We start from the raw sequence: 57,671 nt of genomic DNA on the forward strand, positions 1-57,671 counted from the left end.
ATTGACGGTGAGAGCAAGAGGAAGGTTATATTTTGAAAGCAGAAGGAAAAACATGCATCCTCTGAAAAGGAATTCATAGGCAAAAAGGTAGGCTATCCAGCTCAGTGCACTCAGCAGGACAAGTTTTCCGTTCCATTGTTCCATGCGGATTTCCGGATACAACTGAAGGTTTTCAGGTCGTCTTCCGGTTATCAGGCTTATTATTATTAAAGGAATGGATAAGGCAACGGAGACAATCGCAGTATTGTGAGCGTTACGAAGAGAAAACCAATCCAGAAAATTCTGGTGAGTAAAATGAAGGAAGAGCCATGGAAGGAGAAAGAACAAAAGCACGGCAAGACTGCGTTTGAAAAGAACAAAGCGAAGAGAGCCTTTTCCGGCCCGGGTAGAAAACCATCCATTGGAAATCACTTTTCCGCATAGAACCCACCATCCGATATAGCAGATGCCGGCAAAAAGAAATCCTGTTTCGGGGGCCAGTGTTTGCATTTTTTGTTTGTCCGGGTTATCAGTTCACAATACCGGATTTTCAGGAATTTTTCCGTCGGAATACATTCCCGCAATCAAAAATATTATTTTTAACCAAAGAAACGACAGATTATGAAACAAAAACATGTAATAGTGATTGGTTCGGGTGTGGCGGGTATGGCATCTGCGATCAGGCTGGCAGCAAAAGGTTTTTCTGTAGAAATTTTCGAATCGGCTTCTCAACCCGGAGGAAAATTAAACGAATTGCGTCAGGAGGGCTTTCGTTTTGACAGAGGACCTTCATTGTTTACCCTGCCTCATTTGCTCGATGAAGTATTTTCAGATTTTGGCAAAGATCCCCGAGATTATTACACATACGATATTCTTCCGGTTATTTGCAGGTATTTTTATGAAGACGGGACTGTGCTTGATGCTTACAGGGATCCGGTTCAGCTGGCTTCAGAAATTGAGACAAAAACAGGTGAAAAGGCACATAAGGTGCTTCATTTTCTCGAGAAGAGCCGAAAGATATATGAACTGACCTCCAATGTCTTTTTGTTCCGGTCATTTCATCAGTTTTCCACTTTTGTTTCGCGGGATTTTATTAAAGCATTATTGCAATGGTATAAGCTCGACCCTTTTACTACCATGCATACCCGAAACAGCAGAATTTTCAGGGAAAAACATATCGTTCAACTTTTTGACCGTTATGCCACTTATAACGGTTCCGATCCTTATCAGGCACCAGCTACCCTGAATGTTATACCGCATCTTGAACATAACATCGGTGCTTTTTTCCCTGAGGGAGGCATGTACACAATTATTAAATCCCTGCGAAAGCTGGCAGAAGAATTTCAGGTATCAATCCATACCGGAACGAAGGTGGATGAAATAATTCTATCGGGTAAAAAGGTTTCCGGGGTGCGTGCGGGGAATGACATACATCCCTCTGATATTGTCGTATCTGATGCGGATATTGTATACACTTATGCTCTGATAAAAAATCATCCGATACCAAAGCGTTTTATTACCTCCGGAAGGTCAACATCGGCTCTTATTTTTTACTGGGGTATCAAAGGGAATTACCCGGAGCTTGATTTGCACAATGTTTTGTTTTCATCTGACTATCAAAAGGAATTTGAATATTTGTTCCGAAAAAAGAGCATCACAGATGATCCGACGGTGTATATTTTTATCAGCAAAAAACGGGTACAGGGCGATGCGCCGGAAGGATCAGAGAACTGGTTTGTCATGATCAATACGCCCGAAAATATTGGCCAGGACTGGGATGTTCTGATCAGCCATGCGCGCAAAAATATTCTGGCAAAAATTGAGCGGATAACAGGAAGAAGGATAGAGCCGCAAATTGTAACTGAGTCAATCCTTGATCCTCGGAAAATAGAGGAGTATACATCTTCCTGGCATGGTTCACTTTACGGGGCACATTCCAATTCAGTTTTTTCTGCCTTTTTGCGTCATCCGAATTTCAGCCGTAAAATACAGGGATTGTATTTTTGCGGTGGCAGTGTTCATCCGGGCGGAGGGATACCGCTTTGCCTTTCTTCTGCAAAGCTTGTAGCCGAATTGGTATGCCGGAGAGAACGTTAGCGGGCCTCTGACATATCCACAGCTATTTCGAGATCCCAGTTGGAACGGACTTCCACGTCAGAGGGGTAAATAACCACTTTTTCGGGTTGTATTTTTTTCAGGTAATTTCCGGTATCCCAGATTCCGTTGGCATTGGCATCAGCAATTGCTCTCAGTTTGTACTTTTTGGGTAGGAGGAGTTCAAAGACTGTATTTCCGGCCGAACCGGCGTTTCTTCTCAGCACAACTTTATCGTTTTCAATTAATTCATAAACCACGGGAGTTGTGGCATTCTGAGCCGTTACAATCAGTCTTCCGTAGTATTCAGCTTCCCTGGTTTTAAAGCGAACTTTCAGAGTATCGTTTATCTGATGATAGATGGTTTGTATCGCTCCGGGAAGGCAGACAAGCTGGAAGGTTGAGTTTTCAACCCATGGTACATCGAGTTGTATTTTACGGAAATTCCCTGCTTGTTTTTTGAGTTTGCAGGGATAGGGTGCGAAAATCGTATCTTTAAGAATCTGAAGATCAATTAAAGATGTATCTATTCCAAGGATCGGGTGCGGCGCTTCAAGGATAAGGGATTCATTCAGTTCAATGATTTTGCCGGGAGAAGCGTTTCCTGTCAGTTTGAAACCGGAAGACTGCTCCTGTTTTTCTCCTTTCCTTGGTTTGCTTTGTGTTTTGGGGATAAAGGAAAACCGAAGCGTATCGGAACGGATTATTGTATTTCCCGTTGAATCTGTTTCAGGGAATCGGGCAAGTAAACTGAGGTTTTGTTTTCTTATAAGGGAAGAATCCGTTATCCAGAAAAGGAAGGTATCGAGATTCTGAGACATTTCAGGAAGATACCAGGGCTGGTTTACTATAGTATCAACAGGTTCCAGGGTAACCGTATCGCGGGAAGGGATGTTCAGGTACACCGCCAGAAGACAGGCTTCGGGACGTTTATAATCTTTCAGGTATTGAGCTGAAGGGAGTTCTTTGAAAAGACGAAAATGAACAACTGCGGCATATTCTTTTTCGGCCGGCAAGGATTCGGAGGAATCCGGTATGCTTTTCAGTGAATCAACGGGAGAACCGGAACCGACAGTGCGGGCCGAATCAATTGCTTCCCTCTGGATTCTGAAACTATCAGGATGCAAAAAAAGCAATGAATCGTCAAAGCCAATCATTTCGTCGGGAGGGTCGTAGCGCAAGTTGTTGTTTGCGTCAGCAAGAGCGATGATATTATAAGTTCCCTCCTTAAGGAAGGGAATGCGAAAATTTCCGTTTTTATCGGTACGGCCAACATAAAGAGGTTTCAGGCGATAGGGTGCCGAATCGGACAGTTGTTCGTACAGCATCACCATGACCTGTTCTTTTGGTACTTTCAGATCATATGAACTGATGACCGAACCCTTCACGGTAAACGAGTCGACGTAACTGCCGGTAGAGAAAACATAAATAAAACCCGGCACCGGATTATTTTCGGTAAAATCGGTAATTGCATTTCCGAAATTCAGGGTATAGGTGGTATTTTCCCTGAGTGTGTCTTCAATAATGATCTCGATCTTTTTGCCTTTCAGTTTAATTTCGGGTTGTTTATGCAAGGGAGGCGAAACAAGGAGTTCCTGCTGGACATTTTTCAAATCGAGGAATTCATTGAAGGTAATGACAATCTTTTTCGGGTGGATTCCGGTTGCTTTGAATGGCGGTTCACTATGCAGTACAACCGGCGGGATGGTATCCTTGGGTCCGCCGGTAACTGTCCCGACTTTTGCGCAATTTGGCAGGAAAAAGGAAACCATCAGAAGCAAAAAAGGGAAAATGCCGGTTAACCGGAGAAATGATTTTTTTAAGCCAGGTGATGTTGTTCCGGGCTCGTAAAAAGTTGCTGAAATTCCAACTTCCGGCCTTATCCGTTTTCTGCCGGAACAAGGCGCAGGTGTTAAAATATTTGAAAGCCGGAACATACTCTGCACTTTTCGACTAAGTTAATCTGAGCAGGTTAAACGGCCAAATTTATAGTTTTTGGATTGAGTTAAGAATAAAATCAAAGATTAAAAATGCACGTTCGCAAAAAATCTCGTACGTTTGCACACTGAACCAAATGCATGAGATATGATTCTGAATGCGGTTATCTGGAATGCCAATCCGGAAATATTTTCTCTCGGAACTCTCAGTCTCCGGTGGTATGGTCTTTTGTTTGCCCTGGGGTTTGTCATCGGGTATTTTATTTTTCAGAATTTTTTCAGGAGAGAAGGCATATCGTACGAATACCTTGACAAACTGCTTGTTTACATGGCAGTTGGTACTATTGCAGGGGCACGGCTCGGGCATTGTTTTTTTTATGATCCGAAGTATTACCTGAACAATCCGTTGGAAATTCTGGAAGTCTGGAAAGGCGGTCTGGCAAGTCATGGAGCAGCTATAGGAATTTTGCTGGCCTTATGGCTTTTTGTAAGGAAATACAAATTTTCTTACCTCTGGTTGCTCGACAGAATAGTTATTCCGGTTGCCCTGGCGGGAGCCTTCATACGTACCGGTAATCTCATGAATTCTGAGATTTATGGCGTGGCAACCCGGAGTACGAAAGGATTCATTTACGTGCATGATCTGACCCGCCAGCTTGAAAGACTGAAAGCGGTAAATTCCATTCATTACCGGGTAACAGGTGATAGCCTGTCCAACGGAAGGGCTTTGCCGATGGAAGTTCAGGTAACCCTGGGGTCGCAGTTGCGTGACTCTTCCTCTGCTGCTTTGTTTGCCGAATTAAGATTAAGGGAGTACCTTGCTAATAACCCGTTAGTTGAAGAAACAGATTTCTATTATCCTCCTGATAAGGACTTCCGTTACAAAGTTGAGAAAAATGCAAAAGGAAGGTATGTCGTCACAGCGTATTTTATGGGTGTGCCAAAGTATCCGACACAGATTTTTGAAGCGCTTTCCTATTTTGCTATCTTTTTGATTCTGTATGGCCTTTATTTGAAATACGGGACCAGGTTAAACAAGGGATTTTTGTTTGGAATGTTTTTAATGCTGGTCTTCACGGCACGTTTCCTCATTGAGTTTATCAAGGAATTTCAGTCGGCTTTTGAAGCCAACCTGCCTCTGAATATGGGACAACTGCTGAGCATACCTTTCATTATAGCCGGAATTTATTTCATTGTGCAGTCGTTAAGAAAAAAGGAAAAGTCGGTTCATTTCGAAGAAAACGCTTAATTATTGGTTTGTTTTACCCGGCATGGAATCAACTGCCGCCATTTATTACAGGACCATGACAGGGAATACACGGGAGGCTGCCCTGCGGATTTCGGAATTGTTCGGGGACCGAACAAAGGGTTGCTACGATATTGTCAAAGATGGATTTCCGGATTGGGAAAAACATGATATCCTGTTGTTTGGAACCTGCACGTGGGATGTCGGGCAGCTTCCGCCGGGCTGGGAAAAGCTGGAAATCCTGCTGAACAATTCTTTAATACAGGGCAAGAAAATCGCATTGTTTGGATTAGGAGACCAGGGAAGTTATCCGGATTCCTTTTCGGATGGGTTGGGCATCCTTTACCAGTGGTTCCGGAAGGCCGGGTGCAAAATCTACGGGCGATGGCCGGCTGAGGGATATACCTACGCTTTTTCAAAGGCTGAAGAAAACGGAGTTTTTGCCGGGCTGGTTCTCGATGAAAACCAGCAGCCTGAACTGTCTGAAACAAGAATAAAAACATGGGTAGAGCAAGTAAAAAAGGAAATGAATCGGGAAGCCAACAGGTAATTTTAGCCTCGCGGAGTTGTTTCTCATGCATATCAGCTAATTAATGAAAGAAGAAAAGGAATTCTGAAGAAAGTAATTGCAATGAGTGCGCATCTTCATTCTTCCGGTGCCCTTTCGGGTAAAAGTGGTGTGGCACAGGGCCGGCTGATTGTGGTGGTGATGCTGAACCTGCTCATCACTCTGGCGGAACTGGCAGGGGGGATGCTGGCCAACAGCCTTGCCCTTGTATCGGATGCTGTTCATAACTTCGGAGACACATTGAGCATTTTTGTTGCGTGGCTGGCCGGCCGTATCAGCGACAGGGACCCGAATGTGCGGAAGACATACGGTTATCGCAGAGCCGAGATTCTGTCGGCTTTGCTGAATGCTTCTGTTCTCATTGTAATCTGTCTTTTTCTTCTTTCTGAAGGCTGGAAGCGCCTGATGCACCCCGAAAGCGTCAAAGGCGGTCTGATGATATGGATAGCTCTGATTGGTTTTGCTGCCAATTTCCTGTCAATTCTTCTTCTGAAAAAAGAAGAAGGAAAAAGCTTAAACATCAGGGCAGCATACCTTCATCTTCTAGGGGATACCCTGTCGTCGGTAGCAGTTATTGCCGGAGGAATTCTGATTTTGTTTTTCCGCATTTACTGGATTGACCCTGTACTCACCCTGTTCATCAGTCTGTACATTCTCAAGGAGACGTATGAAGTTCTGCGACAGACGGTTGATATTCTGATGCAGGGAACACCAAAGGATCTGGATCTGAATCACGTACAGCATGTTCTTGAACAAGTTGAAGGGATAGCTAATATTCACCACGTACATGCCTGGAATTTGTCGGACAGGGAAATTCATTTTGAATGCCATGTTGATCTGGCGGAAGATATCAGGATTAGTGAGTCGGAAAAAATTCTGAATCAAGTTACGGAGATTTTGCGTGAACAATTTGGAATTTCGCATGTTACTCTGCAGTTTGAATACAATTGCTGCGACGATAAACAATTGCTGCACAGCAGAAAGGAGGAAACGTGACAGAGTGGATTCTCAGGTATCTGAAGGAAACAGCAGTGCTTGGGATGGAGATGGCTCCGTATCTGATGCTGGGTTTTCTTTTTGCCGGCATACTATATGTCTATTTTCCAAGGGAGAAAGTAACCCGCTATCTTGGGGGTAACAATCTGCGATCGGTTATCAATGCAGCACTGATAGGTGTTCCCCTGCCTTTATGTTCGTGCGGGGTAATACCGGCTGGTATTTCTTTTTATAAGAGTGGTTCATCCAGAGGGTCAACCGTATCGTTTCTTATATCGACACCCCAGACAGGGGTTGATTCCATTATGGCCACAGGATCATTGCTGGGATGGGCGTTTGCCATAGTTCGTCCTATAGTTGCCTTTCTCACAGGCATATTGGGCGGGCTGTTAACCAATCTTGCTTTCAGAAACGAAAACAGCAAGCCGGTTCAGAAAGTGGTGGACCTTAATGGATCTGAAGAAGAGTTTCATTACAGGAACAAGTTTTTTGGCATGCTCCGGTATGCTTATGTTGATTTCCTTCAGGATATTGCCAAATGGCTCCTGATAGGTCTTCTGCTGGCAGGTCTGATATCGGTTCTCATACCTGATGATTTTTTTACCCGTTATCTGGGAAATAATCTGGTGAGCATGCTCTTGATATTGATGGTAGCGGTTCCCCTGTATGTGTGCGCAACGGGATCCATACCTATTGCAGCCGTTCTGATGATGAAAGGATTGTCACCTGGTGCGGCTCTTGTATTTCTTATGGCCGGGCCGGCTACCAATGTTGCCACCATGACGGTTATCGGCAAGGTAATGGGGAAAAAGGTATTGGGTATGTATATGGTATCTATCATCGGGGGGGCCTTGCTGTCAGGTATTTTAATTGACCTGCTGTTGCCTGCCCAGTGGTTTATCATGCCGTTGCATCATCTTCATCAGGCCCATGAGCACGGGCTTCCGCTCTGGCTGAAGGCCGGTTCGGGAATTGTTTTACTGGCACTCACACTATTTGCCATCTACAGAAGATATTTCAGGCCAAATAAGATAATCACAACTGATACTATCGAAAAAAAGGATGAAGCTATGAAGGAACTTTTGGTAAAAGTAGGCGGCATGACTTGCCAGCACTGTAAGATGAATGTGGAACGAACCTTAAAGGCTGTTCCTGGCATTCAGGTTGCAGAGGTTGATCTGAGTTCAGGCAAAGTTCTTCTGAAAGGGGATCAAATTGACCTGCAGGCTGTCAGAGACGGTGTCGAAAGTATTGGCTATACCTATGAAGGGGTTTTATAAGTTTTCCCTCTCATATATTTCAGCATATCAGTTTAATCCTTATTTTTGCAGTTCACTGTGCCATGCAGTTCATTGTTGAGAACAGACATGGCAGGTGGGTTATGCAATTCCAACCATTAAAAATGAAACAATATGCACAAACTGGTATTATTACGGCATGGTGAAAGTCAGTGGAACAAGGAAAACCGTTTCACGGGCTGGACGGATGTAGATCTTAGTGAAAAGGGCATAGAGGAAGCCAAAAATGCAGGACGTTTAATGAAAGAAGCGGGGCTTACGTTCGACATTGCTTATACTTCCGTGCTGAAGAGAGCTATCAGGACACTGTGGATTGCTCTGGATGAGATGGATATGATGTGGCTTCCCATTGTCAACACCTGGCGTCTGAACGAACGTCATTACGGGGCCCTTCAGGGTTTGAACAAGGCAGAAACAGCCGCCAAACACGGAGAAGAAAAGGTAAAGATATGGCGAAGAAGCTATGATGTTCCGCCGCCAGCCCTGGAAAAAACGGATCCGCGTTATCCCGGGAATTTTCCGGCTTACAAAAATGTTCCGGAAAAAGATCTTCCTCTTACCGAATCACTGAAAGATACGGTTGTCCGTTTTCTTCCCTTCTGGCACGAAACCGTTGCTTCTACCATCAAATCAGGGAAGAAGGTTCTGATTGCAGCACACGGAAACAGCCTGAGAGCTCTTGTCAAGTACCTTGACAATATGAGTGATGAAGCCATTGTGGAATTGAATATTCCTACCGGCGTTCCTCTCGTTTATGAACTGGATGATGATCTTAAACCCATCAAGCATTATTATCTCGGAGATGAAGAAGCTGTAAGAAAAGCCATGGAAGCTGTTGCCAATCAGGGTAAAGCCAAAAAGTAATTTTTGAGGAAGTTTAAACAAAAGCCGGTTGATGTTTTTGTCAACCGGCTTTTGTTTTATGTTCAGGTCAATTTTATTACGATCAGGAATAATATCATGGATTTCCGGTATTCCTGCTCGGAAGGAAAAAAATTTTAACATTTTTTATCATTCATCGAATAATGAATCAAAATTCTCTATAACTTTGCAACGTTTTAAATTTTAATACTTTATCAATATGAAAAAACTGATTGCCTTATCATCTGTGGTTTTGATGCTTGTTCTGGCTTCCTGCGGCGGCAAAGCTACCAAACAGGAAACGACTGACACAACCAACGTACCTGTTGAGCAGCCGGTTGATAGCAATGCTGTTGATACAGCTGCTGTACAGCAGTAAACATATCATCATCAGCAAGACAGGACGGAGAAGTTATCAAAAGCTAAAGCATGGGAACGTCAAAGTGACGTTCCTTTTTTTTTCGTATTCCGCCAGCCGCAATAGATTGTTTAATTTTGTGAAAGGTTTTTCCGTTATAGGTGTCAAATAGGCACCCAATTCTTCCTGGATGGAGGACAAGGAAATTGTTCAGAAAATACTGGACGGAGATCACCGGGCCTTTGAGATGCTGGTAGAAAAATACCAGGAAATGGTATTCCGGACGTGCATCGGATTATTGCATAATCCTGATGATGCTGATGATTTAGCTCAGGAAGTATTCGTCGAGGTTTTTGAGTCGCTGGGATTTTTCCGGCATGAAGCCAGGCTTTCTACATGGATTTACAGGATTGCCGTCAACAAATCACTCAATCATTTAAAAAAGATCAAGAAGAAAAGTCTTTTCAAAAGCCTGGAGGAAATTTTTCAGCTAGGACAGAAAAATGATCTGTCTGTTTCCCTGGCAGATGGTGCCGATAAGGGTGTTGAGGCGGAGGAACAGAAAAAAATCCTCGAGGCAGCCTTGAACAAACTGCCTGAAAACCAGAGAATAGCATTTGTTCTTTTCCGTTATGATGAATTGCCGCAGAAATAGATTGCCGAAATTATGGGTCTATCTGTTTCGGCGGTTGAGTCTCTTGTTCACCGGGCCAGGAAAAATTTGTATAAATTACTGGAAAACACCGAAATTCATGCTAAATAACATGCAAGATTTTTGCTTATTTGTTGTCAAATCAAAAAAGGACCGGTTATGAAATGCCAGGAGGTTTCCGATTATCTTGACCGTTATCTGGACGGCCAACTGGATGCCGGTACCAGCCGGATGTTGCAGGATCATTTGTCTTCCTGCGATTCCTGCCGGCAGAAAGTTGAGCGGTTTGAGCTTATTATGGAGGCTATTGAAAAGGAGAAGAAAGCAGAGCTCAGGCCATTCTTTTATACGCGGGTATTAAATAGGCTGGAAGCAAAAAAGGAATCCGAGATGAGGACAGGCACTGCTCAACGGGTTTGGCAGCCCGCCCTGATGGTCCTTTTGCTTCTGCTTTCCCTTACTATTGGTATTCTCGTGGGCAGCAAATATTCAGGTACTACATACACACAATCAACAAACACTGTAATTTCTGCCGATGAGTTTTACATCAATGAAGGCCGGAATGAAATTGAAACCATTCTTTTGGCGGAGGAATAAGCCATGAATTATTTTTCAGGAAACAGGATTCTTTACTGGATCATTGCCATACTGGGCGTGTTCTGTCTTTCTCTTCTGGCGGGTATTTATGTTCACTATATGAAGGGAAAGAAATTGTATGAACAGAGAGTTCAGATGGAGCAACAGAGGCATCGTGACATCATGAACAACCTTCATCTGACGCCGGAACAGGAAAATGCTTTCAACCTTTCGCGCGATAAATATTTCCATGAGGCCGGTGCTGTAATGGAACAACTGAATGCGAAAAGAAATGAATACATTCAGGAATTGACTTCCGAAAATCCTGACACAACCCGTCTGAAAGCCATTTCAGAAGAAATCGGAGTCCTTCACAGGAACCTGAAGGTTCTTACCATGCGGCATTATATGGAATTGCGGAGATTGTGCAATGCTGATCAGCAGAAGGTTCTGAACGAAATGTTCAGTCGTTTTATACAGAACGAAGGGAAACACAGGGGCCCCGGAGCAGGCAAATGGCAGAAAAGAACCTCGCCGGTTGATTGTCCCTGGTTTAAGGAAAATTAACATTTGGTTGTGCAAGATTGGAACACGGAAAGATGTCTAACAGGCAAACCAATAAACAAAGTGGTATGAAAAAGAATGTATTTTTAATGTTACCTGCATTTTTGCTGTTAATCTCAGCATGGGGGCAGGTTTCAGCGCAGCCGGCCTCAGGTCCCGGACCATTGGCATGGTGCAGCAATCTTCCCGGACTCACCGGAGATCAGGAAGCGAAGATTAAGCAATTGCAGACCCAGCATCTGAAAGACATGCAGGCGTACCGTAACCAGTTAAACGAGAACAGGGCACGGTATCAGACCCTGATGACAGCACCTCAGCCCGACATGAAGGCTATCAATGCCAACATTGAAGAAAGGGCAAAAATCAGGACCGAAATGGAGAAAAACCAGGCAGCTCATGTACAGGCTATCCGGCAGGTGCTAACTGATGAACAACGTGTATATTTTGACCAGCACATTGGGAAACGGAAAGCTTGCAATGGATGTGGTTATGGAGCAGGTTGCCGTCATGGTTTCGGACCCGGACCTGGTGCGGGCGCTGGTATGCAGCATCGGAGAGGAGCCGGCTGGAATCAATAAACCAGTTATCTTCTAACAGATCAGAAGCAGAAAATTAAAACAGGCGGTTTGCTGAATTAGGTGAACCGCCAGTTTTTTTATTTGTTTTTTGTACATTTGAATGAATTTATATCTGATCTGCCATGTTCAACCGCATCATTGATTTTTCAGTAGGAAATAAACTCTTTGTAGGAATTACCATAATTTTTCTTATTGCCGGGGGCATCTATTCCATGATGAATGTACCTGTTGATGCGGTACCGGATATTACCAACAACCAGGTGCAGGTAGTTACCGTGAGTCCTTCCCTCTCGCCGCAGGAAGTAGAAAAGCTGATTACCTATCCGGTAGAAATGGCTATGGCAAACATTCTGAATGTTGTTGAAATAAGGTCAGTATCGCGTTTCGGTCTTTCGGTAGTAACTATAGTGTTCAAGGACCATGTTCCCATACTTGATGCAAGACAGCTTGTCAATGAGCAGATACAGGTTGTAGCTTCGGAGCTTCCGGCTGGTCTGGGTACACCGCAGTTGATGCCAATCACAACAGGGCTGGGAGAGATTTATCAGTATACCCTTGAGGTGGATCCAAAGTATCGGGACAAATATTCTGCTACTGATCTGAGAACCATTCAGGACTGGATTGTGAAGCGTCAGTTGTCGGGGATTCCGGGAATCGTTGAAATCAGCAGTTTCGGAGGGTATCTGAAACAATATGAAGTTGCGGTTGATCCTGACAAAATGCGGGCTGTTAATGTTACCATCAGCGAGGTATTCGATGCACTGGAAAAAAATAACCAGAACTCCGGCGGCAGTTATATTGAGAAATACAACAATGCCTATTATATACGTACCGAAGGGATGGTAAAAGATTTCAGTGACATTGAGCAGATCGTGGTAAAAAATAACAACGGATTTCCGATTCTTATCCGTGATGTCGGGAAGGTGCACGAAGGGCATGCACCCCGTTTCGGAGCCATGACTAAAAACGGGATGGGAGAAGCTGTTGGCGGAATCACCCTGATGCTGAAAGGAGCCAATTCATCCCAGGTGATCCGCGAGGTAAAGAAGCGGGTTGCTGAAGTGCAGGAGCGGCTTCCGGAAGGAGTGAGGCTGCAATATTATCTGGACCGTTCACGCCTTGTTAAAAAAACCATTTCTACGGTCACCCGGAATCTGATGGAGGGAGGGCTGATTGTGATTTTTGTACTGGTGCTGCTTTTGGGCGATGTTCGGGCAGGCATTATTGTAGCTTCGGTGATTCCGCTTGCCCTGTTGTTTGCCTTTATTATGATGCGCCTTTTCGGGGTATCGGCCAATCTGATGTCTCTGGGAGCCATTGACTTTGGAATTGTGGTTGATGGTGCCGTCATTATTGTGGAAGGAGTAATCCATCATTTGAAGACCCACCACAAAGGCCAGGTGCTGAGTACCGAAGAGCTGGGTGAAATTGTTTCCGATTCAACCAAATCGATTTACAAATCTGCCGTTTTCGGTGTCATCATTATCCTGATCGTGTTTTTTCCTATTCTTTCCCTTACAGGGATAGAAGGGAAAACCTTCCGGCCCATGGCACAGACTGTAAGCTTTGCCATAGCAGGGGCCCTGTTTCTCGGGCTGACCTATGTACCCATGATTTCTTCGCTTTTTCTGAGCCGCAAGGTGGCAGAAAAGCGCACCCTGTCGGACCGGCTGATTGATTTTCTCAAACTCACCTATCGTCCTGTATTACGCTTGTCTTTACGGTTCAAGTACTGGGTTCTGCTGCTGGCTTTTCTGGTTTTTGGTGTTTCGGTATGGGGCTTTCTTCATATGGGAGGTGAATTTATTCCCACCCTGGAAGAAGGTGACCTGGCCATGCAGATGAGTCTTCCTCCCGGCAGTTCGCTTGACGAAAGCATTGAAATTGCTACCAGGGCCGAGCAGGTGCTGAAAAAAAATTTTCCCGAAGTATTACAGGTAGTTTCAAAGATCGGTACGGCGGAGGTCCCAACCGATCCGATGGCGGTAGAGGATGCCGATATTATGATTACATTGAAGGAAAAGGAGGAATGGGTAAGTGCCAGTTCAAGGGAGGAACTGGTGGATAAAATGAAACAGGCCTTGAGTGTGGTTACCGGAGCCACATTTGAATTTACCCAGCCAATCCAGCTCAGATTCAACGAGCTAATGACAGGGGCCAAATCAGATATTGCCATCAAGATCTTTGGTGAAGACATGGATACACTATATTCTCTGGCCGGGAAAGCAGCTGCGGGCATTGAAAATGTTCCCGGGGCAAAGGATGTGAAGGTGGAAAAAATTCAGGGATTGCCCCAATTGGTCATACGCTATGACAGGGCGAAACTGGCAAAATACGGACTCACTATCAGCGAACTGAACCATACGGTTCGTTCAGCTTTTGCGGGAGGAGTTGCAGGTACCGTTTATGAAGGCGAGAAGAAGTTTGATCTGGTGGTTCGTTTGGAAGAAACTTATCGTCGCAAAGCAGACTTGAATAATTTATTTGTACGCACCTCACAGGGACAGATGATTCCTTTGAGTGAAGTGGCCACGATGGAGTTTTATGAAGGTCCGATGCAGATTTCCCGCGACGGGACCCGCCGGCGTGTTGTTATAGGAGTAAATGTGCGGGGCAGAGATGTGGAGTCGGTGGTGAAGGACATTGAGCAGGTACTTGGCCAAAATCTGAAACTTCCTCCCGGATACTACATATCGTACGGAGGTCAGTTCGAAAATCTCAGCCATGCCAAACAGCGTTTGTCGGTGGCCATACCTGTTGCCCTTGCCCTTATCATGTTGTTATTGTTTTTCACCTTTAATTCTGTAAAATATGCGCTTATGATTTTCACAGCTGTTCCTCTTTCTGCCATTGGAGGCATTGCCGCGCTGGCTATACGGGGGATGCCGTTCAGCATATCGGCAGGGGTGGGTTTCATAGCTCTTTTTGGTGTGGCGGTGCTGAATGGTATTGTGCTGATCAGTTATTACAATACGTTGAAAAAAGAAGGAGGGCGTGAGTTGCATGATCTGGTAGAATACGGAGCCATGCTGAGGCTCAGACCCGTTATGATGACAGCCCTGGTGGCCTCACTGGGTTTTCTTCCCATGGCAATATCCACTTCAGCGGGGGCAGAAGTACAAAAACCTTTGGCTACGGTTGTCATTGGAGGGCTGATTACTTCTACCCTTCTTACCATGATTGTTTTACCGATACTGTATATTATTTTCAACAGCGAGTGGCGCATTCTGGGCCTTCGCATTCGGTTCAATGCATTCCTTCCCCTGCTTGCCTTGTTCTTTCTCGGACAGGGAAAAGCAGAAGCCCAAACCCGTCTGACCCTGGAGGAAGCCGTACAAATGGCATTACAGAATAATCCTGAAATACGCAATGCCTCCCTGCGCACCGAAGCGGTTCTGGCAAAGAAAAGGGCGGTTTTTGATCCGGGCCTGACCGAAATACGGTACCAGAAAGGGCAAATCAATTCAGCCCTGCAGGATCAGTATCTGGAGGTGAACCAGCAGTTGGGTTCCCTTCCCGAGCATATTGCCAGGATTTCCTATGTTAAGCATCTTGCCAGCCTGAGCCGCTCGGAAGAAGTTCTGACGGAAGCCAGGGTTACAGTTGAAGTTAAATCTCTCTGGTTTGAATGGATGGCTGCTCTGCTCAGAATGCGAATGATGCAGGATTATATGCAAACAGCCGGACGGTTGCAGCAGGTTGCTTCAATACGTTACAGCACCGGTGAAATTACTCTTCTTGAAAAAACAGCTATTGAGTCGGAATATATGCGACTGCAAAGCGAATACAAAGAATGGGAGGAAAATTCAAGGCAGGCAGCAAACCGCATCAGACAGGTACTTTTTCTCACTGACAGTTTGGTTCCTGCCGATACATTGCTGGAAATGATTTCACCGCCTGAAAGCTTTTTACTGGCAGAAGATTCCTCCGGCCGGTCGGTTCTGATGTGGTATGAAAATTCCCTGAAGGCAAAATCTGCAGAAGTTGCCATCGAGAAAGCCCGGTATTTCCCTTCCCTTTTTGCCGGGTATTTCCGGCAGGACATTGATCAGGTGCATGGATTTGAAGGATGGCAGGCCGGAATCAGTTTTCCTCTCTGGTTCCTTCCTCAGTCGGCTAAGGTTAAGGAAATGAAAATCAACAAGGAAATAGCGCGGAACGAATATGAATACCAGAAGTTCGCTGTAAGAAATACCGTTGAAAACCTTACCGGTGAACTAAACAAACTGGCGGCACGCATTGCCTATTACCGCAACGGTGCACTGCAGCAGGCCGATATAATGATACGTACCGCAGGTCTTCAGTATGAAAAGCAGGAAATTGGCTACCTGGAATACCTGCAATTGCTTCATACCGCCATGACAATCCGCTTTGGCTACCTTGATGCATTAAAAAATTACAATCAGACAGCAGCACAGCTTGAATATTATACCCGATAAAAAATAAACTTATGAGCTTCAAAACATTCTTTCTGATCATTTTTACTTTACTGGCAACATCCTGCGGGAAAAAGAAACTGGCTGAAATGCAGGAAGCAAATGACAGTCTGGCGGCCAATGAAGTTGTCATGCGGGATAACCAGCTGGAAATGGCGGAGGTACAGATAGGAAAAATGGAAAAACGGGTTCTTTCGTCTACGGTTGAATGCAATGGGTCTGTTGAAGTGCCACCGGGTCATTATGCTTCAGTGCATGCCCCCATGGCTGGTTATGTGGCTGAAGCCTACTTCTTTCCGGGCAATTACGTAAACAAGGGAACTGTACTGGCTGTGCTGGAAAATTACGACTTTATTGTTCTTCAGAGAGATTACCTGGAAGCCAAAAGCCAGCTTGCCTTTTATGAAAGCGAATACCGGAGGCAGGGAGAGCTGTCGCAGGGAAATGCCTCTTCGGTGAAGCAAATGCAATTTAGCGAAGCAGAATATATGAGCCGGAAAGCAAGACTTCAATCGCTGGCGGCCCAGCTTTCCATGCTGGGCATTGACCCGGAAAAAGTCACTGCCGATGCAATCAGTTCCCGTATAAAACTCAGAGCCCCCATCAGTGGATATATTGTGCGGGTTGAAGCAAGTATAGGAAAATACGCTGATCCGGCCACTTCGCTGTATGAAATTGTTGATAAGTCGCACCTGCACATCAATCTCAAAGTTTTCGAAAAAGACATAAGCCGGATAAATAAAGGGCAGAAGGTGGATTTCACTATGGCCGGATTTCAGGAGACTTTTCATGCTGAAGTGGAAGCAACAGGGCAATATGTTACGGATGAAGAACGCATGGTGGATGTACATTGCCATATTAAGAATCCTTCTTCTGAAATCATTCCTGGAATGTATGTGCGGGCAAAAATAAACCTGCGAAACGATCCTGTTTACTGTTTACCTTCCACCTCCCTGGTAAGGGAAGACCGTACCAACTTTGTTTTCGTTCGGCACGGAAACCGTTTTATGCGGGTTCCCGTAACCACCGGCATTGAACAGGACGATTATACCGAAATTATTCATCCTCCTGACAGCCTGCTGGAAGCTGAAATCGTGGTGCGGGGCGCCTATTACCTTGCGGCTTCTCTATCTGAGAGAGAGCAATAATGGTTCAGGATGTTCCCTTATTGGCTCGTAAACTTTCATATGTGGTCGGAGCCGTCTGGTATGCGTAATTCCTGCATAGAATGCCAGGAAGGCAAGTTTTGTGTCGTCCTTTAAAATATTTATTTCAGAAATTCGTTAATTTTGAAGCGTTTATAAAATTAAAACAAACAAGTATGGAACAGAACATGAATGTGAATGATAAACAACTGAATAATATTGCCGAGCGCCGGAAGCGCTGGAATCTTATTCTGATTATAATAATTGTGTTGCTTGCCATTGGTGCGGCCTATCTTTACAACCTCAATCAGCAGCAGAAAAAGGAAGCGGCGCAGATTCAGCAGGTACTGGAGGATGAAAAAGACAAACTGACCAACGAACTGAAAGGCCTGATGAACGAGTATGAAGCCCTGAAGTCAGACAACGACAGCATGAACCGGAAGCTGGAAGAACAACAGGACCGTATCAAAAAGCTTCTCGCCATCAATGCAAGCAATGTGGAAAAAATCAATCTTTATAAAAAAGAGCTGGTTACCCTCAGGGAAATCATGAAGAGTTATATTGTTCAGATTGACTCGCTGAACCGCAGAAACATGCAGCTTGTTGAAGAGAACAAGGAGGTGAAGGAACGGCTTGACCAGGCCAGGAAGAGCAATGAAGAGCTTACCCAGGTAAAGGAGGAACTGACGCAAAAAGTCAAGCAGGCTTCCATTCTTTCGGCCAAAGATATTGTTGTAACTCCGCTTAACCGGAGGAGCAAGGACACTGACAGGGCCAGCAGGGTAGCCAAGATCAAAACCTGTTTTACGATTCGTGAAAATACCATCGTGCAACCCGGCAGGCGGATTGTTTACTGCCGTATTACCCGCCCCGACCAGCTGGTCTTTACCAGTTCGGAAAACAATTTGTTTGATTTCCAGGGGCAGCAGATCGTTTTTTCCGAAAAACGGGAAGTCGATTACGAAAATGCCGATGTGGACGTATGCATTTATTATGCTGTGAAGGAAGGAGAAATGATACCGGGACAGTATTCAGTGGATCTTTTCACTGATGGCAACCTCATAGGAAGCACAACCTTTGTACTGAAATAGCCTGGTTTGTAGGGCTGATTCGGGAAATACACTACAGGTGCAAATCAAAAAACGGCAGCTTGCCAAAAAGCAAGCTGTTTTTTTTATTGTTTGGATGCTTCAGAGGTTTGAATACTCGATCAGTTGGCGGCGGGTAATGAAGCGGACCGGATACCAGGCCGCCAGGTACCCTATGAGAAGAACGGTAAAAAAGACCAGAACGAAATCTGTAATCTTCATATAAACCGGATAGGTATCAATTACGAACGAACCGCTTCCCGGGAGAGTAATCCATCCGAAATGCATCTGACCGAGGCAGATCAGCATTCCGAAAATCAATCCCAGTAAGGCTCCGGTAAAGGCAATAAGCAATCCTTCGAGAAGAAAAATTTGCCGTATATCGCCCGGGGAAGCACCCATACCTGACAAAACGGCGATATCTTTCTTTTTGTCAAGAATCAGCATGGTGATGGATCCAACTATGTTGAAAGAAGCAATGATGAGAATGAAAGTGAGGATGAAGTAAATGGCCCACTTTTCTGATTTCATCACCTTATAGAAAAATTCCTGCTGCTGGTAACGGTCTTTTACATCAAATCCTTTTCCCAGAAGCGAGCTGACGTCTTTCCGGATGCGGTCAACCGGTATGGAAGGTGAGCATTTTAGTTCAAGGGCTGAAATTTCGGATCGGTATTCGAGGATTTCCTGCGCAAAGTCAAGAGGTACAAAGATATACCGTGAATCGAAATCCTGTTCAATCCGGAAAATACCGGCGGCAAAAACGGCCTTTCGCTGAAAGGCGCGTGTGGGATCATTCAGGGATACATTGGTGCGCCGGGGCACATAAATCCAGATAGGATCAATCAGTTTGACACCGATACCCATATAATAGGCGATACCCTGACCGACAACCGCATAGGGAATATCTCCATGCCGCAGCATAAATTCTCCGTCATACATCATCTGATTGATGCCGCTTACCGAAGTGTAAGCCGAATCAACACCCTTGATGGTGGCGATGTATTGCTTGTCGCCGTATTTGAGGAGAGCATTTTCTTCCACTACCTGAGATATATAGAGAATGCCGGGTATTTTTGCCAGTTTTTCAAGAGGGAGGGAATCAGGCGAAAATACTTTTCCTTCCACGGCGGTGATTTTCAAATCAGGGTCGAATGAATTGAAGAGGCTTTTCACCAGGCGGTCAAATCCGTTAAAAACCGAAAGCACAATGATGAGGGCCATGGTTCCCACCATAACTCCTGTAACCGCAATCAGCGAAATGATATTGATTACATTCTGGGATTTTTTTGCCACCAGATACCGTCGTGCTATGTAAAACGGGAAGTTCATTCCTTGTAAGCTTTAACGATAAGGCCTGTTCCCTGGCGATGCGAGGTATGGAGATCGGCGAAATTCAGAATAAGTGCAGGCAGGATCGTCAGAAGATACCAGAAGGGAAGAACAAGAAAGAAAAGGCGGGAGGTGTTCAGCATCATGACGGGATATTTCATGGAAAGTATCCAGGCAATATGGCCGGGGGTACCATAGGAATAAAATGCTTCCACGCGGGAAAAACCTGCAGAGCGGAGTTTTTCTGTAATTTCTTCCATGTTGTAGCCGTTTCGCACATGTTCGTCAATAAAGGAAGGATCATCCGAATGCCGGGCATCACTGCCTCCTTTATCGGAAGGGGTTGAAATAAGAAGCATGGAAGGCTTTTTCATTGCCCGGAAGAAGTTTCTGAAAACCTGTTCATCCTCAGCAATATGCTCCATTACGTCGATGGTAATTACCAGGTCATAGGCGTCCTGGTCAGGGAGGTGCACCAGGTCGGCTTCGCGGAAGCCTACCCTGTTTCCGAGCCCGCACCGGTTGAAAAAATTGCGGCAGTCGCTGATCTGTTCCGGTTTGACATCGATTCCGGTAATGGTCCATTCGGGAGCTATCCGGGCCATAAACCAGGAATACTGGCCAAAACCCGAGCCGGCATCGAGTACGTTTTTTCTGCCGTTTGACTGCCGGGCAAAACGTCTTATTTCGCGCCGCACGTACCAGGAGCGTAGCAGAAGAATATTCAGCAGGAAATAGAACAACTTCCGGAGCCAGGGGGCGCGGTTAAAAACCTTTCCAAGCGAGTGCTTGATGGGATCGTACTGCATGCAGGGCTATTTCTTTTTCAGAAGGTTATCAATCCGTTCGTAGTAATCGAGGCTGTCGTCGATAAAAAAGGATAATTCCGGAATAATCCGTACCTGGTGGCGAATAATTTGTCCGAGGTGAAAACGGATATTTTTGGCATTCTGGTTGATGATTTCAAGGACTTCCTTTCCGGCCGCAGAGGGGAAAACGGAAATATACACCCGGGCTACGCTCAGATCGGGAGAAATCCGCACCACGGTAACCGTAACCATACGCCCGTTGAACAGGCTGTTTGTTTGCTGCTGAAAATAGGTAGCCAGTTCTCGCTGGATGAGGCGTGCTACTTTTTGCTGGCGTGTACTCTCGGCCATATATTAATTCATCAGGTTATAAATACGGGCCATCAGTCGGCTGACTCCGTTAATAACAGGGCATGCCTTCTTTTTTTCTTTCATCGCTTCAAAAAGGCGTGAAAAACGGTTGCGGGTTTCCTGCAACAATTTGCTCTGATGAACCGGAATTTCATTTGTAGCCATTGATGTATATGTGTTTACTGGTTTTGGGAAAATTTCGGGAGGAGAGGAGGGTGTTGAAATGTGAGCCGTAAAAATACTATTTTTGCACAACTTTTTGTATGTCAAAGTCATTATAAAAGCTTGGTTATGGAAGTTGTACTCAGCGGGATACGCAGCACAGGGAACCTGCACCTGGGAAATTACTTCGGTGCGGTAAAGAATTTTGTTGCTATGCAGAAGGATTACCGCTGTTATTTCTTTATTGCCGATTACCATTCCTTAACGACCCATCCTACTCCGGTTGATCTGCATGAAAATGTCAAGGCGGTCCTTTCGGAATACCTGGCGGCGGGGCTGGATCCTGAGCTGTCGACTATTTACATACAAAGTGATGTTCCGGAGATTCCCGAGTTGTATCTCTTGCTGAATATGATTTCCTATGTGGGGGAACTGGAACGTACAACCACTTTTAAGGAAAAGGTGCGCAAGCAACCTGATAATGTGAATGCCGGCTTGCTTACGTATCCGGTACTGATGGCTGCCGACATACTTATTCATAAGGCCAATAAGGTTCCGGTGGGAAAAGACCAGGAACCGCACCTTGAAATGGCTCGCAAATTTGCCCGCAGATTCAATCAGATGTACCATACGGAATGTTTTCCTTTGCCGGATGCTTTCAATTGGGGAAAAGAGCTGATCAAGGTACCCGGTCTGGACGGAACCGGAAAAATGGGTAAGTCAGAAGGCAATGGAATATTCCTGGCCGATACGGATGCGGAAATACGGAAAAAGGTAATGAGGGCTGTTACCGATACGGGTCCGGCAAATCCGGGTCAGCCAATGTCAGAGCCGGTGCGGAACCTTTTTTATATTATGGAGATTGTTTCATCTCCCGATACAGTTGCCTATTTCAGAGAGCAATATGAAACCTGCAGGATCCGTTACGGCGACATGAAGAAACAACTGGCCGAAGATATCATAAAGATTGTTGCACCTATCCGTGAACGGATTAATCAGATTCAATCGGACAACAATTATCTGAGAAAGGTGGCCCGCATGGGTGCCGAAAAAGCAAGGGAAAGTGCCTCGAAAACACTGGCAGAAGTAAGAAGCATCATCGGCTTTAAGCCATTCTGATTCCATTCTTTTCTCTGGCAAAAGAAAAAGCAGGCTATGTAGCTGTTCTGCTTTTACTTTCACTCTCAGGCTGAAAAAATAAGTTTCATAAAATGACAACGTAGCCGGATAAAAGGCTATTTTGCGGCCAACAGAACTTTCTTCGGGTAATACGTTTTATATTCCTTAAACTTCGAGTAATTTTATCAGGGAAAAAGCTATGATTGATCCTGCCACTATTCAGCGGATATACGATGCCATCGATATTGTCGATGTGGTAAAGGATTATGTTTCCCTGAAGAAACGGGGAGCAAACTATCTGGGGCTGTGTCCGTTCCATAACGAAAAAACACCCTCGTTCACTGTTTCAGCCAGCAAGGGAATTTTCAAATGTTTCGGCTGCGGCAAGGGAGGGAATGCGGTGAATTTTATTATGGAGCATGAGCATCTCTCTTATGCAGAGGCACTTCGACTTCTGGCAAAAAAGTACCACATCGAAATTGTTGAGAAAGCTCCATCGGAAGAAGATATCCGGCAGCAGAATGAAAGGGAGAGCCTGCTGGTAATCAGTGATTTTGCCGCCAGATTTTTTGCTGAGGCCCTGAGGAAAGACGCTGAGGGGAAGGCAGTAGGGCTGGCATACTTCAAGGAAAGAGGCATCAGGGACGATATGATTGAACGTTTTCAGCTGGGATACAGCCCTGAAAAACGAGACGCCTTTACCAGGAGGGCCCTTCAGGAAGGATACCAGCTGGAATACCTCATTAAATCGGGATTAACCATACAGCATGAGGGAGGGGAGCCTTTTGACCGTTTTCACGGAAGGGTGATGTTTCCCATCCACAGTCTTTCGGGTAAGGTAATTGGCTTTGGCGGCCGGATCCTGCGTTCCGACAAAAACATAGCCAAGTACCTGAATTCGCCGGAATCAGAGATTTACCATAAGAGCCAGGTTTTATACGGATTGTATCAGGCAAGGAAGGCGATTGAAAAAACAGGTAAAGTTTTTCTGGTTGAAGGATATACAGATGTTATCGCATTGCATCAGTGCGGAATTGAAAATGTGGTTGCCTCAAGCGGCACTTCACTGACGGTTGAGCAGATCCGACTGATCAAACGTTTCACAAACAACATTACCATTCTTTACGACGGGGATGAAGCCGGGATAAAGGCTTCGCTGCGTGGAATCGATATGGTGCTGGAAGAGGGGATGAACCTGAAGGTTTTGTTATTACCTGAAGGGGAAGATCCCGACTCGTATTCGCGCAAGGTGAGCATAACCGATTTCCAGGGTTTTATTGAAAGGAATGAGAGTGATTTCATTACCTTCAAGACCCGCCTCCTGATGAAGGATGCACAGAATGATCCTATCAAACGGGCCAATCTGATCAATGATGTTGTCAGGAGCATTGCTTCCATACCTGACCCGGTAACCCGGTCGGTTTACATACGGGAATGCTCCGTGATGCTGTCAACTGATGAACAGACTCTTTATTCCCAGGTAAACAGAATCAGGCGGGAAAAAAGTGTGCAAAAAAGTTTCAGGGAATATGGTATTCCGGAACCTCCGGCTGAGCTTCCTTCGTCACTTCCTGAGGTTAGGGTGTTTGATGAAGTAAAACCCAAGGAAAGGGAAATCATCCGGCTGATTCTTAATTATCCGGAAAAAAAAGTATTGTATCTGAAGGAGCATGAAGATGATGAGCCGAAAGAAGTAACGATCAGTGAATTTTTCGTCAGGGAAATGAACCGGGATGAGATGCGGTTTAGCGATCCGGTGTATCAGAAGATATTTTCTATTGTGGAGGAGTATGTAGACCGTGGAGAACCTCTGGATGAAGCTGTTTTTTTGCGGTCATCAGATCCGGAACTGAGCCGTGTGGCAGCATCCCTTCTGGCGCCGATGCCGGAATTAAGTGCCATCTGGGCCAAGGAAGGCAGCATTCCTCCCACTGAAGAGGACAAGCTACCGGAGCTGGTTCCGAAAACTCTTCTGGCATTGAAAAACCAGATTGTGCTTGATGCCATCAAAGAGGCTCAGCAAAAATTAAGGCAGGCCCAGGAAACGGGAAATGCCGATGAGATCAATTTCTTCCAGCTCCGCATTGCAGAACTCAACAACTTTAAAAAGACCTTTTCAAAAGAACTGGGAGAACGTATTGTTATCCGATGAGAAAATAGTGCAATATTTTAGCCGAAAACTATCGGAAGATTGCAGGAATCAAAAAAATTCCGTATCTTTATTTGCGCAGGGAAGGGCAAATTGCGGTGAAAGGGATGAATTACTAACCCGGAAAACCGATGAAAACAGACCTTCTGTCATACCTCACCCAGAGGTACTATAAAGATGAACGCTCAAAGACCGAGCCGGGGCCGGTCATTACCATTTCGCGCGAATACGGCTGTCCGGCAAAGGATGTAGCGGCCAAACTTTCGGATGCATTGAACAACAAGCTGATGGTGCGGGGGGAAAAACCCCTGTGGCGGTGGATCAGTAAGGAGATTCTCAATGAAGTAGCACGGGAACTGGAAATGGATCCGGAGGAAATCAGGTATGTTTTTGAATATGAGAAGAAAGGTGTTTTTGACGACATTCTGAAATCGCACAGTCAGAAGTACTATAAGAATGACCGGAAGATCAGGAATACCATCGGGAAGGTAATTCGTTCCCTTGGGGTTCAGGGGCACATTATTATTGTAGGGAGGGCTGGGGTTGTGATTACGAAGGATATTCCGCGCTCCCTGCATGTAAATCTTGAGGCTCCCCTTGAGTGGCGGGCTCTCCGGACCAGTGAAAAGAAATGCATGACCATTGAACAGGCCAGAAAATATGCCCTCGATATGGACCGGAAACGCAGGGAATTCAGGGAATATTATGCCGGCAAGAATACCGATTATACGCGGTATGATGTCACCTTTAACTGTATGACTCTGTCAGTTGATGAAATAGTGGATGCTCTGATGAAAATTGCTGAACTCAGAAAACTGATTTAGAGTCTGAATTCTTTTCTGAGCAGGTCAACATAATCAAGTTTTTCCCAACCAAAGAATTCGACTTCTTTAAATACTTTTTCCGGATTTCCGTTGTTGGCATTGGGATAAACATAAGTAAAATCTTTCCGGTAGGGACGGCCCATGTGCCCATAGGCAGCAGTTTCGGAGAAAATAGGATTTTTCAGTCCGAAGCGTTTCACAATGGCATAGGGCCTCATATCAAACAGGTGGTTGATTTTTTCGGCTATCTGGCTGTCGCTCATTTTGATATGGGAAGTGCCGAAGGTATTGACGTAGAGACCAACGGGTTCAGCCACGCCGATGGCATAGGCAACCTGAATCAGCACTTCGTCGGCGATTCCGGCGGCGACCATATTTTTGGCAATGTGGCGCGCGGCATAAGCTGCTGAGCGGTCAACCTTGGAGGAATCTTTGCCCGAAAAAGCACCTCCCCCGTGGGCGCCGCGGCCCCCGTAAGTGTCAACAATAATTTTCCGTCCGGTTAACCCGGTATCGCCATGTGGGCCACCAATGACAAATTTCCCTGTAGGATTGACAAGTAAAATGTAATCGTCGTGAAAAAGTTTCTGAATCCGCTGGGGAAGTCTTGCCATAACCCTGGGAATTAATATGTTGCGCACATCATTCCATATAGTGGCATGCATTTCCTTTTCCCCGGCAAATTCATCGTGCTGGGTTGAAACAACAATTGTATGAATACGGTTAGGAGTTTTGTCGTCATTGTATTCAACGGTAACCTGGCTTTTGGCGTCCGGACGGAGATAGGTCATTTCATGCCCTTCGCGTCTGATAGCAGAGAGTTCCTGGAGAATGACATGTGCCAGTTCAATGGGCAGGGGCATGTATTCGTCTGTTTCGGTACAGGCGTATCCGAACATCATTCCCTGGTCGCCGGCACCCTGTTCTTCTTCCTTTTCGCGCACCACTCCCTGCCGGATATCGGGTGACTGCTCGTGAATGGATGAGATAATTCCGCAGGCGTCGGCATCAAACATGTACTCGGCTTTGGTATAACCGATGCGCCGGATAACCTCCCTGGCCAGGCTCTGAACATCAACGTAAGCCCGGGTGCGGACTTCACCGCTCAAAACAACAAGCCCTGTAGTGACCAGCGTTTCGCAAGCCACTTTTGATTCAGGATCGTAGCGCAGAAATTCATCCAGCAGGGCATCAGAAATCTGATCGGCAATTTTGTCAGGATGTCCCTCAGATACACTCTCGGAAGTAAAAAGATACGGCATCAGTAAAAGTTTATAGTCTCAGGAGGGCAAATTTAGTTTTTTCATTGAAAAAAAGTGGGCCCAGTTGGGATCGAACCAACGACCCTCTGATTATGAGTCAGATGCTCTAACCGTCTGAGCTATGGGCCCTGAATATCAGGTTCCGGCTGTTCCGGAAAGAAAAACCGGCTTCTGAAAAAGGACTGCAATATTATCAAAATTTTGCGGAAATTTTAATAACGTGATGAATTTTTATGCTCTGATCAGTTTTCATCTCCGGGATAAGTAGTAACTTTATGGCAGAAGCAAGATGGATATGCCGGACAATACACAATACAATTACGGTTTTGTTTTAAGCGGTGGTGCTGCCAGAGGCTTTGCCCATCTGGGCGTAGCCAAAGCACTTGAAGAGGAAGGCATTCGTCCCGATATACTTTCGGGTGCCAGTGCAGGTTCCATTGTAGGGGCTTACCTGGCTGACGGATATTTGCCCGAGGAAATTCTTGAAATATTTCTTACCCGGAAGCTTTTTCAGTTTGTGCAGTTTACCCTTCCCCACCTTGGTTTTTTGTCGCTGGAAGGCCTGGAAGAGGTACTTGAAGAAACCCTGCATGCAAAAACATTTGAGGACCTGAAGATTCCCCTGTATATATCAGCCACTAACTGTAACAAAGGAAAGATTGTGTACTTTCACAAGGGGCCTCTGATTCAGTGTATTCTGGCTTCTTCCAGTATTCCTATAGTATTTCAGCCCCGGATCATCAACAAACAGTATTATGTTGACGGGGGCGTGATGGATAATTTACCGGTAAAGCCTCTTCAGGGGAAATGCAAAAAACTGGTAGGTGTCTGGATCAATCCCATCGGAGAAGAGAAAGAAATCAAGGGAATGGTTCATCTGGCCGAGCGAACCTTTCATCTTGCCATGGCCGGGCAGGTCGAGATGAAAAAGCCTTTTTTCGATATATTCATTGAGCCACCGGAACTGTATAAGTACGGACTGATGGATATCAAAAAGGGCCGGGAGATGTTCGAAACAGGTTACAAAACGGCTAAAGAAGTCCTTGCCGGAATACAAAGAGGCGATTGACCGTGAATCATTTTTTTATTGGTACTTCAGGCTGGACTTACGGGCACTGGAAGGGGAATTTTTATCCTGCCGACCTGCCTGTATCGCAGTGGTTTTCTTTTTATTGTTCCCGTTTTAATGCTGTTGAGATAAATGCCACTTTTTATCGTCGTTTTCAGGATACAACCTACCTTAAGTGGTATGAGAAAACTCCACCCGGTTTTTGCTTTGTTCTGAAGGTTCCAAAGATTATTACGCATCGGAAATATATTCAGGATTGCTTTGACGAAATCAGGGAGTTTTCCCGTCAGGCGATGTTGCTGAAGGAAAAACTGGGATGTATACTGTTACAGTTGCCTCCCGGCTTGAAAAGGGACAAGGAACGCCTGGAAAAAGCCCTGGATGCTTTCTCCGGGCCAATACGGCTGGCGGTTGAATTCCGCCATGCAAGCTGGTATGATGACGCTGTAACAGAATTGTTGTATCATCGGGGTATTTCATTTGTCAATGCAGACTCCCCGAAAAAGGCCATTGATTTCGATCTGAAAACCGCTTTCCCATACCTCCGGTTTCACGGGCGGACCGGTTGGTATAATTCTGACTATACCGAAGAAGAACTCCGGAAAGTAGCCGCATATCTTGCGGGTTTTGCCTTACGCAGGGATCAGCCGTGTTTTGCGTTCTTCAATAATGATTTCGGGGGCTTTGCTCCCAGGAATGCCCTCCGGCTGATTGAGCTAACCGGTGAAAACCAGGTTTAAATAATTTTTCAGGGTCATCGGACCTTCTCTTTAACCAGCAGTTGAATGCCTTTTACTGAGCGGCAGTTGAGAAGTTCAGCTTCTGATCCGTTTACCAGGCGGATGGCGGCAAGCTCCTTACGATTAAATGCAGGAACGGCGAATACATCTTGCAGGAGAAGACCCCTGAAATCATAAATTGCCAATCCGTCAGAAAAGTAATTGGGCAGGTTATCCGTCCATTTCAGGTTGAAATCTTTTATAACAAGGTTTATTACGCCCTTTGCGAAACATCCCGGAATGTCATGGGCAAACAATGCTGAATCGAGAGGATAGGCCGGGCGGAGGTCAAAATTTCCCCCGTAGGATTCGGAATATTTTCCTGGCTCAATAGACAGGGTAACATCTTTTAGCGTAATGTTCTCAAGGGGGCTTTCGGATGCACCATAAAGGAGAATTCCGGCACCGCTTTCGGCACGGATGTTGTTAAAGCGGATATTCCTGATGGTGCCCGCTTTCCCGTTTCGGGAGTCGCGGATAGCCGAAACATGGATTGGTTCGCCTTTTCCCCACCAGTGTCCGCTGTGAAGGCGCGTATTGATAATGATATTGGAAAATTCAACATTTTCGATATCCGATTTATCGCGGGCAAAGACGCCGATGCCCCTGTTTGATCCGTATATGACAATATTGCTGAAAACCAGGTTTCGGATGGGATTTTCGCCATAGCCCACCCTGATGCCTGCCGAGCGGGAAGAAAGCACACAGTTGGTTACGGTAACATTTTCGGCATAGCCTGTTTTGTTACCGGTATTTCTTGATGGATAAGGAATCCGTGATATTTCAGATCCGGAAATCTCATCCCCGAATCCGGTTACGATAATGGCGTCATCGCCGGCAACAATATCACAGTTGGAGATGCGCACATTGCGGGAGGTGGTGCAGTGGATTCCATCGCTGTTTGGTATCAGCTGATTATTGCGTATGGTAATGCCTGTAACCAGCACATCTTCGCAGTCGCCTATACGGAATGTCCACTCAGGAGAATCGTAAAACATCAGATCCTGCACGGTAACGTTTTCGCATCGAAGCATTACCACCAGCATTCCGGGCCGGTAATTGTATGAAACCGGTCCGTCTTCGATAACAGCTCCCGGTCGCATAAAATCCATACCCTGGCGGGTGAATTTCCTGTCGAAATCATTCCCTGAATGGGGTTTGTCAATGGAATTCATGAAAAACGTCCCGTTGCCGTTGATGACTCCATGACCGGTGAGGGAAATGTTTTTGCAGTCGGCAGCGTAAATAAGGCCAAAATGAACATATCCTTCCTGAAACTGATGGGTGGGCATTTTCATATAATCAGCCGTATCGCGGCTTGCAAGGATAACAGCTCCCGGCTCCAGGTGCAGGTTGATGTTCGACTTCATGACAATGGTTCCTGAATAATAGGTTCCGGCGGGAACATATACAGTACCTCCTCCCCGGGAGGCACAAGTGGCAATGGCATCATTAAAGGCTTTGGTGCATAAAGTTTTCCCGTCACCTACCGCACCAAACCGGCACACATCAAAAGAATCATTTTTCCTGCAGTTTTGGAAAGCAAGAAGGGAACAAACAGAAAGAACAATGAACGAAGTTTTCATAAGAGGTTGGTTGTTGGTTAAAATAATTAATTGAATATCAGTTTATTATTATTTATTGAAAACCACTAATTTACAGCATCAATTTATCATTTTGTCCGTAAAACTGAATACAGGTTTTTTTATCTTTATCAAAATTTCCTTTTATGAAGACCAACCGCTATTTTCTTGGAACGCTTTCCGTACTTCGGATTTTAATCGGATGGCATTTTCTCTATGAAGGGATAGTAAAGCTCATGAATCCTTCCTGGAGCGCCAAAGGGTATCTGGAAAATGCCTATGGATTTCTGGGTGGTTTTTACCATTCCCTGGCGGCTCAGCCCGGTTTGCTGAAAATGGTTGATATACTAAACGAATGGGGTCTTACATTGATTGGTCTGGGGCTGATCTTCGGGGTATTCACACGCCTTGCTTCAGGAGCAGGAGTGTTGCTTCTTTTGTTGTATTATTTTGCCTATCCTCCTTTTGGAGAATCGTTAACTGCCATTACCGAAGGAAATTACTGGATTGTGAATAAAACCCTGCTGGAGGCTTTGACCCTTGCCCTGATTTTTATTGTCCCCACCGGCAGGTATTGGGGGCTGGATTATTATCTTCAGCGTTTGAGGTCTAAGAAATCCGGAAAAGAAGAAGCCGGCGAGCCGGCCGATGAAAGACGCAGGGTATTTATACGGAATATAGCAACCTTACCGGTATTTGGCGGGCTGGCCTTTTCAGCTTTCCGGAACAAAGAATGGGAAAAGCCCGATGGTTTATCAGGAGCTACTGTTCAACTTAATAGATTAAATATCAGTCAGTTGAAAGGAAGCCTGCCCGCGGGTAAAATCGGGGACATGGAAATCAGCCGGTTGATTATGGGGTGCAATCTGATAGGTGGTTGGGCTCATGCACGTGATCTGCATTATGTTTCTTCCCTGTTCAGGGCTTACAACACGGAGGCAAAAATAATGGAAACTTTCTGGCTGGCTGAGCAGGCAGGTATCCGTACCACCTTTATGGTGAACAACTTTTACCCGCTTTTCAATAAGTACAAAAAGCTTTACGGCAGTAAAATGAAATCAATCTGCCAGGCGCAGTCGACGGTGGATAATATGTATTCCGAAATTGACAAAGCGCTGGAAGCCGGAGCGGATTCCATCTATATTCAGGGGCACAGTGCCGATGTATATGTTCGTGACGGAATGGCCGAAAAGCTTGGCGACCTGATGGAGTACATTCATCAACACGGACTTTCAGCGGGGATTGGTGCTCATTCCATCCAGGTGATTATTAAAAGCGAAGAACTTGGGTTGAACGCTGATTATTATGTAAAGACCTTTCATCATGATAAATACTGGTCGGCGCATCCCCGTGAAAGAAGAAAGGAATTCCAGGTGGATGTGTTCAATAGTCCTGATCACAATGAATTTCATGACAACCTGTTCGATATTTTCCCGGAGCAGACGGCGGCGGTGATGGCCGGTGTAAAGAAACCCTGGATTGCTTTCAAGGTATTGGCCGGAGGAGCTATTCCTCCAAAAGACGGCTTCCGGTTTGCTTTTGAAAACGGGGCTGATTTTATCTGCGTAGGAATGTTTGATTTTCAGGTGGTGGAAGATGTCAATCTGGTAATTGATGTTCTTAACGAATTGCAGGGCAGGCAGAGAGAGTGGTTTGCTTAATTGTGCAGTCGGCCGTCTTTGCTGAATATGTTCTGAAGATGCAACGGGGGAATCAGGTGAATTGTCTGGATGCCCAGTGCAGCAGCAGCCCGGATGTTTTCTTCTGCATCATCAATAAAAAGCGTCTCATCGGGACGCAGTCCATTAACCTGAAGGACGTATTCAAAGATTTCCCGGTGGGGTTTATTCATTCCCAGCTTATGGGAAAGAAAAACTCCTTCAAAGAATTCTTCCATGGATTTGCCTGATTTATTAGAAAACATGGCTGAATACAGAGGGGTATGCATGGCATTGGTGTTGCTCAGCAGGAAGGTACGGTAATGTTCTTTAACTTTCCACAGAACGGTAAGATTTTCGGCAGGAATATCCAGCAGCATGGCATTCCACGCATCATCTATGGCTGAAGGCGGGGTTCCGGGGTGGGCATATTTCAGAAGGGCCTGTCGGAATTCATCTGTACTGATGCGGCCGGTCTCGTAGTCCTCAAGAATATTTTCGCGCACGATGTTCCGGTAAACTTCTTCTGCCTTTCCGTTCCACATGGCTATAAATTTTGCACGGGTACGCTCCGGGTCAATGTTCAGGATAACCCCACCGAGATCGAAAATGATATTTTGTATCAATGCATTCATGTTACCTGATTCTGCAACAGAATACAAAAATACTTTTTTATCACCATTAATTCGGGATAACTTTGTTATTTTTACATTGAGTTAGGATTTTTATGAATATTTATGAGAATTTCGAAAATTAAACTTGTCAACTGGAAAAACTTTAAAAGAGCTGAGGTTGATTTAGAATACAGAGTCTTTTTAGTAGGTCCGAATGCCTGTGGTAAAAGTAATTTCCTTGATGCAATTCGTTTTTTGCGTGATATTGTACGACAGGGAGGAAGTTTGCAGGAAGCAGTTCAATTAAGGGATGGTGTTTCAACAATTCGCTGTACTGCTGCAAGAAAGAATTCAGATGTAACAATAGGAATTGTTCTGAATGATATTGATGACAAACCGGAATGGGAATACGAACTTTCTTTTAATCAGACCGGAGGGGGGATTACTGATCTGAGGGCTATTGTAAAAAGGGAATATCTAAGGAATCTAAAAACAGGCCGGACTTTTATCGATAGAAAGCGGGACAGGGAACCCAATGATTACCTTCTCGGATTTACACATATTGAGCAGGCAACGATAAATAAGGATTTTCAGTCGTTTGTCGAATTTTTGAATGAAATTAGTTATTTACATCTGATTCCGCAACTCATCAGGGAACCAAGTTCTTTTTTGAAAGCTACAAAAGGAGAAGATTATTATGGCCGGGATTTCTTTGACCGAATCAGTAAACTTAATCTGAAGACCCGTAATTCATATATCAGAAAAATAGAAAAACTTTTACAAATTGTTGTTCCTCAGCTTGAAAAGCTTGTTTTAATTACGGATGAAAAAGGAATTCCGCATTTTGAGGCCAACTTCAGTCAATGGAGGCCCCATGGAGCAAAACAAATAGAAAAACATTTTTCTGATGGTACTTTGCGCCTTATCGGATTGTTCTGGGCTTTGCTCGATGGGAACAAAACGTTGCTACTGGAAGAACCGGAGTTGTCTCTTCATAGTGCCGTAATTTCGCAACTTCCTGACGTTATTTATCAGTTTCAGAAAAGAAAAAATACGCGAAGACAGGTAATTGTTACCACGCATAGTTACGATCTGCTTAATAACAAAGGAATCAGTCCAGAAGAGGTTATTCTGGTTGAACCTGAAGGAAAGGAAGGAAGCATTGTGCATCTTTCAGCTAAATTACCTGAAATTAAGGCATTGTTGCAGAGCGGAAACCTTTCCATTGCCGATGCAGTTATTCATCGCACTGCGCCGGCCGATGCGCATCAACTTTCATTGTTTAACGAGTTATGATGGAAGTGCAGCTTGTAGTGGAAGACAGACTCCAGGATGTTGCATTGAGGCGCATTCTTCATAAGTATAAACCGGAAGTTTTTATAAGGCCTACAGCCGGTCTGAGAGGTATTGATTACATTCGTGGAAAGATTGAAGACTACAACAGGGCTTCCGAGTTTTGCCACTATATTGTCCTTATTGATCTTGATAAAGAAGAGTGTGCTCCGGATATGATCAGGAGGTGGATAACGTTTCCCTCTAAGAACTCATTTTATTTTAGAATTGCTGTTAGAGAAATAGAAGCCTGGTTAATTGCCGACCGAAAAGGATTTTCGAAATTTCTGTCAATCCCTATTAGCTGGATTCCATTAAATTCTGAAAATATTATAAATCCCAAGGAAGTAATAATTTCCTGGGCTCGTCAATCCAGGAAAAGAAAAATTAAAGGATTGATACCGGCAGGAAGCTCTTCCATTGGACCTGCATATAACAGCTTACTTTCAGATTTTGTCCAGTATCACTGGGATATCGATGAAGCATGCATGCACAATAAAAGCCTTAGACGGGCTGTGGACAGAATAAAAGTAATCAAAGTTGATAATGGAATCTCTCCAAATTCATAAAGAAGGAAACAACTGTGTAATTCATATTATTGATCAGCGTTTTCTTCCTTTTGAACTAATAACGGAAGCTCTGAAGACAGAGGATGACTGTTTGATGGCCATACGTGATATGCATGTACGGGGGGCTCCTCTCATTGGTGTTACTGCAGCATTCGGCGTTTACCTCGGGCTTTTGCATTGCAGGGAAGCAGGTTATGATCTCTGTTGTGATACTGTTGTAAGGAAGCTGGCCACAGCCCGTCCCACGGCTGTTAATCTGTTCCATGCACTGGAATTTATAAAGGATACCGTAAGGAAGGAGCCACGGGAGGAAGCCAAGCCGGAGGCAGCTTTCCGTGCGGCCTGCACTTTAATGGAGAGGGAAATATCAGCTTGTCGCAGCATTGGGGAAAATGGTTTGCCGTTAATAGAAGAGGCAAGCAGGCTGAAAAAAGGAAGGCCTGTGAACATTCTCACCCATTGTAATGCGGGCTGGCTGGCCTGTATCCGCTATGGGACCGCTACAGCTCCTGTGTATCTGGCTCACGAAAAAGGAATACCCGTGCATGTTTGGGTGGATGAAACGCGCCCATTAAACCAGGGTTCCCGGCTTACTGCATGGGAACTGGAACAGGCAGGAGTTCCATATACCGTGATTACTGATAATGCGGGAGGTTATCTTATGCAGAAAGGGCTGGTGGATATGGTGATTGTAGGAAGTGACCGCGTGTGCATGAATGGCGATATTGCCAATAAAACAGGCACATACCTGAAAGCACTTGCCGCCTCCGACAACCGTATTCCCTTTTATGTGGCGTTTCCTTCTTCCACCATTGATCCAATGCTCGAAAGCGGTGAGACGATTCCCATAGAAGAAAGATCTCCCGACGAGGTGCATTTTATAACAGGTTTTGGGGAAGGGTTCCTTCAAAAAGTAAGGATAACCCCGTTTCCTTCAGAGGCAAATAATCCTGCCTTTGACATCACACCAGCCCGGCTGATAACAGCTTTTATAACGGAAAGAGGGGTTTGCCGGCCTCACCGGAAAGATATTCTGCGATTATTCCCGGAAATAGCGTAACTTTACAAATTCAGAACGTTATGAAAAAAATTGGAATTATTGGTGGCACAGGTCTTGAAAATCCTGATATACTTAAAAATGCCAGAATTGTTACACAGGCCACTCCTTTCGGAGTAACCAGTTCAGATATTAAAACCGGTCAGATCAACGGGGTGGAAGTAGTTTTGCTTTCCCGGCATGGCGAGAAACATACCATTCCGCCTTCAAAAGTGAATAATCAGGCCAATATTTTTGCTTTAAAGAAACTCGGATGCACCCACATTCTGGCAACAACGGCATGTGGAAGCCTGCGCGATGAAATTGGGCGGGGTGAGCTGGTATTTCCCGATCAGTTTATTGATTTTACAAGGCACCGTGCTGTAACATTTTACGATGAGTTCCGTCCGGGAGAGTTGAAGCATACGCCCATGGCTGAGCCGTTCGACAGAAATCTGCGGAATATACTCATCAGGAAGGCAAAAGAACTGGGCATTGTATATCATCCGAAAGGTACGGTTATTACCATTGAAGGGCCTCGTTTCAGCACCCGGGCCGAATCAAGAATGTTCAGAATGTGGGGAGCTGATATCATCAACATGTCAACAGCCCCGGAAGCTATCCTGGCCAATGAGGCAGGGATACCCTATGCTGTTGTTGCCATGAGCACCGATTTCGATTCATGGAAAGAAGACGAAGACCCTGTGACCTGGGAAGATGTGCTTAAAATCTTCGACCGCAACGTTCACAATGTAATCAATCTTATTCTTGCCGTCCTTCCTGAGATCGGTGACTAACATCATTTAATCATTACAAATCATTATGTCAAAGAAAAAAAAGAAGAAGCAGGAGCCTGCTTTTCACCGTTTTACAAAAAAAGCCCTTAAACAGGCTGTGTTTGAGATTTTCAACCAGCATCCCAATCAGAATTACAACTACAAGCAAATTTCCCGGGAATTTGATATTACCGACGACGGAGGCCGTGCGCTCATTGCCGGTATTCTGGAAGAACTTGCAGAAGAAGGGAAACTGGAAGAGGTATACCGCGGAAAGTACCGGTTTAAAGTCAAATCGGCTACTGTTGAGGGAATTATTGAGATGACCACCAGCCATAATGCCTTCGTTCATGCCGATGGAATTGCCGAACCGGTATTCATTGCGCGGGACAATCTGAATCGCGCCCTGCCGGGTGACAAGGTGAGGGTTTTTCTTCTGGCCAAAAGGAAGAAAAGGCATCTGGAAGGAGAGGTGCTGGAGATAGTGGAACGTTCGAAAACTTCACTGGTAGGAATTGTTCAGGTTGGTCCTTCATTTGCCTTTTTTGAGCCCGACAGCAAAGATGTGCCGTATGATTTGTTCATTCCGTTTGAACGTCTGGGGAATGCAAAAGACGGTCAGAAGGTAATAGCACGTATTGTTGACTGGCCGGCCCATGCCAGGAATCCCATAGGAGAAATTATTGAGGTGCTGGGATATCCCGGCCAGCATGAGGCAGAAATGCATGCCATTCTGGCTGAGTTTGATCTTCCGTACCGTTTTCCTGAAGAAGTGGAGAAGGAAGTGGAACGGATACCGGAAGCAATTACTGAGGCAGAGATTGCAAAACGCCGTGATTTTCGGGGAATACCTACCTTTACCATCGATCCGGTTGATGCAAAAGATTTTGATGATGCCTTGTCACTGCGCAGGCTTGATTCCGGAAACTGGGAGGTGGGCGTCCACATAGCCGATGTGAGCCATTACATCAGACCAGGCATGCTCGCTGATCAGGAGGCTTTACAGAGAGGAACCTCTGTTTATCTGGTCGACCGGGTGGTGCCCATGTTGCCTGAGAAATTGTCCAATCTGGTGTGTTCCCTCCGCCCTGATGAGGATAAACTTTGTTTTTCAGCGGTATTCGAAATGGATGACCAGGCCAGGGTTTTGAAGGAATGGTTCGGGAAAACCGTCATCCGCTCAGTGAGAAGGTTTAACTACGATGAGGCCCAGGAGATTATCGACAAGGGTAAGGGAGATTTTGCCGGGGAATTGGCTGTTCTGAACAGCCTGGCACAGAAATTACGTGCTGAACGCTTCAAAAGGGGTTCTTTCAACTTTGAAAAGCCGGAAATTAAATTTGAGCTCGCACCCGACGGAAAGCCTGTAGGAGTGTATTTTAAGGAATACAAACAAAGCAATGAACTTATTGAAGAGTTTATGCTTCTGGCCAACAAGCGGGTTGCCGAATGGGTGAATAAACCTGCGGGCCACAGGGATGATGGCAAGAAGAAGAAAAAGGAGCGCACGTTTGTTTACCGGGTTCACGATAAGCCGGATGAGGAAAAACTCAGGAGTTTCAGTCTTTTTGTGAAAAAGTTCGGATACCAGATGCACATGGGTTCGCACAAAAAGATTTCTGAGTCGCTCAATCAGCTGATGAAGGAAATTCAGGGTAAAAAGGAGCAGAATATCCTGGAAAACCTTGCAGTGCGGGTCATGGCCAAAGCGGAGTATTCCACGAAAAACATAGGTCATTACGGACTGGCTTTTCCGTATTATACGCATTTTACCTCTCCCATACGGCGGTATCCTGATATTCTTGCCCACCGCTTGCTCTTTCATTACCTGAACGGGGGAGCGTCGGAAAATCCGGCCCCGTATGAAGAAATGTGCCGTCATGCTTCCGAGATGGAGCGAAAGGCTATGGAAGCTGAACGTACCTCAGTGAAATACAAACAGGTAGAATTTATGGCCGATAAGGTAGGCCAGGTGTTTGATGCCGTTATTTCCGGAGTTACTGAATGGGGGCTATTTGCTGAGATCATTGAAAACGGTTGTGAGGGAATGATTCATATCCGGCAGTTGAATGATGATTTTTACTGGTTTGACGAAGAAAATTACCGGCTGGTAGGGCGCAGGTACAAACGGGTTTTCCAGCTTGGCGATGCCATAAAGGTTGAAATATGGCGTACCAACCTCCTGAAAAAGCAACTGGATTTCAGACTGGCAGAAGATAAATAACACATATTGCTTGGTTTGTGTTGCAGTTTAAACCGACCGGTAACGGAATACAACAGCGATCAAGATAAAACCGAAAACCTCAACAGACCTTGCATAACAGGATGATCAATTCCGGAATATTTTTTTATCTTTAGGATAACCAAACAGCAATGTTTATGGATCTGAGCAAAGGTTTTTTCAATCCCAGGCTGATCAGGGCGATTACTTTTTATATTATCAGCTTCTGTGTTATTCTCAGTGTAATTGTATCGATACTGGCCATCTGGAAGTTTGCAGACCCTGATACCCTGTGGCGCACCATTGCTACCTTCGCGGTAATAGGGGTTGGCAGTGCTATATTTGCTTTTGTCAACGGCATTTTCGGTACAAAAGACTAACAGAAAAGGGATGTTGCAAAACCTTGCAGACATCCCCATTTTTCTGCTGTATGTGCTTTTCAGAGCTTGATCAGGCGGACATTTTTCTTGAAGAGCGTTGAGCTTATCTGCAGGTAATAAATTCCTTCCTTCAGTTGCCGTCCGCTGGCATCGGTGCCGTCCCATTCAACCGACATGGTTCCGTTAAAGAAAAGTTCATGCGGGTCGAATTCAGTTACTTTCCTTCCTGTGATATCATAAATTGCAATGGTAAACTTTATGTTTCCGGCAACACGGAAGTTATTGATGCTGATTGTGATTCTGGTGCGGTTATGGAACGGATTGGGGAAAATCGTTGTCTGAATGGAATTTTCATTGATTCCTGTTGTCTGTGAAGAGGGTTGTCCGTTTCGGTCGAGAGAATATACTCCGTCTTCGGCAAAAATCTTGGCTCCGTTCGATCCTGAAGCAGGATTTCCGGGATCTTCAATGGAGTATTCCATGCCCGGCTCGAGAGCCAGAAAAGCCGTATAAACAGAGAGAACCCTGTTGCTCAGGCTGGATTCGACAATCTGGCTGATCATTTCATTGTCATAATTCCAGGTATTTTCAAGTGATGCAATATGATTCCCGGCCCACATTTTCGCCAGAAGGGTATCAGATGGAATTATCTGCGAAGCGGGAATTTCCTTTCGTACCATCAGGGGTTGCCCATTGTAAATGCCCGCCAGTTCGGCAACAAAGGGTAAATTCCCGTAATATTTTCCTACCTGAAGGATAGGTTTGTCGAGGTAAATGGCCTGTCCGGGGTCTTCAATATTAAAGCGCCCGTAACAAAAGCCTTCCTTCATGGAAGTATGCAGGTCAAAAGAGCTGATTTTTCCACCGGAAATTTCAAATACTTTGGTCAGCATGTCGGCAATATTATTATCCCAGTAGTTGTACTGGTAATAGTTGCCTTTCGTATGGCGGGTGAGCAGGGTATAGAAATATTCGTTCCCCCTGAAATATTTCCCGCCGAAATAATACCAGGTATAGGAATTGTCAAAGTCGACGATATGGGTAACCGGAAGAGGTTCAAATGTCTTGAGGTAATCCATCAGGAGATTAGCCGAGTCGTTGGTAGCATAGTGGTCTGTGTTAGCCAGCAGAACCATGGATCCTTTATTTCCGGTCTTTTGAATGAATTTAATGCCACTGGTCAGCAGTTCCTGCAATCCGGAAAAATTCTGAACAGGGGTGGATCCAAGCATCGAAAATACCTGCCGCATATTTTCGGGTGTGGCCTTTACCCAGGAGTTGCTTGCCATCATTGGCTGCGGCCCGCTGAAGATGATATTGAAATAATCGTTTTCATCCAGGTAATTGGCCATCAGATTTTTCAGTTCGGCATATACCTGATTGCCGCCTGCCTGGTATTCATTTTTCTTTTCGAAGTCAAAAAGAAAAAGAAGTTTTTTGGGCTGGTCAAGTTGAAAAAATTTGGAAGGCAGGATGGCCATCTGATAAATGCCTTCAGCGCCGTTATTAAGGGTGCTGAGATACAATCCATTGGTCACAAAATGGGAAAAACTGAGGTATATCTGGCTGAATCCGATGTAGTTACCGGGGATAAACGTTTCGAGGCAGGGGCCGAAGTCAGGATCCTGAGTCCTTTTGAATGAGGCTTCGGGAATTACCGGTACGGAGGGGTTCTGGAATTCAGGAGATTCCTTTACAAGAACACGCAGTTTTTCCAGGGGAATTTTGGATGCCTGCAACATATCCGTTGGTATGGGACAGGAAACTGACCGTGCTGTCCAGGATGCGGGAACAAGGAAAGTAATTTTAGCCTTCCGTTGTTCATTGCCCATCATCGGGTAGATCTGAAGGCTGTAATAATCGCCCCATTGCTTATAGAGTAAAGAAGGATCACGTCTTCTTTTGACAATGCTTTCATAGATCTGCCACGCCGACCACCGGTCGATAAGGCGGGCATGCACTATGCTGTCACCCACCCAGAGCCAGGAATCATGTACAATCGATTTGGAAGGGAGGGAAAAATAGTATGAAATTTCGAGCGTATCGGAGGGCAGAAAATTATTATCCCGGCCGGAGAACGTCAGATAGAGTTCGCATTCCATGTAAATTCCCTTTGGCTGGACCGTCAGCAGGGCATCTTCTATTGTTCCCTGTCCCCATTTATCCCAGGTGCGGGGATTCTGCACATTCAGCCAACTCCAGGCTGAGGCATGAAGGACAAAAACAAAGATGAAGGCCAGGGAAAGAACGATTTTCTGGTAAAAAGTCTTCATAAATGGAAGGTTTAGTTTTTAATGAGATGCTAAAAAACGGAATAAGGTTGCGTGTTGCATGAAGTGAACATAGGGAAACATTATCTTCCTTTAATTTTATAAGAGGCTTCGGCACGCTATTTGTTTGTTCTTTACTGATTATCAGTTTTTTCATGGATTACAAAGTTTTTTCCGAGAAATATATCCACTGTTGCCGGCTTATTACTGAGAAGCGGCTCAGGGAGGCATTTATTCTCCTGCAGGAACTGGCAGAGGAATCGCATAACATCGACTATCTGAACCAGCTTGAAAATCATCGTGAAACCTATCGAAACATTCTGAAATATTCGTTTGGCGAGGTTGAGGACCCGCAGAAAAAGGAGGTGTATTTCCGGCTTCTGCGGTCGGTTTTGCGGCTGGCAGATGCGCTTTTTGAAACCATTGTAGTTTCGCGCAGGATGGTTTCCTATGCCCCGCTCAAAAGGGAACTGGAGTCTGCCCCCCTGTTTTCCGGCACCGATCCACTGAGAATTCTCGGGGAACTGGAATGGACACCCTCGCTGAATGCATTCCCGGAAGCTGAAAATACTGATGAAGCCATTGATGCAGGCCTGCGGCGCAATGAACAGGAACAGCTGGTGCAAAAAGTCTTTCATGCTCTGTGGTTAACCGATATATACGGCGATCAGGAGATGGAATTTCTTCATCATATGATTGCATCGGAAGAACTGCCATGGTACTTCAAATCACTTTTCATCAGTGCTGTAACCCTGAGTGCACAAAGGTTTTTCGATATCTCCAAGCTGGAAATTCTGGCCGATGCCTTTCTGGCAGGTGAAAACCAGGTACGGCAGCGGGCTCTTACCGGGCTGATCATCCTATTGTATCAATACCGGGAAAGGCTTTCCATTTATCCCCAGTCGGAAACCCTCATCAGAAAAATCCGGGAAGGAAATCAGACCGATCAGCAGATTGAAGCAATCGTAATACAGTTGATTAAGGCCAAGGACACAGAAAAAATTACGCAGAAGTTTCGGGATGAAGTACTCCCCGAAATTACCCGTCTGCAGTCGAGAATTTATGAAAAACTTGACCTGCAGAACCTCATGAAAGACCCCTTTGCGGAAGACAAAAATCCCGACTGGGAAAATGTATTCCACGATACGCCAACGCTGTATAACAAACTGGAGGAATTCTCAATGCTTCAGCTCGAAGGAGGGGATGTATTTATGGGAACTTTTTCCATGCTGAAGCATTTTGATTTCTTTCATGAGATAAGCAACTGGTTTTTACCATTTTACAAAGAAAACTCCCGGGTAAAGGAAGCGCTTGCTGTTGGGGACGACAGGGAGGAGACTGACAAATTGGCGGAGGGATTGGAAAAATCGATTCTGATGTGCAATTCTGACAAGTACTCTTTTTGTCTGAATGTGAAAAGGATGCCAGAGGTTCAGCGCCGCATGATGTTCGACATGGTATCAATGGAACTCAGGGCTGTTGAAGAACTGGCTCAGGATGACGAGCTGCTCGCAAAACCTACAGCCGATCGGGTTGTTTATACCCAGTATATACAGGATTTGTACCGGTTTTATAAACTGTACCAATATAAAACTGAGTTTTACGATGTATTTGCAACACCTTTTGATATATACCAGTGTGGATTTTTCAGGGAACTCCTTCCTGATACGAGGGTAATACGCAATATCGGTGAATTTTATTTCGAAAAGGAACATTATAGCGAAGCTTCTCAGGTATTCATGTTGCTGGATAATGAACCCATGAATTTTGAATTATGGCAAAAGATCGGGTACAGTTTTCAGAAGCTTGGCAATTATGCAAAAGCTCTGGAGTATTACCGGAAAGCAGATCTGTCGGACCTGAGAAAAGCCTGGAATACCAAGAAAATTGCTTTTTGTTACCGTAAGCTTGGTGAATTCAGGAAAGCACTGGAATATTATCATGAAGCAGAAAAACTGGAGCCGGATAATCTGTATATTCAGGCCAGTCTGGGCCATACTTATTTTGATCTGAAGGAATATGAGGAGGCGTTGAAATACTACTTCAAAGTTGAATTCTTATCCCCTGATGATCACAGGATTCAGCGCCCCATTGCCTGGTGTTCCTTTGTGCTGGGTAAGCTTGATACAGCCAAAAAATATTTTGAAAAAGTTACCGGCGAAGAAGGAAACCAGCACGATCTGCTGAATCTGGGTCATGTGGAATGGTGCCTGGGAAACAAAACACAGGCAATTGAGTATTACAGGAAAAGCATCAGAAAAGCGGATTATAATTTCGACTGGTTCGCGAAGGAATTTATTGCTGATGCTGATCTTCTGCAGAAATTCGGGATCGATCCCATCGACATTCCTCTCATGCGGGATTATCTTAAAATTCTCATCGAGAGCGAATTCTGACGTTACTTCCGTCTGAAATCGGGAATATTTACCATGTTACAAAATGAAGTATCGGATTTTCTTATGCCTCTCCGGTGCCTTTTTACCGGTAAAAGCCCTTTATTGGCCGATTCGTGGTTTGAACGGCACACAAAAGGTGCTACCTTTGGATGGTAAATAGAAAAACTGATTTCACATGAGACGAGAAGACGAAAATGAAAGTCCCCGGATATACCATGGAAGCAGGAATTTGCTTCTGGGAGTGGTTCTGATCCTTGTTGGTATAGCTGTTTTTTTCAAGAGCCTGGGCATATTTCCCTATGAAACAGAACGGGTTATTTTTTCGTGGCAGATGCTTCTGATCGCGATAGGTGTCATAATGGTTACCAATTTCAGAAGCCGCATCGGAGGGCTGATTCTGATTCTGATCGGTGGCTTCTTCCTGCTGGAAGAGTTTTCCGGCCTATCGGGTGAGATGCGGTCGCTGTTCTGGGCTTTCTTCTTTATATTTATAGGTCTGGTGATCATGTTCCGTGCGTTCCGGATGCCCGTGCGCCGGAGATACTGGCATGGTCCTGTAACTGACAGCCTTGATTATATTGACGAAGTAGCTATTTTGGGAGGATCTGAAAAAAGGATCAATAGCCAGAATTTCTGTGGTGGGCATGTAACGAATATTTTCGGAGGCAGTACTTTTGATTTATCCGATGCCCGGCTGGCTCCCGGCAAACATGTACTTGATGTGGTTTCTGTTTTCGGTGGGTTTAAACTGATTGTTCCTTCTGACTGGAATATAAAGCTCGAAGTAACTGCCATTCTTGGAGGTGTTTCCGACAAGCGCTCCCGAATCAACGAGAATCTTTCTGAAGAAAGGGTACTTATCATTCGTGGGATTGCCATTTTTGGAGGCGGGGAAATAAAGAACTTCTGATCATTTGGTATGCAGGACCATCCTTTTCTGGTAGGTTTCAGGTCTAGGTTTGCCTATATCCTTATCTGGTTATTCATTTCCCTGGCCTGGTTTTTCTTTGAGGTAGCAACTTACCGGATAAAGCCCGGACTTGCGCTGATAGATAGCTTGTTTCTTAATGGCAGTTTTGCACTGATTGCAATCGGTTTGTATTATACGGTGAAATTCGGAACCATTGAAAAAAACAGGCTGTCAGTTTTGCTTCAGCATCTGGCGGGGATGGTAGTTACCGTCACACTCTGGCTTCTGCTGTGTTATCTTTTTGTCATCCTGCTGGAACAGGAAGGCAATTCGTACCAGCAGTTCTTCCGGACAACTTTTCCTCTCAGGATAGCGGCCGGCCTATTTTATTATGGCATCATTGTCTTGTTATATTATCTGATTATTTATTACCAGAATTTCAGGGAAACAGCCACACGGGAAGCTGAGCTGAAGGCACTGGTGCGCGAAACGGAACTGAGCGTGCTTCGGTCGCAGATTAAGCCGCATTTTCTGTTCAACAGCCTGAATTCCATCAGTTCCCTTACATTAACCCAGCCTGATGCCGCCCGGGAAATGATCATCAAACTTTCCGATTTTCTCAGGTATTCGCTTGGTGAAAGTGAACGCAAACTTGTTCCCTTAAAAGCCGAAATTGATTTTATCAGACTGTATCTGGACATTGAAAAAGTGCGATTTGGTGACAAATTGGTTGCTGAATGGGATATTCCTGAAAAATGCATGGAATCAAAGCTTCCCAATATGATTCTCCAGCCTGTTTACGAAAACGCCATTAAACATGGTGTTTACGAAAGCCAGGAGGTTGTTTTTATTCGAACCGTATGCCGTGCTGATGAAAATGAACTTGTACTGACCATTGAAAACAATTTTGATCCGGAAAGTTTACCGCGCAAAGGGAAAGGAATGGGCCTGGAGAATATCAGGAAACGCATGCAGCTGATTTACCTGCGGGATGACCTGGTGACTGTTACCCGAAAGGATTCGGTTTTTTCGGTTACATTACGTGTTCCCCAGGGAGATTATCATTAATTTTGAAACCTGATACTTTTCTTGAAGGGAAACGTATCAACAACCTTCTGCATCATGCAAACAATAACTGCCCTTATTATTGATGATGAAGAGCCGGCGAGAAACCTCATAAAGAGTTATCTTGCCGGGCATGACGAAATTAAGCTTCTGGGCGAATGCCGTGACGGATATGAAGGATTCAGGATGATACAGGAACTCCGGCCCGATCTGATATTTCTTGATGTGCAAATGCCCAAGCTTACAGGTTTTGAATTGCTGGAAATACTTGATGTGCCTCCAGCCGTGATTTTCACAACGGCTTTTGACGAATTTGCCATAAAGGCATTCGAAATGAATGCAGTTGATTATCTGCTGAAACCCTTTTCCCAGGCACGTTTTGATGCTGCCCTGCAAAAGGCAGCCATAAAAATCGGTGCAAAAAGCGAAACCGAAAACGATGCGATTGCACGTCTGGTAAAAACCGTATCGGAAAAGGATGCCTTTCTGGAACGCATTGTGGTCAGGTCAAACAACCGGATTCATATTATTCCAGTTGATCAGATTGTATATTTTGAAGCAGAGGATGATTATGTAATGATATACACACGCGACAGAAAATACCTGAAGCAGTTGACCATGAAATACCTGGAAGAGCATCTCGATCCGCAGGATTTTGTGAGAATACACCGGTCGGCTATTGTTCGCGTTGACGAAGTGGAAAAGCTCGAGCATTATGCACACGATAACTATATAGCTATCATGAAGAACGGAGCAAAGCTCAGAGTAAGCGATACCGGGTACCGGAAGCTGAAAGAGGTTTTGAAATTCTGATGAAGGATGGAGTTGCTGCGTTTTACAACAAAGGGTATATATTGTGAACAGGCCGGTGTTTACATTGATCCGGTTCGCCGTGTTGACAAAGCGTTGATAACGCATGCGCATTCCGATCATGCCGTTGCTGGACACCGGCATTACCTTGCGACACAACAAACAGCATTGCTTCTCAGGCACAGGCTTGGGAAAAAGCCCCTGATTCAGGGGATAGCCTATAACTATCCGTTGAAAATCAATGGTGTTACTGTTTCATTTCATCCGGCAGGCCATGTATTTGGTTCAGCCCAGATACGCCTGGAATACAAGGGAGAGGTATGGGTGGTTTCCGGCGATTATAAGCTGATAAATGACAGGATCAGTGAACCTTTTGAGCCGGTAAAGTGTCATACTTTTGTTACCGAAACTACATTCGGAATGCCCCGTTTTGTCTGGGAACCACAGGAAACTATTTTTCACAGAATTTACGCCTGGTGGCAACGAAACAAAGAAGAAGGCCGGATTTCTGTGCTGATGGGGTATCCTCTCGGAAAGTCCCAGCACCTGCTGGCTTTTCTCAGTGAATTTGGCGGGAATATTTATGTACACAATGAAACAGAGCTCATCAATCAGATCATACGAAATGCCGGAACAAAGCTGGCTGCATTTTCCATTTATAACAAGCACAGCAGGGAAGAGGAATTGAACGGTGCGTTGATTATTGCACCACCTTCCATACGAAAGTCTCCCTGGCTGTACAATTTAAAAAACTATTCCCTTGCCATGGTCTCGGGATGGATTTCAGCCAAAAAGAGACCTCAGCAGACCCTGTTCGGAGACAGCGGTTTTGCCCTTTCTGATCATGCTGATTTTCCGGGGTTGGTGCAGGCAGTTACATCAACCGGAGCAGAGCGGATTATCACCATGCACGGATATGCTGCACAATTTGCCCGTTCCCTTAATGAAATGGGATTCCGGGCTGAAACAGCACTTCAATAAAAGCTAAGGTATTCTATGAAACGCAAGAAAAAACCTACACCTGCAGGTTTCAGATCGTTGAAGCTGGAAACGGACCCCGGGACATATTCGTGGTGTGCCTGCGGAAGAAGCAAAAATCAGCCCTTTTGTGACGGCTCGCATCAGGGAACTGCCTTCCGGCCGGTTTCTGTTACCATTAATGAAAAAAAGCTGGTAAAATGGTGTCTTTGTAAGCAGACCAAAACCCCACCCTTCTGTGACCACTCTCACAGAGAATTGCCAGGATACCAGCTGGAAGGGAAGTACTGTATGGTTACCGGTGCCAGCTCAGGAATTGGTAAGGCTGTAGTTCTCCTTCTTTTACGCAACGGGGCTAACGTTATTATGGTGAGCCGCAACCGTGAAAGAGGGCGGAGATTCTTTGAACGGGTGCATGAAATGTATCCAAAGAAAACAGACTGGATTCCGGCTGATCTTTCCTCGGTTAATTCGGTGAAGGGATTGGTGGCAGAATTCACCTCACGGTATGAAAAGTTGCATTATTTATTTGATTGCGCAGGTGAGTTGATTGCTGAAAAAACCTTTACTCCGGATGGTTTCGACAGGCATCTGGCATCGAATTACCTTGGGCATTTTCTGCTGGTTCACCTGCTCCGGAAATCTTTGATGAACGGAGCGCCTTCGAGGGTAATCATAGTTTCCGGCCGGCAGCATAAGCCGGGTATTTTTGCGGGCGGAGAATTGCTTCCCGATAAAGAGAATCTCACAGGCAAACGAAGGTTTTCATTTGTAAAATCTTCCCGTCAGGCTGTTCTGGCAAAAATTATGTTCACCTATGAACTGGCAAGACGGTGGGCAGGAACAGGTATTGAGGTGTGTACTGTATGTCCGGGCCTTACGCGTACCCATCTTACCGATCATGCACCCTGGTTTATTCAGATTCTGGCAAAGGCAGCTTATGTCGTAAGAAGATCGCAGTCACCGGAATCAGCGGCAAATCACCTGATAAGGCTTGCCTTAATGGATAACGTAAACGGTAAGTATTTTGAAGGGTCTGTGAACGGACTCCATGAGGCACAGTCGTCGGATGAATCATACGATGCCGCCAAGGCAGAACGCCTCTGGAATGAAACGGAAAAACTGCTTCATCTTGACGAAGAATAGTAAATCCTTATACCCGGATTGCGCATCAAAAAGTGTGCAATGTACCTCAGGAGACGCTTTCAGTGCGTTTCAGCGAAGTTAACCCATATTCCTGCGCCAAAAGCCAACCCACTGCGCATTAGTTGGTTTTTGCTCCTGATGCGCAATCCGGGTTTAAAGAAATCTGGTAACAAATTGGCGAATACCTATCGGGTGATTCACTTCAGTACCGGGACCTCCTGCAACGGTTTTATTGATCACCCTTTCCTACCTGCGACTTTTTGAATTCTTCAGAATATTTTTTCCGGAGAATGATCTGGTACTGAAACATTTGATTTTTCAGGCGAACGATATCGTCCTCAATCCGTTTCTTATCCGTTTCGTTGAGTCCTTCCTCCTTCAGAAACTGATAAGATACGAGAATTTTTTTCTGTTGCTCAGAAATGATCTGCTCAAGTTCCTCTATACTATACTCTTGCAAATCCATATGGTTCTCCCTTCTTGTTGATTAAAAGTAACAAAAAAACTTCAAAGAAAGTTTGAGCCGGCCGGTTTTTTGATTATCAATTTATCAACAGGGATAAAAGCAAATATTATGCCGATGAGTGTTCAAAACGAAGAACTTTTGCTCCTCTGATCCGGCGATGTTTAATATCATGCAGGGCCTGATTGGCTTGCAGGAAGTCGTAAACCTCCACCTGGGGCTTAATGGGGATGCGGGCGGCAAGTTCCAGGAATTCATAAACATCCCTGCGCTCCACATTGGCAACTGATTTGATTTCCTTTTCCATCCACAGATCGGAAGGGTAATTTACCTGCTGAAGAAAATGTTTATCTGAATCTTCTTTGCGTATGGCATTGATAATGAGACGGCCACCCGGAGCGAGGTTTCGCAGGGCATAAAGGATTGGTTTCCAGGCGGGAGTTGTATCAATGATGGTTTCGGGACTAATGGGCGGAATATCAGAGGTATCACCTGACCATACAGCGCCAAGTTGCAGGGCAAATTCTCTTTCCTCCGGCTGACGGGCAAAAACGATGATTTTACTTTCAGGATACATAAAACGGGCCAGCTTGAGTACCAGGTGGGCTGAAGCACCAAAGCCAGTCAAACCCAGGGTCTTGCCATTGGTGATTCCGGAAAGACGCAGGGAACGGTATCCGATAGCCCCGGCACAGAGGAGCGGGGCAGCTTCCACATCAGTAAATGAATCAGGAATCGGATACACATAATCTTCCTTCGCCACCATAAATTCTGCATAACCCCCGTTTACATCCCTTCCGGTAGCTTTAAAATCGGGACAAAGGTTTTCCTGATCTGACCTGCAGAAGCTGCAACTGCCGCAGGCCGAAAAGATCCAGGCCACACCTACACGCGTTCCTGGAGGATATTTTCCGGAATCAGGACCATGCTTGACGATCGTGCCTATCACCTGATGCCCGGGGATAATGGGAAGGGAGGGAGGAGGCGTACGCCCTTCGATTTCGTCGAGTTCGGTGTGGCATACTCCGCAGGCATTAACCCGAAGAAGAATCTCCCCCCTGCCGGGTTCCGGAACGGGAAGATCGTACAGAGACAATGGCTGTACCCCTTCCGAAAGTTGCATAATGTTTTCAATCATCCATGCTTTCATACCGGTACAATTATTTGCCAAGAGCTTTACTTATGATGGCTTCCATTTCGCAGGCCGCATTTTTCATGGTGCGGCTGATTATTCCTCCGGCAAAAAGAGAAATCATTTTCGGATTCATCAACGAAACGTAAGTTTTTCCGTCTTTTCTTTCAAATACTGCAATCCGGCATGGCATTAGGGATGCTGCCAGCTTTTCCGCATCGTGAGAGAGAATTTCGTAAGCAAATTCCGGCTTACAGAATTCACAAATCCTGATCTGACTGATTTTTTTCCCCCACTTCAGCATGGTTTCCTGAAGATCATGAACCATTGGCACTTTCCAGTTATTTCTTTCCGCCTCTACTCTCAATGCATCGCAGGTGTCAATGAAAGAAAACGGGCTTTTATCTTCCAGAAAAAAAATCCGGAAGAAAAAAAGCCTGAAAAACAGATATACAAGAAGGATACCTGTTGCGATACCCAGAATGAGCCCTGTTATAAAACCAGCCATAGTAAATCAGTTTAAATTAGCCAATATGCTTTCAAAAGACAATTATCCCGGTTGACCAGAGTTTGTTTCGAAAAATTTGCCAGGTGGGTACAACATCTGACTGTTTATGATGCCTCTTTTTTTCTGCCTCCGTATGATTTATTGATTAAAAATACGAAATTGGCAGGAAAAAGAAAAGCGATTGAATCACGCCAGGGTTCGGCTGTATAAGGAAGGTAATCCGGATGCAGGACCTGTTGTCTACTGGATGAGCCGCGATCAGCGTGCACAGGACAACTGGGCCCTTATTTTTGCGGATATGCTGGCCAGAGACAATAAAAGGCCTCTGGTGGTTGTTTTTCATTTGCTTCCGGCATTTTCAGGGGCCGCCATACGGCATTACCGTTTTATGATAAATGGCCTGAGGGAGCTTCAACTTCGGCTGAATGACCTGGGCATTTCATTTTTTGTTTCTACCGGTGAAAAAGGACTGGTTTCCTTTCTGCAAAAAATTAAGGCGGGTTTTCTTGTAACTGATTTTGATCCGTTGCGGACCAAAAGGTTCTGGAAGCAGGAAACGGTTAAATCGCTTGCTATCCCTGTTTATGAAGTTGATGCGCACAATATAGTTCCCTGTTGGGTAGCTTCAGACAAACAGGAATACGGAGCCTATACATTTCGTCCAAAAATTCATCGGCTTTTGCCTGTTTTTCTTGATCCATTTCCTGAACTGGAAAAACAAAAATTCCCTTTCCGGCTTAATGAACCGCCTGACTGGAATTTGCTTTCTTCCGTTCCACAGGCGCCTTCAGCGGGTCCGGACATCCGGCATATTCATCCGGGAGAAAAAGCAGCGAAAAAAGGTTTGGAAAACTTTCTGGAAAATGGATTGGCAGAATATGAAGAAAAGAGGAATGATCCATGCGAGGATGGAACTTCCGGATTTTCTCCATGGCTGCATTTCGGGCATATCAGTGCTCAGCGGATTGCTCTGGAAATCCTGAAACAGGTTCCTAAAATACGGGGAACAGATGCCTTTCTTGAACAACTCATTATCCGGCGTGAACTGGCCGATAATTTTTGCTATTATAATTCAATGTACGACCGTTTTGAAGGTTTTCCCGAATGGGCAAAAAAGACGCTGAATAAACACCAGAACGATGAAAGGGAGTATTTGTATACCGAAGAAGAATTCGAAAATGCTCTTACCCATGATGAACTCTGGAATGCCGCACAAAAAGAAATGGTACTAACGGGGAAGATGCATAATTACATGCGGATGTACTGGGCTAAAAAAATCCTTGAATGGACATCTTCTCCCGAAGAAGCATTGCGCATTGCCATAAAACTGAACGACAAATACGAGCTTGATGGCAGGGATCCGAATGGCTATACCGGATGCGCATGGGCCATTGGCGGAGTACATGACAGGCCATGGGGAGAACGTCCGGTTTACGGAACCATCCGGTTTATGAATGACCGGGGTGCTGCAACAAAGTTCAATACGAAACAGTATATTCGCAAGGTACATAACCTGGATCTTTTGGAAAATACCGAAAATAAAAATCCATGAAGAAGGGAATGTTTATTTGTTGTTTGCTTCTTTTGCAGATATCACTTTCTGGCCAGATTCCGCAGGAAGTATTCGAAGCAAGAAGAAATGCCCTGATGGCGAAAATTCATGACGGAATTGCCATTCTGGGTGCGGCTTTTGATGAGGAATCCAACCGGCATGAATACCATCAGGATGCTTTGTTCCGCTATTTTACAGGTATTAATCAGCCGGGAATCATCATCGTACTGCATCCGGCTGGTGAACATAAGTACAGTATTTTCCTGCCGGAACAAAGTCTGATTGCAAGGATTTACGGTGGTAGCCGTTTGTCGGCTCAGGAGCTGAAACAAACCTATAAAGCCGATACGGTATATTCTTTCAGAGTGTTTTCTGAAATTATGAAGAGAATTGCAAAGCCCGGGGTCAGTATTTACAGAGATCCTTCCAACCGTTTCAGTGAAAACATTCTTACAAGTCTGGCAAAGGATGGCAAGCTGAATAAGGCCACCATGGCTGATCTTCGGCCTTTAACGGATGAAATGCGCCTGATAAAAGATTCAACAGAAATAGAATGTTTGCGGAAAGCCATTAACATCACGTGCAAGGCCCTGGAAGATGCCTATGCGGTTTGCAAACCGGGAATGTATGAGTATGAAATTGAAGCAGCCATTGAATACAGATTCCGGAAGGAAGGTTCTCCTATGCCGGGATATCGTTCCATAATAGGTTCAGGTCCTAATGCCACCGTGTTGCACTACGATCAGAATACACGATTAATGCACAACGGAGATCTGCTGCTCATGGATGTTGGTGCGGAATGGGAAGGTTACTCGGCAGATGTTACACGTACCATTCCGGTCAGCGGAACTTTTACGAAAGAACAGGAAGAAATTTATCAGCTGGTTTTGAAAGCGGAAGAAGAAGCCATAAAATATATGGTGCCCGGAAGAGGCGTTCTGGAATGCCATCACAGGGCGGCTGATGTTATCTGCGATGGACTGTACAGGCTCGGATTGATGACCGATCCTGAATCTCTCTGGCAGAGAAAGTTTTATATTATTTACCGCGTAAATCACTGGCTTGGGCTGGATGTACACGATGTGGGAAGTTACGGGCCTGCCTCGGAAGACTACCGGACCTATATGTTCAATAAGGAAGTCAAGGGAAGACCTTTAGTTCCCGGTATGGTCAGTACCATTGAACCTGGTTTGTACTTCCGGCCGGATGGCCTTCAGCAACTCAGGGAAATTGCAGGAAATCTGGCAACAGAGAAAGAAATTGCGACGTTTCTTGAAAAAGTGGGTCCGGTTTATGAAAAATATAAAAATATTGGGATACGTATAGAAGACGATGTGCTCATAACATCCAACGGAAATGAGGTGCTGTCGTCATGCATCCCCAAATAGTCTATACCGCTCATTGCATCAGAAAAATTCCTATGCAATGCGTTTCGCTTTCGCTGAACCGAAAAGGTTCCCGATAGAACGGAAGGAGTAAACCTGATTCATTCATTTTCAGTGAGAAACAGAAAATGAATGAATAGCTGAGATTACTCTGATTTTTCAACCGTTGAGGTGCCCAGCAAAGTATAAAGCGGGCAAAAGCGGATCAATGCCGTAGCAAGAATTACCAGCCCGAGAAGACCCCACCAGCTTTCAAAAAAAATACCGGCGGCAGCGATCAGAAGGCCAAGAACTATTCGAATTGTGCGGTCAATACGCCCGATGTTTGGTTTCATAGTTGTAAGTTTTAAAGATTGAACTAATACAATTTGTTATGCTACTAACAATTGGCTGAATAAATAGTTCGACTGAACAATTATCGTTAGGACCTTACAACAGTTTTATTCCAAAAAGGTGTTCACAAAGGATTTTTATCCCAATCAAAATTAATATAATTCCACCGAAAATTTCCATTTTTCTTCCAAATCGTTCACCTGTTTTCTTGCCGAAGAGAATCCCGAGCATGGAAGCAATAAAAGTTACAGCTCCAATGATGAACCCTGCCGTAAGTATGCGGGTTTCGAAGAAGGCAAGACTTATACCGACAACCAGAGCATCAATACTGGTGGCAAGGCCAAGACCAGCCATAACCCGCGGTTGTAAAGGATTGAGCTGTTTCTTTTCTTCCTTTTTGAAACTTTCAGCGATCATTTTTATGCCAATGATCAGCAAAAGTATAAAGGCAAGCCAGTGGTCGTAATCTGCAGCAAAGGTTCTCACCCTGGAACCAACTACCCAGCCAACAACCGGCATAGCCCCCTGAAAAAAAGCAAAGGTCAGTGCAATTTTGGCGGCATTGAAGAAGGTTATACTGCTAAGTATCAATCCGGTAGTTACTGATACGGCAAATGTGTCAAAACAGAGCCCAATGGCCAGGAGAACCAGTGTAAAAAATTCCATACATTATGATGAGGTGTGCAAAGGTATAAATTCAATTTAAAACCGAAATTCTGATATTGCTTTAACGCGTTATCTCCCCTGTTCACCCCGTTTTTTCCCCGGTTCGTCGAAACCATGTTGGATCCGGCAAGCAGTATAAAGTAAATTAGTAGTAAATTTCTTCACTGTGGTCCGTCAGATTATTTTAGCAATAGTCTTATCAGCATTCTGTCTTTTGTCAAAGAGTCAGATTGTAATAAGCGGCATTGTTCTGGATCAGAAAAGGAATCCTCTTCCGGGGGCCAATGTATACTTTGAAGGATCGTTTAACGGTACCATAACCGACACAGCAGGTAAGTTTGTCCTCAAAGAACAAGAACCTGAATTGAATATTTTGGTTATCAGCTATATGGGTTATAATGAAAAACGGATAACAATCGACAGGAAGCAAAAATCTGTTTTTCTTGAAATCAGGATGGAAGAAAAAATGACCGCATTGAAGGATGTGGTAATTACGGCCGGAACGTTTGGAAGTACCGATCAAAAAAAAGCTGTAATTCTCAATGCCTATGATATTGCCACAACAGCTTCTGCCATGGGTGATATTTACGGAGCCTTGCATACCTTGCCCGGAAATTCCTTTGTGGGTGAAGACGGTGGTTTATTTGTAAGAGGGGGGGAAGGAAATGAGGCAAGAACTTTTATCGAGGGTTTGCTGGTTCATAAACCTTATACTTCGCGAATGCCTGATTTGCCGGCAAGAGGGCGATTCAGTCCGGTTTTGTTTTCAGGAACGATGTTCAGTACAGGAGGATTTTCGGCTGAATACGGGCAGGCAATGTCATCGGCTCTTATTCTCTCGACTGAAGGTACTGTTGCCAGGAAAGGAACCAATTTCGGCATACTTCCTTTTGGAGGCAGTGCTTCGCATGCACAATCTTTTCACGATGGAGCCCTATCGGTTTCCGGGGATTATTTCAACATGAGATACTATTATAAGCTGTTTCCTCAGGAGATATGCTGGATAAAAGAACCGGAAACCATGACCGGCAATCTGATGTACCGCCAAAAAATACGGCAAAAAGGAATGCTGAAGGTTTTTGCTGCTGCAGAATTCAGCAGCAGTATCCTCTCTATAGAAGAACCGGGCACTGCCAATATGACCAGATATGGTCTGCAGAATTCCAATGGGTATTGGAATGCGGTGTACTCTCAGGAATTAAGTAATCTATGGTCAATGCGAACGGGATTTTCCATTACAGCAGACAGAGATAATATTAAACCTGCGGAGGATCATTTTACGGCTACTGAAACCGATCTGTATGTGAAACAGGTTTTTTCGCGAAGTGAACAAAAAAATCTGAGTCTGAAGGCAGGTGCTGAAATGAATTTACGCAATTACCGCCAGATCTATTTCAGGCAAAGCGATGGATTATCGGTCAGGCAGGGTCTGAATGGATTAGAATCTGCTGTTTTTACCGAAGGAGAATATAAAATTGCTGGAAAAGTAAGCCTGCGGGGAGGATTAAGAAGTGAATATAACGAGTACAACAAAGAACTAAATCTTTCACCCCGTTTTGCAGTTGCATTCAAAACATCTGATTTTAGTCAGATTTCGGCAGCATGGGGTTATTACACCCAGCTTCCCGAAACCAGGTATTTGATGATTAACCATGAACTGACCAACCAGCAGGCTATCCATTATATTGTTAACTATCAATGGATAAAGCAGAATCAAACTTTCAGGGCAGAAATCTATTACAAGAACTACCAGCATCTTCTTCGGTATGATTCATTATATGCCCCATACAAATATCAGTATAATTCAGGTGGATATGGTTTTGCCAGAGGAATCGATTTATTCTGGAGGGATAAAAAAACATTGAAAAATGCGGATTACTGGTTATCTTATTCATATCTTGACACCAGAAGACTGTTTCATGATTACCCGGTAGCAGCTCGTCCGCCGTGGTTTCCTGACCACACTTTCTCAGCCGTTTATAAACAGTATTTTTCACGGATTAACATACAATTGCTTTCTTCCTTTTCGGCGATGAGCGGAAGGCCTTATGAAGACCCCAATAAGGAAGGATTCATGAACAGCACAACTCCTGTTTACACCGATCTGAGTATTGGTGGCAGCTATGTTCTTATAAAAAAAGCAAATCTGTACATATTACATGCCCAGATAACCAATGTTCTTGGATCGAAACAGATTTACGGCTACCGGTATGCAAAAGAACCCGATGCGAATGGTTTTTATGCCTTTAAACAACTCAAACCGCCTGTCAAAAGAATGTTCATTGTTGGTATCTTTTTATATTTCAATTACTTTTAACCAAAATGTAAGTCTATGAAACCGTTTGTTTTTTTCTTTTTTTTGGTCATTCCTCTGGCCACCTTTTCGCAGGAGACCAGATATGAAAAGGCCATGAAAGAGCAGCTTTTGGCTCTTGATACAACTAGTAGCAATGAGGGGCTGACAAAGATTGCAATGGCTTTTGAAAGAATTACAAGGGCTGATACTTCTCAATGGCTGCCGGCATATTATGCCGCTTATGTGAACGTAATGGTCAGCTTTAATGAAAATGATCCTGTGCGGAAAGATGCCATACTTGATAAAGCCGAGGAAATGCTGAATGTTGCAAAATCCCGTAAACCCAATGAATCAGAAAATTGCGTAGTGGAAGCTTTTCTGTACCTGGGAAGAATTCAGGCTTATCCGATGGAACGCGGGATGGAATATTCCCTGCGTGCCAATGCTGAGCTCGACAGGGCTATTTCATTAAATCCTGATAATCCGAGAGCTTATTATTTAAAGGGTACAACTATTTATTATACCCCTGAGCAATTTGGCGGAGGAAAGGATAATGCCATGCCCTATCTGCTGAAGGCTAAAGAAAAATTCAGTCAGTTTTCTTCTCCTTCTGCTTTCTGGCCTTCATGGGGAAAAGAACATCTGGAGTCGATTCTGAAAGGCGGCCAGTAAAATTCGGTTCCTTTCTGTAAGGATAAAATATTCCTGTCATTAAAAAGAGAATGTATTATTGCCGGAAACAGGATGTAAATTCTGTTTCCGGACTTTTTTACAGGCACCTTCTTCTTTCTCCTGCAGATACGGCAAAATTCTTAACTTAGTGCCATCATGAAAACTCTGGTTGTATTAACGGGAGCTGGCATAAGTGCCGAAAGCGGGCTCAAAACTTTCCGTGATTCAGGAGGGCTTTGGGAAAATTATGATGTTATGGAAGTTGCCAGTATTTACGGCTGGGAAAAGAATCCCGGGCTGGTGCTGAGGTTTTACAACGAACGACGCCGGCAACTGGCAACAGCAAAGCCCAATTACGGGCATATAGGTCTTGCAGAACTGGAACAACATTTTCATGTTCATATCATTACCCAGAATATTGATGATTTGCATGAACGGGCCGGAAGTACCCGGGTGCTTCATCTTCACGGAGAGCTTAACAAGGCCCAGAGTACCGCTGATCCGTCACTCATATATGACGTTACAGGCAAGGATATAAACCTGGGAGATCTCTGTGAAAAGGGTTCTCAGTTACGGCCTTTTGTGGTTTGGTTCGGAGAGCCCGTACCTGCTATGGAAGAAGCAGTGGCATTGGCCGGGAAGGCAGATATATTTGCTGTCATCGGTTCTTCGCTTGTGGTTTACCCGG

At 44.9% G+C, this 57,671-nt stretch carries 53 protein-coding genes and 1 tRNA gene (1 of these 54 running past the window's edge); 38 read left to right on the forward strand and 16 right to left on the reverse strand.

Features of this window, described 5'->3' with window-relative positions:
* Positions 1-489, reverse strand: a 489-nt coding sequence (locus GX419_01750; GenBank protein ID NLI23415.1) for a hypothetical protein, incomplete at its 3' end; no start/stop codon positions are given.
* A 111-nt stretch (positions 490-600) separates the two neighbouring features.
* Here GX419_01750 and crtI point away from each other — a divergent pair.
* Positions 601-2,076 carry a phytoene desaturase gene (gene crtI / locus GX419_01755; protein NLI23416.1) on the forward strand — a complete coding sequence of 492 codons (1,476 nt, stop codon included), beginning with the start codon at positions 601-603 and terminating at the stop codon, positions 2,074-2,076.
* Here crtI and GX419_01760 read toward each other — a convergent pair.
* Positions 2,073-4,010 carry a hypothetical protein gene (locus GX419_01760; protein ID NLI23417.1) on the reverse strand — a complete coding sequence of 646 codons (1,938 nt, stop codon included), beginning with the start codon at positions 4,008-4,010 and terminating at the stop codon, positions 2,073-2,075. The two genes, crtI and GX419_01760, sit on opposite strands and share 4 nt — an antisense overlap.
* 148 nt (positions 4,011-4,158) lie before the next feature.
* On the opposite strand from GX419_01760, the gene GX419_01765 reads away from it, so the two are divergent.
* From GX419_01765 to GX419_01830, 14 genes are all read left to right on the forward strand, one after another.
* Positions 4,159-5,259 carry a prolipoprotein diacylglyceryl transferase gene (locus GX419_01765; protein ID NLI23418.1) on the forward strand — a complete coding sequence of 367 codons (1,101 nt, stop codon included), beginning with the start codon at positions 4,159-4,161 and terminating at the stop codon, positions 5,257-5,259.
* A 22-nt stretch (positions 5,260-5,281) separates the two neighbouring features.
* Positions 5,282-5,806 carry a flavodoxin gene (locus GX419_01770; protein NLI23419.1) on the forward strand — a complete coding sequence of 175 codons (525 nt, stop codon included), beginning with the start codon at positions 5,282-5,284 and terminating at the stop codon, positions 5,804-5,806.
* Between the two features lie 81 nt (positions 5,807-5,887).
* Complete coding sequence (locus GX419_01775; GenBank protein NLI23420.1) at positions 5,888-6,820, forward strand: cation transporter; 933 nt, start codon at positions 5,888-5,890, stop codon at positions 6,818-6,820.
* A complete protein-coding gene (locus GX419_01780) occupies positions 6,817-8,100 on the forward strand; it encodes an SO_0444 family Cu/Zn efflux transporter (GenBank protein NLI23421.1) in 1,284 nt (427 codons plus the stop codon). The genes GX419_01775 and GX419_01780 overlap by 4 nt, the downstream gene beginning before the upstream one ends.
* 132 nt (positions 8,101-8,232) lie before the next feature.
* The gene (gene gpmA / locus GX419_01785) at positions 8,233-8,982 is read left to right on the forward strand and encodes a 2,3-diphosphoglycerate-dependent phosphoglycerate mutase (protein NLI23422.1); all 750 of its coding nucleotides are present in this window, start codon (positions 8,233-8,235) and stop codon (positions 8,980-8,982) included.
* A 217-nt stretch (positions 8,983-9,199) separates the two neighbouring features.
* Positions 9,200-9,358 carry a DUF4348 domain-containing protein gene (locus tag GX419_01790; GenBank protein NLI23423.1) on the forward strand — a complete coding sequence of 53 codons (159 nt, stop codon included), beginning with the start codon at positions 9,200-9,202 and terminating at the stop codon, positions 9,356-9,358.
* Between the two features lie 169 nt (positions 9,359-9,527).
* A complete protein-coding gene (locus GX419_01795) occupies positions 9,528-9,992 on the forward strand; it encodes an RNA polymerase sigma factor (GenBank protein NLI23424.1) in 465 nt (154 codons plus the stop codon).
* A 12-nt stretch (positions 9,993-10,004) separates the two neighbouring features.
* On the forward strand, positions 10,005-10,100 hold the full coding sequence (locus GX419_01800; protein ID NLI23425.1) for a hypothetical protein: 96 nt from the start codon (positions 10,005-10,007) through the stop codon (positions 10,098-10,100).
* A gap of 48 nt (positions 10,101-10,148) precedes the next feature.
* Positions 10,149-10,586, forward strand: a complete 438-nt coding sequence (locus tag GX419_01805) for a zf-HC2 domain-containing protein (GenBank protein NLI23426.1) — start codon at positions 10,149-10,151, stop codon at positions 10,584-10,586.
* 3 nt (positions 10,587-10,589) lie between these two features.
* Positions 10,590-11,132 carry a periplasmic heavy metal sensor gene (locus GX419_01810; protein ID NLI23427.1) on the forward strand — a complete coding sequence of 181 codons (543 nt, stop codon included), beginning with the start codon at positions 10,590-10,592 and terminating at the stop codon, positions 11,130-11,132.
* A gap of 65 nt (positions 11,133-11,197) precedes the next feature.
* Complete coding sequence (locus GX419_01815; protein NLI23428.1) at positions 11,198-11,707, forward strand: Spy/CpxP family protein refolding chaperone; 510 nt, start codon at positions 11,198-11,200, stop codon at positions 11,705-11,707.
* A 122-nt stretch (positions 11,708-11,829) separates the two neighbouring features.
* Entirely contained in the window at positions 11,830-16,146 is a 4,317-nt protein-coding gene (locus tag GX419_01820; GenBank protein NLI23429.1) for a CusA/CzcA family heavy metal efflux RND transporter, read from the forward strand.
* 11 nt (positions 16,147-16,157) lie between these two features.
* On the forward strand, positions 16,158-17,291 hold the full coding sequence (locus tag GX419_01825) for an efflux RND transporter periplasmic adaptor subunit (GenBank protein ID NLI23430.1): 1,134 nt from the start codon (positions 16,158-16,160) through the stop codon (positions 17,289-17,291).
* Positions 17,292-17,464: 173 nt separating this feature from the next.
* Positions 17,465-18,379: a hypothetical protein gene (locus GX419_01830; GenBank protein NLI23431.1), complete on the forward strand. Its 915-nt coding sequence runs from the start codon at positions 17,465-17,467 to the stop codon at positions 18,377-18,379.
* Between the two features lie 99 nt (positions 18,380-18,478).
* Here GX419_01830 and GX419_01835 read toward each other — a convergent pair whose 3' ends face one another.
* Genes GX419_01835 through GX419_01850 form a run of 4 tightly spaced genes read right to left on the reverse strand, consistent with a single transcriptional unit; the run spans position 18,479 to position 21,033 of the window.
* Positions 18,479-19,708 (reverse strand): FtsX-like permease family protein, encoded by a 1,230-nt coding sequence (locus GX419_01835; protein ID NLI23432.1) that lies wholly within the window; start codon positions 19,706-19,708, stop codon positions 18,479-18,481.
* Complete coding sequence (locus GX419_01840) at positions 19,705-20,517, reverse strand: class I SAM-dependent methyltransferase (GenBank protein NLI23433.1); 813 nt, start codon at positions 20,515-20,517, stop codon at positions 19,705-19,707. The genes GX419_01835 and GX419_01840 overlap by 4 nt, the downstream gene beginning before the upstream one ends.
* Positions 20,518-20,523: 6 nt before the next feature.
* Positions 20,524-20,868, reverse strand: a complete 345-nt coding sequence (gene rbfA, locus GX419_01845) for a 30S ribosome-binding factor RbfA (protein ID NLI23434.1) — start codon at positions 20,866-20,868, stop codon at positions 20,524-20,526.
* A gap of 3 nt (positions 20,869-20,871) precedes the next feature.
* Entirely contained in the window at positions 20,872-21,033 is a 162-nt protein-coding gene (locus GX419_01850) for a hypothetical protein (GenBank protein NLI23435.1), read from the reverse strand.
* Between the two features lie 126 nt (positions 21,034-21,159).
* On the opposite strand from GX419_01850, the gene trpS reads away from it, so the two are divergent.
* The 3 genes from trpS to GX419_01865 all read left to right on the forward strand — a co-directional run bounded on the left by trpS (position 21,160) and on the right by GX419_01865 (position 25,122).
* Positions 21,160-22,149 (forward strand): tryptophan--tRNA ligase, encoded by a 990-nt coding sequence (gene trpS, locus GX419_01855; protein ID NLI23436.1) that lies wholly within the window; start codon positions 21,160-21,162, stop codon positions 22,147-22,149.
* Positions 22,150-22,348: 199 nt separating this feature from the next.
* A complete protein-coding gene (locus GX419_01860; GenBank protein ID NLI23437.1) occupies positions 22,349-24,301 on the forward strand; it encodes a DNA primase in 1,953 nt (650 codons plus the stop codon).
* 128 nt (positions 24,302-24,429) lie between these two features.
* Positions 24,430-25,122 carry a cytidylate kinase-like family protein gene (locus tag GX419_01865; protein NLI23438.1) on the forward strand — a complete coding sequence of 231 codons (693 nt, stop codon included), beginning with the start codon at positions 24,430-24,432 and terminating at the stop codon, positions 25,120-25,122.
* On the opposite strand, the gene GX419_01870 is transcribed toward GX419_01865, so the two are convergent.
* Both GX419_01870 and GX419_01875 read right to left on the reverse strand, forming a co-directional pair.
* A complete protein-coding gene (locus GX419_01870) occupies positions 25,119-26,384 on the reverse strand; it encodes a methionine adenosyltransferase (protein ID NLI23439.1) in 1,266 nt (421 codons plus the stop codon). The genes GX419_01865 and GX419_01870 overlap by 4 nt on opposite strands.
* A 55-nt stretch (positions 26,385-26,439) precedes the next feature.
* Positions 26,440-26,513: transfer RNA gene (locus GX419_01875), tRNA-Ile, on the reverse strand.
* Between the two features lie 160 nt (positions 26,514-26,673).
* Here GX419_01875 and GX419_01880 point away from each other — a divergent pair.
* Both GX419_01880 and GX419_01885 read left to right on the forward strand, forming a co-directional pair.
* Entirely contained in the window at positions 26,674-27,453 is a 780-nt protein-coding gene (locus GX419_01880) for a patatin-like phospholipase family protein (protein NLI23440.1), read from the forward strand.
* Positions 27,454-27,455: 2 nt separating this feature from the next.
* Positions 27,456-28,193: a DUF72 domain-containing protein gene (locus tag GX419_01885; GenBank protein NLI23441.1), complete on the forward strand. Its 738-nt coding sequence runs from the start codon at positions 27,456-27,458 to the stop codon at positions 28,191-28,193.
* Positions 28,194-28,207: 14 nt separating this feature from the next.
* On the opposite strand, the gene GX419_01890 is transcribed toward GX419_01885, so the two are convergent.
* Entirely contained in the window at positions 28,208-29,818 is a 1,611-nt protein-coding gene (locus GX419_01890) for a hypothetical protein (GenBank protein NLI23442.1), read from the reverse strand.
* 143 nt (positions 29,819-29,961) lie between these two features.
* Here GX419_01890 and GX419_01895 point away from each other — a divergent pair, with 143 nt between their 5' ends.
* The gene (locus GX419_01895; GenBank protein NLI23443.1) at positions 29,962-31,476 is read left to right on the forward strand and encodes a DoxX family protein; all 1,515 of its coding nucleotides are present in this window, start codon (positions 29,962-29,964) and stop codon (positions 31,474-31,476) included.
* On the opposite strand, the gene GX419_01900 is transcribed toward GX419_01895, so the two are convergent.
* Complete coding sequence (locus GX419_01900; GenBank protein NLI23444.1) at positions 31,473-32,108, reverse strand: HAD family phosphatase; 636 nt, start codon at positions 32,106-32,108, stop codon at positions 31,473-31,475. The genes GX419_01895 and GX419_01900 overlap by 4 nt on opposite strands.
* A 102-nt stretch (positions 32,109-32,210) precedes the next feature.
* Between GX419_01900 and GX419_01905 the strand changes: the two genes are divergently transcribed.
* From GX419_01905 to GX419_01930, 6 genes are all read left to right on the forward strand, one after another.
* Positions 32,211-33,383 (forward strand): ATP-binding protein, encoded by a 1,173-nt coding sequence (locus GX419_01905; GenBank protein ID NLI23445.1) that lies wholly within the window; start codon positions 32,211-32,213, stop codon positions 33,381-33,383.
* Positions 33,380-33,988, forward strand: coding sequence for a DUF4276 family protein (locus tag GX419_01910; GenBank protein NLI23446.1), 609 nt, complete (start codon positions 33,380-33,382; stop codon positions 33,986-33,988). Before GX419_01905 ends, GX419_01910 begins: the two co-directional genes overlap by 4 nt.
* On the forward strand, positions 33,966-35,048 hold the full coding sequence (gene mtnA, locus GX419_01915) for an S-methyl-5-thioribose-1-phosphate isomerase (GenBank protein NLI23447.1): 1,083 nt from the start codon (positions 33,966-33,968) through the stop codon (positions 35,046-35,048). The genes GX419_01910 and mtnA overlap by 23 nt, the downstream gene beginning before the upstream one ends.
* Positions 35,049-35,068: 20 nt before the next feature.
* Positions 35,069-35,821, forward strand: coding sequence for an S-methyl-5'-thioadenosine phosphorylase (gene mtnP / locus GX419_01920; GenBank protein ID NLI23448.1), 753 nt, complete (start codon positions 35,069-35,071; stop codon positions 35,819-35,821).
* A gap of 25 nt (positions 35,822-35,846) precedes the next feature.
* Complete coding sequence (rnr, locus tag GX419_01925; GenBank protein ID NLI23449.1) at positions 35,847-38,024, forward strand: ribonuclease R; 2,178 nt, start codon at positions 35,847-35,849, stop codon at positions 38,022-38,024.
* Between the two features lie 155 nt (positions 38,025-38,179).
* Positions 38,180-38,401 carry a hypothetical protein gene (locus tag GX419_01930; GenBank protein NLI23450.1) on the forward strand — a complete coding sequence of 74 codons (222 nt, stop codon included), beginning with the start codon at positions 38,180-38,182 and terminating at the stop codon, positions 38,399-38,401.
* Positions 38,402-38,460: 59 nt separating this feature from the next.
* Here GX419_01930 and GX419_01935 read toward each other — a convergent pair whose 3' ends face one another.
* Positions 38,461-40,674 (reverse strand): T9SS type A sorting domain-containing protein, encoded by a 2,214-nt coding sequence (locus GX419_01935; protein ID NLI23451.1) that lies wholly within the window; start codon positions 40,672-40,674, stop codon positions 38,461-38,463.
* A 152-nt stretch (positions 40,675-40,826) separates the two neighbouring features.
* Between GX419_01935 and GX419_01940 the strand changes: the two genes are divergently transcribed.
* The 6 genes from GX419_01940 (at position 40,827) to GX419_01965 (ending at position 47,976) form a co-directional block, all read left to right on the forward strand.
* On the forward strand, positions 40,827-43,067 hold the full coding sequence (locus GX419_01940; protein NLI23452.1) for a tetratricopeptide repeat protein: 2,241 nt from the start codon (positions 40,827-40,829) through the stop codon (positions 43,065-43,067).
* A gap of 175 nt (positions 43,068-43,242) precedes the next feature.
* Entirely contained in the window at positions 43,243-43,977 is a 735-nt protein-coding gene (locus tag GX419_01945) for a cell wall-active antibiotics response protein (GenBank protein ID NLI23453.1), read from the forward strand.
* Between the two features lie 9 nt (positions 43,978-43,986).
* Entirely contained in the window at positions 43,987-45,045 is a 1,059-nt protein-coding gene (locus GX419_01950) for a histidine kinase (protein NLI23454.1), read from the forward strand.
* 54 nt (positions 45,046-45,099) lie between these two features.
* Positions 45,100-45,855: a response regulator transcription factor gene (locus tag GX419_01955; protein ID NLI23455.1), complete on the forward strand. Its 756-nt coding sequence runs from the start codon at positions 45,100-45,102 to the stop codon at positions 45,853-45,855.
* Positions 45,856-45,861: 6 nt separating this feature from the next.
* A complete protein-coding gene (locus GX419_01960) occupies positions 45,862-46,833 on the forward strand; it encodes a ligase-associated DNA damage response exonuclease (GenBank protein NLI23456.1) in 972 nt (323 codons plus the stop codon).
* A gap of 15 nt (positions 46,834-46,848) precedes the next feature.
* Positions 46,849-47,976: an SDR family NAD(P)-dependent oxidoreductase gene (locus tag GX419_01965; protein NLI23457.1), complete on the forward strand. Its 1,128-nt coding sequence runs from the start codon at positions 46,849-46,851 to the stop codon at positions 47,974-47,976.
* Positions 47,977-48,205: 229 nt separating this feature from the next.
* Here the strand turns inward: GX419_01965 and GX419_01970 are convergent, their stop codons facing one another.
* The 3 genes from GX419_01970 to GX419_01980 all read right to left on the reverse strand — a co-directional run bounded on the left by GX419_01970 (position 48,206) and on the right by GX419_01980 (position 50,079).
* Positions 48,206-48,442, reverse strand: coding sequence for a hypothetical protein (locus GX419_01970; protein NLI23458.1), 237 nt, complete (start codon positions 48,440-48,442; stop codon positions 48,206-48,208).
* Positions 48,443-48,548: 106 nt separating this feature from the next.
* Positions 48,549-49,589 carry a zinc-dependent alcohol dehydrogenase family protein gene (locus GX419_01975; protein ID NLI23459.1) on the reverse strand — a complete coding sequence of 347 codons (1,041 nt, stop codon included), beginning with the start codon at positions 49,587-49,589 and terminating at the stop codon, positions 48,549-48,551.
* A 10-nt stretch (positions 49,590-49,599) separates the two neighbouring features.
* Positions 49,600-50,079: a DUF302 domain-containing protein gene (locus GX419_01980; GenBank protein NLI23460.1), complete on the reverse strand. Its 480-nt coding sequence runs from the start codon at positions 50,077-50,079 to the stop codon at positions 49,600-49,602.
* Between the two features lie 181 nt (positions 50,080-50,260).
* Here GX419_01980 and GX419_01985 point away from each other — a divergent pair, with 181 nt between their 5' ends.
* Both GX419_01985 and GX419_01990 read left to right on the forward strand, forming a co-directional pair.
* Entirely contained in the window at positions 50,261-51,631 is a 1,371-nt protein-coding gene (locus GX419_01985) for a deoxyribodipyrimidine photo-lyase (protein NLI23461.1), read from the forward strand.
* A complete protein-coding gene (locus GX419_01990) occupies positions 51,628-53,019 on the forward strand; it encodes a M24 family metallopeptidase (protein ID NLI23462.1) in 1,392 nt (463 codons plus the stop codon). The genes GX419_01985 and GX419_01990 overlap by 4 nt, the downstream gene beginning before the upstream one ends.
* Before the next feature lie 143 nt (positions 53,020-53,162).
* On the opposite strand, the gene GX419_01995 is transcribed toward GX419_01990, so the two are convergent.
* Together GX419_01995 and GX419_02000 are read right to left on the reverse strand one after the other, a co-directional pair.
* Positions 53,163-53,351, reverse strand: coding sequence for a DUF2892 domain-containing protein (locus GX419_01995; GenBank protein NLI23463.1), 189 nt, complete (start codon positions 53,349-53,351; stop codon positions 53,163-53,165).
* A 94-nt stretch (positions 53,352-53,445) separates the two neighbouring features.
* The gene (locus GX419_02000) at positions 53,446-54,015 is read right to left on the reverse strand and encodes a manganese efflux pump (protein ID NLI23464.1); all 570 of its coding nucleotides are present in this window, start codon (positions 54,013-54,015) and stop codon (positions 53,446-53,448) included.
* Positions 54,016-54,181: 166 nt separating this feature from the next.
* Here GX419_02000 and GX419_02005 point away from each other — a divergent pair, with 166 nt between their 5' ends.
* The 3 genes from GX419_02005 to GX419_02015 all read left to right on the forward strand — a co-directional run.
* Positions 54,182-56,332 (forward strand): TonB-dependent receptor, encoded by a 2,151-nt coding sequence (locus GX419_02005; GenBank protein ID NLI23465.1) that lies wholly within the window; start codon positions 54,182-54,184, stop codon positions 56,330-56,332.
* Positions 56,333-56,347: 15 nt separating this feature from the next.
* Complete coding sequence (locus tag GX419_02010; protein NLI23466.1) at positions 56,348-56,983, forward strand: hypothetical protein; 636 nt, start codon at positions 56,348-56,350, stop codon at positions 56,981-56,983.
* Positions 56,984-57,139: 156 nt separating this feature from the next.
* Positions 57,140-57,671 carry the 5' portion of an NAD-dependent deacylase gene (locus GX419_02015; GenBank protein NLI23467.1) on the forward strand. The gene runs 161 nt beyond the window's last position, so only the first 532 of its 693 coding nucleotides appear in the window; its start codon is at positions 57,140-57,142; its stop codon lies off the right edge, out of view.

Source organism: Bacteroidales bacterium (genome assembly GCA_012517825.1).
Taxonomy (GTDB): Bacteria; Bacteroidota; Bacteroidia; order Bacteroidales; family JAAYUG01; genus JAAYUG01.

What these genes read in the sequence shown, in the direction of transcription:
- crtI (NLI23416.1), top strand. Translation starts at nt 601, where the DNA reads ATGAAACAAAAACATGTAATAGTGATTGGTTCGGGTGTGGCGGGTATG.
- GX419_01760 (NLI23417.1), bottom strand. Translation starts at nt 4,010, where the DNA reads ATGTTCCGGCTTTCAAATATTTTAACACCTGCGCCTTGTTCCGGCAGA.
- GX419_01765 (NLI23418.1), top strand. Translation starts at nt 4,159, where the DNA reads ATGATTCTGAATGCGGTTATCTGGAATGCCAATCCGGAAATATTTTCT.
- GX419_01770 (NLI23419.1), top strand. Translation starts at nt 5,282, where the DNA reads ATGGAATCAACTGCCGCCATTTATTACAGGACCATGACAGGGAATACA.
- GX419_01775 (NLI23420.1), top strand. Translation starts at nt 5,888, where the DNA reads ATGAGTGCGCATCTTCATTCTTCCGGTGCCCTTTCGGGTAAAAGTGGT.
- gpmA (NLI23422.1), top strand. Translation starts at nt 8,233, where the DNA reads ATGCACAAACTGGTATTATTACGGCATGGTGAAAGTCAGTGGAACAAG.
- GX419_01790 (NLI23423.1), top strand. Translation starts at nt 9,200, where the DNA reads ATGAAAAAACTGATTGCCTTATCATCTGTGGTTTTGATGCTTGTTCTG.
- GX419_01795 (NLI23424.1), top strand. Translation starts at nt 9,528, where the DNA reads ATGGAGGACAAGGAAATTGTTCAGAAAATACTGGACGGAGATCACCGG.
- GX419_01800 (NLI23425.1), top strand. Translation starts at nt 10,005, where the DNA reads ATGGGTCTATCTGTTTCGGCGGTTGAGTCTCTTGTTCACCGGGCCAGG.
- GX419_01805 (NLI23426.1), top strand. Translation starts at nt 10,149, where the DNA reads ATGAAATGCCAGGAGGTTTCCGATTATCTTGACCGTTATCTGGACGGC.
- GX419_01810 (NLI23427.1), top strand. Translation starts at nt 10,590, where the DNA reads ATGAATTATTTTTCAGGAAACAGGATTCTTTACTGGATCATTGCCATA.
- GX419_01815 (NLI23428.1), top strand. Translation starts at nt 11,198, where the DNA reads ATGAAAAAGAATGTATTTTTAATGTTACCTGCATTTTTGCTGTTAATC.
- GX419_01820 (NLI23429.1), top strand. Translation starts at nt 11,830, where the DNA reads ATGTTCAACCGCATCATTGATTTTTCAGTAGGAAATAAACTCTTTGTA.
- GX419_01825 (NLI23430.1), top strand. Translation starts at nt 16,158, where the DNA reads ATGAGCTTCAAAACATTCTTTCTGATCATTTTTACTTTACTGGCAACA.
- GX419_01830 (NLI23431.1), top strand. Translation starts at nt 17,465, where the DNA reads ATGGAACAGAACATGAATGTGAATGATAAACAACTGAATAATATTGCC.
- GX419_01835 (NLI23432.1), bottom strand. Translation starts at nt 19,708, where the DNA reads ATGAACTTCCCGTTTTACATAGCACGACGGTATCTGGTGGCAAAAAAA.
- GX419_01840 (NLI23433.1), bottom strand. Translation starts at nt 20,517, where the DNA reads ATGCAGTACGATCCCATCAAGCACTCGCTTGGAAAGGTTTTTAACCGC.
- rbfA (NLI23434.1), bottom strand. Translation starts at nt 20,868, where the DNA reads ATGGCCGAGAGTACACGCCAGCAAAAAGTAGCACGCCTCATCCAGCGA.
- GX419_01850 (NLI23435.1), bottom strand. Translation starts at nt 21,033, where the DNA reads ATGGCTACAAATGAAATTCCGGTTCATCAGAGCAAATTGTTGCAGGAA.
- trpS (NLI23436.1), top strand. Translation starts at nt 21,160, where the DNA reads ATGGAAGTTGTACTCAGCGGGATACGCAGCACAGGGAACCTGCACCTG.
- GX419_01860 (NLI23437.1), top strand. Translation starts at nt 22,349, where the DNA reads ATGATTGATCCTGCCACTATTCAGCGGATATACGATGCCATCGATATT.
- GX419_01865 (NLI23438.1), top strand. Translation starts at nt 24,430, where the DNA reads ATGAAAACAGACCTTCTGTCATACCTCACCCAGAGGTACTATAAAGAT.
- GX419_01870 (NLI23439.1), bottom strand. Translation starts at nt 26,384, where the DNA reads ATGCCGTATCTTTTTACTTCCGAGAGTGTATCTGAGGGACATCCTGAC.
- GX419_01880 (NLI23440.1), top strand. Translation starts at nt 26,674, where the DNA reads ATGGATATGCCGGACAATACACAATACAATTACGGTTTTGTTTTAAGC.
- GX419_01890 (NLI23442.1), bottom strand. Translation starts at nt 29,818, where the DNA reads ATGAAAACTTCGTTCATTGTTCTTTCTGTTTGTTCCCTTCTTGCTTTC.
- GX419_01895 (NLI23443.1), top strand. Translation starts at nt 29,962, where the DNA reads ATGAAGACCAACCGCTATTTTCTTGGAACGCTTTCCGTACTTCGGATT.
- GX419_01900 (NLI23444.1), bottom strand. Translation starts at nt 32,108, where the DNA reads ATGAATGCATTGATACAAAATATCATTTTCGATCTCGGTGGGGTTATC.
- GX419_01905 (NLI23445.1), top strand. Translation starts at nt 32,211, where the DNA reads ATGAGAATTTCGAAAATTAAACTTGTCAACTGGAAAAACTTTAAAAGA.
- GX419_01910 (NLI23446.1), top strand. Translation starts at nt 33,380, where the DNA reads ATGATGGAAGTGCAGCTTGTAGTGGAAGACAGACTCCAGGATGTTGCA.
- mtnA (NLI23447.1), top strand. Translation starts at nt 33,966, where the DNA reads ATGGAATCTCTCCAAATTCATAAAGAAGGAAACAACTGTGTAATTCAT.
- mtnP (NLI23448.1), top strand. Translation starts at nt 35,069, where the DNA reads ATGAAAAAAATTGGAATTATTGGTGGCACAGGTCTTGAAAATCCTGAT.
- rnr (NLI23449.1), top strand. Translation starts at nt 35,847, where the DNA reads ATGTCAAAGAAAAAAAAGAAGAAGCAGGAGCCTGCTTTTCACCGTTTT.
- GX419_01930 (NLI23450.1), top strand. Translation starts at nt 38,180, where the DNA reads ATGGATCTGAGCAAAGGTTTTTTCAATCCCAGGCTGATCAGGGCGATT.
- GX419_01935 (NLI23451.1), bottom strand. Translation starts at nt 40,674, where the DNA reads ATGAAGACTTTTTACCAGAAAATCGTTCTTTCCCTGGCCTTCATCTTT.
- GX419_01940 (NLI23452.1), top strand. Translation starts at nt 40,827, where the DNA reads ATGGATTACAAAGTTTTTTCCGAGAAATATATCCACTGTTGCCGGCTT.
- GX419_01945 (NLI23453.1), top strand. Translation starts at nt 43,243, where the DNA reads ATGAGACGAGAAGACGAAAATGAAAGTCCCCGGATATACCATGGAAGC.
- GX419_01950 (NLI23454.1), top strand. Translation starts at nt 43,987, where the DNA reads ATGCAGGACCATCCTTTTCTGGTAGGTTTCAGGTCTAGGTTTGCCTAT.
- GX419_01955 (NLI23455.1), top strand. Translation starts at nt 45,100, where the DNA reads ATGCAAACAATAACTGCCCTTATTATTGATGATGAAGAGCCGGCGAGA.
- GX419_01960 (NLI23456.1), top strand. Translation starts at nt 45,862, where the DNA reads ATGGAGTTGCTGCGTTTTACAACAAAGGGTATATATTGTGAACAGGCC.
- GX419_01965 (NLI23457.1), top strand. Translation starts at nt 46,849, where the DNA reads ATGAAACGCAAGAAAAAACCTACACCTGCAGGTTTCAGATCGTTGAAG.
- GX419_01970 (NLI23458.1), bottom strand. Translation starts at nt 48,442, where the DNA reads ATGGATTTGCAAGAGTATAGTATAGAGGAACTTGAGCAGATCATTTCT.
- GX419_01975 (NLI23459.1), bottom strand. Translation starts at nt 49,589, where the DNA reads ATGAAAGCATGGATGATTGAAAACATTATGCAACTTTCGGAAGGGGTA.
- GX419_01980 (NLI23460.1), bottom strand. Translation starts at nt 50,079, where the DNA reads ATGGCTGGTTTTATAACAGGGCTCATTCTGGGTATCGCAACAGGTATC.
- GX419_01990 (NLI23462.1), top strand. Translation starts at nt 51,628, where the DNA reads ATGAAGAAGGGAATGTTTATTTGTTGTTTGCTTCTTTTGCAGATATCA.
- GX419_01995 (NLI23463.1), bottom strand. Translation starts at nt 53,351, where the DNA reads ATGAAACCAAACATCGGGCGTATTGACCGCACAATTCGAATAGTTCTT.
- GX419_02000 (NLI23464.1), bottom strand. Translation starts at nt 54,015, where the DNA reads ATGGAATTTTTTACACTGGTTCTCCTGGCCATTGGGCTCTGTTTTGAC.
- GX419_02010 (NLI23466.1), top strand. Translation starts at nt 56,348, where the DNA reads ATGAAACCGTTTGTTTTTTTCTTTTTTTTGGTCATTCCTCTGGCCACC.